Source organism: Streptomyces sp. NPDC020742 (assembly GCF_040641675.1).
GTDB lineage: Bacteria > Actinomycetota > Actinomycetes > Streptomycetales > Streptomycetaceae > Streptomyces.
Genome location: NZ_JBFAEA010000011.1, coordinates 171,986 through 228,198, shown reverse-complemented (window position 1 = coordinate 228,198; position 56,213 = coordinate 171,986). Strand labels below are relative to the sequence as shown.

Below are 56,213 nucleotides of genomic sequence, written 5' to 3'. Positions count from 1 at the left end.
GGCGCTGGCCGCCGAGGAGCGGGAGGACATCACGATCGTGGTGGGCGGGGTGATCCCGCCGCAGGACGTCCAGCCGCTGCGCGACATGGGCGCGGCCGCGGTCTTCCTGCCCGGCACGGTCATCCCGGACGCCGCGCACGACCTGGTGCGGGACCTGGCGTCGGCCCTCGGCCACGAGCTCTGATCGGGGGGTCATGCCTGCGACGATCGATGTCGAGCGGTACGCCGAGGGGGTCCGGGCCGGTTCCCGGGCCTGGATCGCCCGCGCCGTCACCCTGGTCGAATCCACCCGCCCCGACCACCGGGCGGCGGCTCAGCAGCTCCTGGTCCGGCTGCTGCCGTACTCCGGATCGGCCCGCAGGGTGGGCATCAGCGGAGTGCCCGGGGTGGGCAAGTCCACCTTCATCGACGCCCTCGGCACCCTGCTGACGGGGATGGGGCACCGGGTCGCGGTGCTCGCCGTCGACCCGTCCTCCAGCCGTACCGGCGGCTCCATCCTGGGTGACAAGACCAGGATGGAGCGGCTGGCGACCGACCCGGCGGCGTTCGTCCGCCCCTCCCCCACCTCCGGCACGCTGGGTGGGGTCGCGCGGGCCACCCGCGAGTCGATCGTGGTGATGGAGGCCGCCGGCTACGACGTGGTGCTGGTGGAGACGGTCGGCGTCGGCCAGTCCGAGACGACCGTGGCGGGCATGGTGGACACCTTCCTGCTGCTGACCCTGGCGCGGACCGGCGACCAGCTGCAGGGCATCAAGAAGGGCGTGCTGGAGCTGGCGGACCTGGTGTCCGTCAACAAGGCCGACGGTCCGCACGAGAAGGACGCCCGTTCGGCGGCCCGCGAACTGTCCGGCGCCCTGCGACTGTTGCGCCCCCAAGCTCTCGACGACGCTCGAGCAGGGGGGACCCCCACCCCGGACGCGGTGTGGACGCCCCCCGTGCTGACCTGCAGCGCCCGTGAGGGCACCGGCCTGAAGGGGGTCTGGGAGCGGATCGAGCAGCACCGGGCGCTGCTGGACTCCACCGGCGCGCTGACCGAGCGGCGCCGTTCCCAGCAGGTCGAGTGGACCTGGTCGATGGTCCGGGAACGGCTCATCGACCGCCTCCAGGAGCATCCGGAGGTGCGCCGGCTGAGCCCCGACGTCGAACGCGCGGTGCGCGAGGGCGAGATCACCGCGACGCTGGCGGCGGAGCGGCTGCTGGCGGCGTTCGGGCTCGCGGACGACACCGTCGGCTGACGACCGCCGGCGGGCCCGGACCCGCGGTGCGCGAGCCGGTGCCCCCTCGGCCGGGCGGGCGACCGCCCGGCCGGGCCCTCCCGCCCCTCTCTCCTCTCTCCCCTCTCCCGCCATGGGCACGGCGGTTACCGGCCACCTCACGGATGACGGGATCTGTGCTACTCACGGCCCCCTGGGTGGCGGTGCTCATGACACCTGCGCGCCCGGCACCGAGTATGGCGGGGACGGTAGGGGCGGGGCGCATGCGCTGTACTCAGGGGGGTCACCATCAATCCGCAGGACGTCGCACAGGGGCTGTACAGAGATGATCCACCGGCCGGCCTGATCGAGGGCTTCCGTCTGGCGCCGGCCGGGGACGGCGACCTGGATTCCCGCACGGTCATCCACGTCCAGCTGCGGCCCGGTGTCGCCCTGTCGGCCATCGAGGCCGACCGGCTGGCCAGGGCCTGCGTGCACGGCGTACGGCAGCAACTTGCCTCATCCGTACTGGACTTCGGCTCCCTCCCGGAGGACTGCCCGGCCGCCCAGGAGGTCGCCATCGTGCTGCACCCCTATGGCACCGGCCCGTTCGCCGCCCCGGGGGCCAGCGGCTGAGCCGCCGACGGGGGCCGCCGCGGGCCGGCCCCGCCCTCGCACAGGGAGCGTCGGTCCCTTCCGGCCCGTTCGGTGAAGTGCGCCACGGCAAGGTCCCGGAACCGCTGGGCGGCCCGGGACAGATAGCCGTCCTCGCGCCGGACCAGGCTCAGGGTGCGCTGGCAGTCGGGGGCGTCCAGGCGCAGCCAGACCAGCGGCAGCTGCGCCAGCTCGGTGCGGGCCATCGCGGGGATCAGCCCGATGCCCAGTCCGGCCGTGATCAGGAAGTGGGTGGCACCGGGTTCGTCGCCCTCGCAGGAGATGACCGGGCGCTGTCCGATGGTGCTGAAGAGCCGCTCCAGCAGGGCGCGTTGCCAGTTCCCCGGCCGGGTGGTGACGAAGGGTTCCTCGACGAGGTCGGCCAGCCCTACCCGACGGCGCCCGGCGAGCCGGTGCCCGGGCGGCACCGCCAGCAGTACCTCCTCCCGCAGCAGCGGCAGCACGGCGAGCCCGGGTCCGGCCAGCGGCTGCGAGGCGATGCAGAAGTCCGCTTCCCTCGACCGCAGATGGCGGAGCATCCCCTCGGGGGTGGACTGGAAGCACCGCACGGTCACGGCCGGGTGCGCGGCCCGGTGGGCGGCCAGAATCTCGGCGAGCGGGAGCAGGGTCTCGGCGGCGATCGTGACGCCGCCGCCGTGGTCCGGTCCGGCGGCGTCGGCCATCTCCCGTCGGGCGTCGTCGAGTTCGCCCAGGGCGCGTTCGACCCTGACCAGGAAGGCGGCGCCGTGGCGGTTGAGGCGGATCGTACGGCCGCGGCGGTCGAAGAGCGGGACGCCGAGTTCGGCCTCCAGCCGGGCGATCGTACGGCTCACCGAGGGCTGGGCCACGCGCAGTTCCGCCGCGGCCCGGCTGACGTGCTCCAGGCGCGCGACCACCCGGAAGTAGCGCAGGGACAACAGATCCATCAAATCCTCGGGCCTCCACCGGCAGCAGGGCGACCCGCAAATCGTCACACACGACCGGCCGGTGGGCGATCACCGCCAGGATCCGGCGCCCGCACGGGCCGCCGGAGAGAGGCTCCGGCGCGCACACCGGCCGCCCGGCGCGGGCTCAGCCGCGCACCGGCACCGTCGCCCACACCGTCTTGCCGGCCTGGTCGGGCTGGGTCCAGCCCCAGGCCTCGCTGAGCCGGTCGACGATGTGCAGTCCGCGCCCGGACTCGGCCAGTGGGTCCTGGGGCCGCATCACCGGTGTGGTGGTGCCGGCGTCCGATACCGCGCAGAGCACGGAGCGGTCCTGCCGGGTCAGGGCGAGCCAGGCGGGGCAGAAGCGCGCGAGGGCGCCCGCCGGGCGCGGGCCGCCGTCCCCCTCCGCGGCCGGGGATCCGTAGCGCAGTGCGTTGCTGACGAGTTCGGAGACCACCAGGGCGGCGTCCTCAGCGACTCCGGCGCACAGCTGCCAGCTCCGCAGGGTGGCCCAGGTGAACGTCCGGGCGTCGGACACGGTGCGGGTGGAGCCGCTGAGGGCGCAGGCGGCAAAGCCGTCGGGGTCGGGCAGCCACCAGGTCTCCTCACGCGCTTCCTCCCGGAGGTCGTCGTGCACGGACTCGGCCTGATGAGGGGTCATCAACATCTCCGCGAGGGGGAGTTCGGGTCTGGGCCGGACTGCTTCGGAGGGTTAATATCCTCGTCAGCCGTCCCCTGGTGCAAGTGCATCTGCAATTACATCGGTAAGGACGGCCGCACAGGGGCTCGTTCACGCCAAGGTGATCGCGGGCCCGGTATCGGCGGGAGGAACGTCCTCCAGCAAGGGAGCAGCGGTGATGAAGTCGGTGACCAACGGCGTGCAGGCGACCAGCATCGAAGGAGTCGTCTGGCGCAAGAGCGCGCGCAGCAACCCCAGTGGCAACTGCGTCGAGCTGGCCGTTCTCGCGGACGGCGGAGTGGCGGTGCGCAACTCCCGGTTCGCCTCGGGGCCGGCCCTGATCTACACCCACGACGAGATGGCGGCCTTCGTCCAGGGCGCCAAGGACGGGGACTTCGACGATCTCGTCGACCGCCCCTGAGGCATATGCCCCCGAGATTGGCGCATATGTCGTCCGGATAGTCCCCCGCGGCTGTACGAACCCAAACCGCAATGGGACACTGGGCGTTCGCCCGACCACTCAGGGGAGTCAAGATGAGCGCCGCGCAGCCGAGCAGTGACCCGTCGCTGCGCCGCTACCTGGACCATCCGCGGGGCGGCCCGACCGTCCTGCGCATCGTGCTGGGCACCCAGCTGCGCCGACTGCGGGAGGCCGCGCACATCACCCGCGAGGCGGCCGGGGACGCGATCCGCGGCTCCCACGCGAAGATCAGCCGCCTGGAGCTGGGCCGGGTGAGCTGCAAGGAGCGGGACGTCGCCGATCTGCTGACGCTCTACGGCGTCACGGACGAGGAGGTCCGCTCCGACTTCCTCAAGCTGGCCCGCCGCACCAGCAGCCCGGGGTGGTGGCACCAGTACAGCGATGTCCTGCCGGGCTGGTTCGAGACCCACCTCGGGCTCGAAGAGGCCGCGTCGGTGATCCGCACCTACGAAGTCCAGTTCGTACCGGGCCTGTTGCAGACGGCGGACTACGCCCGGGCGGTGGCGCAGCTCGGCCACCCACAGGCCACGCCGGAGGGGATCGAGCGGAGGGTACAACTGCGCGTCCAGCGTCAGGAACTGCTGACGCTCCCCGACGCCCCGCGGGTATGGGCCGTGATCGACGAAGCGTCGCTGCGTCGACCTCTGGGCGGTGCGGAGGTGATGGTGAGTCAGCTCAGACATCTGCTGAAGATGGCCGAGCTACCGAACGTCACCCTCCAGATCGCGCCGTTCAGCCTGGGCGGCCTGGCGGCGGCCGGCGGTCCGATCACCATCCTCCGGTTCCTGGAACCGGACCTGCCGGACATCGTCTACCTAGAGCAGCTGACCAGCGCCCTCTATCTGGACAAGCGTGACGATGTCGATCACTACCTCGCGGTGATGGACCGACTCAGCGCCCAGTCGGAGTCCCCGCGCGAGTCCTTGGCGATGCTGGAACGGCTCCTCAAGGAAGTGTGACCTCCCCGGGCCCCCTCACCGCGGTGAGGCACCGTCACCGCACTGAGGCGAGGCCCCGAGAGCCTCGCCCCATCCGCTTCCGGTAGCGCGGTGGCTAGACCTTGCGGGCCACGCCTCCGTACTCGATCCACTCCTGGGTGAGCTGGCGGGGACCGATGTCGGCGTCCGGCTTCCAGGTGGAGACCTCCACCAGTCCCGGCTCCTGGATCTCCAACCCCTCGAGGAATCCGGCGAGTTCATGGGCCTGGCGCACCCGGCCCCACTGGCCGTGGGTCTGCACCCGCATGAACTCGGTGACGAAGTCGCGCGTCGCGGCGTCCTCACTGACCAGCTGGCACACCACCAGGAAGCTGCCGGGCGCCAGCCGGTCGGCGACCCGCTTGATCAGACCGGCCGGGTCGTCGGCGTCCTGGATGCAGTGCAGCACGGAGACGAACAGCGCGGCGACCGGCTGACCGAAGTCGATGAGGCGCTCGACCTCGGGGCTGCCGAAGATGCCGTCGGTGTCGCGCATGTCCGCCTGGATCACGGCGGTGTGGGCGTTCTCCTCCAGCAGCGCCCGGCCGTGCGCCAGCACGATCGGGTCGTTGTCGACGTAGACCACCCGTGACTCCGGGTCGACCCGCTGCGCGACCTGGTGGACGTTGTCCTGCGTCGGCAGGCCGGATCCGTGGTCGATGAACTGCCGGATCCCGTGCTCGGTCGCCAGCCAGCGGACCACCCGCTGCAGGAAGCGCCGGTTGTTGATCGCCAGCACCTGCGTGCTGGGCACCACCTTGCTCAGCTCGTCGCAGGCCGCACGGTCGACGGCGTAGTTGTCCTTGCCGCCCAGGTAGTAGTCGTACATCCGCGCGACGCTCGGGATGGTGACGTCGACAGTGCTGGACTGCGGTGGTATCTCTCGGCTCATTCTTCACTTTCCCGTCGCTCGGACAGCGCTCAGCCAGGGCGCAACGGCGGACTCGCTCCGTGTCGGAGCGACCACGCGGCGCAGCGTCCAACATACCGACCGAGTGGCTGCTGTGGCAGACGAGAGGCATGTTCCATGCTTGTCAACCGCTCCGCGAAAAAGGCCAGTTGTCCGTGGTCCGGGGCGGCCACCAGGCACCTCTTCTGGTGGCGGCGGCACCCTCGACGGTAGAAGGGAGGGATGACCACTGAGACGAGTGAGCCGGGCGCGGGGGCACCGCTCCCCCGCGCCGAAGAGATGATCCGCGCCAACCAGGCCAACTGGGACGCCCGTACCCCGGTCCATGTGGCGAGCGCGTTCTACGGGTTGGACGGTTCGCGGACCGCCGAGGACTGGTTCGCGCCGTTCGAGTGGGCCGACCTCGGCGAGCTGGCTGGCCGGGACGTACTGCATCTGCAGTGTCATCTGGGCACCGAGACGGCCGCGTTCGCCGGGCGGGGAGCGCGCACCGTGGGGTTGGACTTCTCCGCCGTGGCGGTCGAGGAGGCCCGCCGGCTGGCCGCGGAGGCCGGGCGGCCGGTGGAGTTCGTCCGGTCCGATGTGCACCGGGCGGTGGAGGCGCTCGGCGACCGCCGGTTCGATGTGGTCTACACCGGCAAGGGGGCGCTGTGCTACCTCCCGGACCTCACCGTGTGGGCCGACATCGTCAGCGCGCTGCTGCGGCCCGGCGGGACCTTCTACCTGGTGGAGTTCCATCCCCTGCTGGACTCCCTGGGACCGGGGCCGAGCCCGGACCCTGAGCGGCAGGAACTCCGGCTGCACCACGACTACTTGGCGGGACGCGGGCCGATCAAGAACGACAACCCGTACACCTACACCGACGGCCCGCCGGTGCAGGGGGCGACGACGTGTTACGAGTGGCGGCACGGCCTGGGTGAGGTGATCTCCGCCGTGGTGGGCGCCGGGCTGGCCGTCGACCTGGTGCGGGAGACCGAACTGCTGCCGTGGAAGCGGTTCGACGCGATGGAGCCGGCGGAGAACGGCTGGTGGCGGCTGCCGCCCTCGGAGCCGATCATTCCGATGCTGTACGCGCTGCGGGCGCGGAAGCCGGCGGCCTGACCGCACGGGACCGTGCCCGGCCGGGCCTCACCCCTGCCGTCGGTACACCGAGCGCAGCAGCTGGTCCTTCGCCGGACCGGAGACCCGCCACTCCAGGTGCCACTCGTCCGCGGAGACGACGGTGAAGGTCCCCTCGTAGCGGTCGGCGGCGCAGGGGTGCACGGTGGTCCACCGGCCGGTGGTGAGGTCGAGGTCGTGGAAGGGCCGGCCGTCGGCGAAGTCGACCGCGGCGGTGCCGTCGGGGCGGGGCCGCAGCCGCAGCGTGCGGGTCGCCGGGGAGGCCGTGCCGTCCCAGGTCAGCTGCCCCTCCTCACGGTGCAGCAGCACGCCGTCCGGCACCCCGTCCGCCGCCGTGCCGGGCCGGAAGAGCGCACTGCCGCGGAAGCTGCCCTCGGTGCCGGTCCGCAGGTCATGGACGGTGCGGTCGATGCTCCAGCGCCCGGTGAGGTACGCCGCGGGGTCGGCGACGGGGTGCGGTCCCGCCGCGGCTCCCGGGGACGGCCGCTCCGGCTGGTTCCATGGGGTCGACTGGTTCGACTGGTTCGAGGACATCCGGCCCATTCTCCCGCGCCCCCCGCCGGGGCCGGTCCTCACCCCATCGGCCGCTCGGGAGCGGCCGCCCCTCTCCCCCGGCCGCTCGTACCGTGCGGACCCGCAGCGCCCGACTTACGCTCGGTGAAGTGATCGTCACCGAGGTCCGGTGGCCGTGTGCCGCCGGCCGGGGCGCCGCGCCCGCCGCTGCCGCCCCGTACGAGCCCGGAGACCGGAGGCACACCACCATGCCGGAGCTGTTCATCGGAGGACAGTGGAGCGCAGCGGCCGACGGGCGGGTGCGGGAGATCCGCTGCCCGGCGGACGGCACCCTGGTCGCGACCGTCGACGAGGGCGGGCCCAAGGACGCCGCCGACGCGATCACGGCGGCCCGTGCGGCCTTCGACGACGGGCCCTGGCCACGGACACCGGCGGCCGAGCGCGGCCGGGTGGTGCTGCGCGTCGCCGAGCTGCTGGAGCGGGACCGGGACGCACTGGCCCGGGCCGAGTCGCTGGACACCGGCAAGCGGCTGGTGGAGAGCAGCTACGACATGGACGACATCGCGGGCTGCTTCCGCTACTTCGGCAACCTGGGCGCGGCCGGCGGCACCGACCGGGTCGTCGACACCGGTGTCGCGGAGACGGACAGCACGGTGCGGCACGAGCCGGTCGGCGTCTGCGCGCTGATCACCCCGTGGAACTATCCCCTGCTGCAGACCGCCTGGAAGGTCGCTCCCGCGCTGGTCACCGGCAATACGTTCGTCCTGAAGCCCAGCGAGCTGACCCCGCACACCGCGATCCATCTGATGCGGCTGCTGGAGGAGGCCGGCGTGCCGGCCGGGGCCGCCAACCTGGTGCTGGGCACCGGCCCGGCGGTGGGCGCACCGCTGACCGAGGACCCGCGCGTGGACATGGTGTCGTTCACCGGTGGCCTGCTCACCGGCCGGCGGATCATGGCCGCGGCGGCGCCCACGGTGAAGAAGATCGCCCTGGAACTGGGCGGCAAGAACCCCAACATCGTCTTCGCGGACGCCGACTTCGACACCGCGGTGGACTACGCCCTGACCGCGGTGTTCCTGCACGCCGGCCAGGTCTGTTCGGCGGGGGCCCGGCTCCTGGTCCAGGACGAGCTGCACGACGCCTTCGTCGACGAGCTGGTCTCCCGCGCCCAGCGGATCCGGCTCGGCGGGCCGTTCGACGAGCACGCCCGCAGCGGCCCGCTGATCTCCGCGGAGCACCGTGCGAAGGTCGAGGCGTATGTGGCGGCCGGGCTGGACGAGGGCGCGGTGCTGCTCTGTGGCGGCTCGGCGCCGGACGATCCCTCGCTGGCGAACGGCTTCTACTACCTGCCGACCGTGCTGGACGAGTGCACCCCGGACATGTCCGTGGTGCGGGACGAATCGTTCGGCCCGGTGCTGACCGTCGAGCGGTTCCGCGACGAGCACGAGGCCGTCTCGCTCGCCAATGACACGGTGTACGGGCTGGCCGGCGCGGTGTGGACGCAGGACAGCGAGCGGGCGCACCGGGTCGCGTCCCGGCTGCGGGCGGGGACCGTCTGGATCAACGACTTCCATCCGTATGTGCCACAGGCCGAGTGGGGCGGGATGAAGCAGTCCGGCATCGGGCGCGAGCTGGGCCCCGCGGGGCTGGCGGAGTACCAGGAGGCCAAGCACATCTGGCGCAATACGGCGCCACGGCCCCAGAGGTGGTTCGAGTGACCGGCCCCGGAGAGTCCCGCCCCGAGAGCGGGCACCACAGCGACCACGACGACGCGTCACTCGCCGAGCTCGGCTACAAGCCCGAACTCAAGCGCACCCTGGGCAACTTCCACACCTTTGCCGCCGGCATCAGCTACATCTCGATCCTCACCGGCACCTTCCAGCTGTTCTACTTCGGCATCGCCAACGGCGGCCCGGCCTACTGGTGGTCCTGGCCGATGGTCTTCCTCGGCCAGCTGATGGTGGCGCTGAACTTCTGTGAGCTGGCCGCCCGTTACCCGGTGGCCGGGTCGATCTACAACTGGGCGAAGAAGCTGGGCGGGCCGCACATCGGGTGGCTCGGCGGCTGGATGATGCTGACCGCGTCGATGGTCTCGCTGTCGGCGGTGGCGCTGGCGTACCAGGTGACGCTGCCGCAGATCTCTTCGTGGTTCCAGTTCATCGGCGACGGCACCGGGAAGTCCGCGGCCGCCAACGCCGTCCTCCTCGGCACCGTCCTGATCGCCTTCACCACCCTGGTGAACGCCTTCGGGGTCAAGCTGATGGCCCGGATCAACTCCGCTGGCGTGGCGATCGAGCTGATCGCCGCCATCGTCCTGGTGCTGCTGCTCGCCGCCCACATCACCCGCGGCCCCAGCGCCATCACCAACACCTTCGGCCTGGGTGCCGGCCAGCCCCTGGGCTACTTCGGCGCGTTCCTGACCGCGTCGCTGGCGTCGGCGTACGTCATGTACGGCTTCGACACCGCGTCGTCGCTGGGCGAGGAGTCCAAGGATCCCGGCCGCAACGCGCCCCGGGCGATCCTGCGCGCGCTGGTCGCCTCGTTCGTCATCGGCGGCCTGATCCTGCTCTTCGCCCTGCTCGCGGTGCCCGATCTGCACGCCAAGCAGCTGTCCGTGGACGGTCTGCAGTACGTGGTGCTGGCCACCCTCGGCTCGACGGTGGGACAGATCGTGCTGTGGTGCGTGGTCATCGCGATCACCGTCTGCGAGCTGGCGGTGCACACGGCGGGCATCCGACTGGCGTTCGCGATGGCCCGGGACAACAACCTGCCGGCTGCCCCGCTGCTCGCCAAGGTCAGCCCGCGCTTCCAGACGCCGGTGCTGCCCGCCGTCATCATCGGCCTGGTCGGTGTCGGCATCCTGGTCCTGAACGTCAACCAGCCGCAGATCTTCTCGGTGATCACCAGTATCGCGATCATCATGATCTACCTGGCGTATCTGTCGGTCACCCTGCCGCTGCTGGTCCAACGGCTGCGCGGCAACTGGCAGCCGGTGGAGGGGAGGTTCTCGCTGGGGAGGTTCGGCCTCCCGGTGAACGTCCTCGCCGTCCTGTGGGGTCTCGGGATGTCCCTCAACCTGGCCTGGCCGCGCGCCGCGGTCTACAACGCGACCGGCCCGCAGCACTGGTACCTGCGCTGGGGCGCTTTCTTGTTCATCGGTGTCGTGGGCCTCGGCGGCTTCGCCTACTACTGGTTCGTCCAGCGCAAGAAGACCGGCGTCCTGGCCACGCACGCCGCCGTCGTCCCCGACGACGGCACCCCGGACGCACCGGGTTCCCCCACCTCCCGCACCCCCTGACTGGAGACGGCGCGATGACCCAAGAGGCCCCAGTGGACGAGTTCGACTACGTCGTGGTCGGCGGTGGCACCGCCGGCGCCGTGGTGGCCGCCCGGCTGAGCGAGGACCCCGCCGTCAGCGTGTGCGTGCTGGAGGCCGGCCCCTCGGACGTCGGCGACGAGAACGTACTGCGCCTGGACCGCTGGATGGGCCTGCTGGAGTCCGGCTACGACTGGGACTACCCCATCGAGCCCCAGGAGAACGGCAACAGCTTCATGCGGCACGCCCGCGCCAAGGTGCTCGGCGGCTGCTCCTCGCACAACTCCTGCATCGCCTTCTGGGCCCCGGCCGAGGACCTCGACGAGTGGGCGGCGCTGGGCTGTACGGGCTGGAGCGCGGCCGACTGCTTCCCGCTCTACCAGCGGCTGGAGAACAACGACGCGCCAGGCGACCATCACGGCCGCTCCGGGCCGGTCACCCTGCGCACCGTCCCGCCCCGCGACCCGTGCGGGGTGGCGCTGCTGGAGGCCTGTGCCGCGGCCGGTATCCCCACCCTGCCGTTCAACACCGGCCGGACCGTCATCCGGGGCGCCAACTGGTTCCAGATCAACTGCCGACCCGACGGCACCCGGTCTTCCGCCTCGGTCTCCTACCTCCACCCGGTGCTGGACACCCGCCGCAACCTGGAGGTGCGCACCGGGCTCCAGGCCAAGCGGCTGGCCTTCGACTCCTCCCGGCGCTGCACCGGCGTGGACTACCTCGCACCCGATCTGATCCACACCCGCACGGTGCGCGCCCGCCGCGAGGTGATCGTCTCCTGCGGGGCCATCGACACCCCCAAGCTGCTGATGCTCTCCGGCATCGGCCCGGCCGACCACCTGCGGGCCACCGGCATCGAGCCGCTGGTCGACGCCCCCGGTGTCGGCGAGAACCTCCAGGACCACCCCGAGGGCGTGATCATGTGGGAGGCCCGGCAGCCGATGGTCACCAACTCCACCCAGTGGTGGGAGATCGGCATCTTCGCGGACACCGAGCCCGGCCTGGAGCGCCCGGACCTGATGTTCCACTACGGATCGGTGCCGTTCGACATGAACACCTACCGCCGCGGCTACCCGACCTCGGAGAACGCCTTCTGCCTCACCCCGAACGTCACCCAGGCCCGCTCCCGCGGCACCGTCCGGCTGCGCACCCGCGACTTCCGCGACAAGCCCAAGGTCGACCCGCGCTACTTCACCGACCCGCATGACGTACGGGTGATGACCCACGGCCTCCGCCTCGCGCGCGAGATCGTCTCCCAGGCCCCGATGGCCGATTGGGCCGGCACCGAACTCGCCCCGGGCCCCGCCGCCCGCTCCGACGACGAACTGCTGGCCTACTTCCGCGACACCCACAACACCGTCTACCACCCCGCCTGCACCGTCCGCATGGGCGCCCCCGACGACCCACAGGCCCCGCTCGATCCGCAGCTCCGCGTCAAAGGGGTCACCGGCCTACGGGTGGCCGATGGCTCGGCGATGCCGCTGCTGACGACGGTGAACCCGTGCATCACCACGATGATGATCGGGGAGAAGTGCGCGGACATGATCCGCGGCGACTGACCGTCCGGACACCGGCCGGGCGCACAACAAAGACCTACGAGGTGGGCTCCCTTCGCCGGCATTGTCCGGATCAGGTGCTTGGGGGTCGCCGTCCGGTCTCACGACCTTCCGGCCTCTCAGCCCGACCATTCCTCATGTCCTCGGCAGGAGCCAGAGCTCCCTTCCCCGAGGCCAGTCCGGTCGAACTCCCTCGCTCGCCCCGTAGGCCGGTCTTCAGCATACTCCCCACCAAAGGGAATGGAACAGTCGAATCCCATATATTCCGACCCATTTTTCCCGCCCCGCGCCTCACTCCCGTCGCCACCCCCGGCACCACCGCCCACCTCCACAAAACCCCAGCTCAGAGCGCCTCCCAGACACCCCCTCCAGCACCCGTCGCGCACCCCACAATCCACAGCCCGCCCACCCTTCACCCTGCGCGCATTCCCCATCACCGTATGCGGCCCCCCGCGCCCGGCCGGCGGCCCTCCAACGGGCGGCCTCCAACGGCCATGGCGCACCGCCTTCCCACACTCGGGTGAATGCGCCTCCGGCCGGCTCGCGGGCCCGGTGGCCCGGGCCAAGACTGGTGAACGGGCCGTACCGGTCCGCGAGCCCGGGGAGAGACCGTCGAGCCCGAGGAGACACCGTGGAGCGAGCAGCCGCCGACAGCACCCCGACCTTCATCGCGGAGGCGGCCGATCCGGTCCGCGAGCAGCTCGCGGCCTCGGTGGAGCTCGGGGAGTTCCTCCGGGGCGCGGGAACCCTGACCCTCGACGAGCGCCGAGTGATCATCGAGCAGGCGCTGGTGCTGTTCGAGCAGAACTATGTGCACCTGCCGCTGAAGATGGCCATGCACGCGGTGAATCCGGTGCAACGCCTGCGGGTGCTGCACAGCCGGCTGGAACGCCAGACGCCGGACACCATGCCGCCCGAGTGGATCTTCCACAGCGAGCTGTCCGAGGTCTTCCACTCGGTGCGCGACCTCCACACCAACTACCTGCTGCCCGAGCCCTTCGCCGGCCGGGTCGCCTATCTGCCGTTCCTGGTCGAGGAGTACGACGACGAACAGGGCACGGCCCACTATGTGGTCACCCGGGTCGCCCAGGGCTTCACCGCCCCGGGCTTCGCCAAGGGCACCGAGGTCACGCACTGGAGCGGCGTCCCGATCGCGGCCGCCGTCGACCTCAACGCCGCCCGGTTCGCGGGCAGCAACTCCGCCGCCCGGCGCAGCAGGGGCCTGGAGTCGCTGACCATCCGCCCGCTCCGGATGCATCTGCCGCCCTTCGAGGAGTGGGTGACCGTCAGCTACCTCGGTCCGGACGGCAGCCCCATGGAACTCCGGGAGAAGTGGCGGGTGGTGGAGAACCTCCCGCCGTTCGTCGACGCGGGCACCATCAGCGCCTCCGCCGCGAGCCAGGGCCTCGATCTCGACGCGGACGAGACCGGCCGCGCCAAGGTGCTGCTCTTCGCACCGCACGTCATCGCCCAGCAGCGCACCGCGGAGGCGGAGGGCGTACCGGAGGGCGTGGCGGAGGGCGGCGAGGTGCCGAGCGTGCTGCCGCAGAACTTCCGGGCACGCGCGGTCGAGACCCCCTCGGGCACCTTCGGCCACATCCGGATCTTCAGCTTCAGCATCGATGACCCCGGCGCCTTCCTCCAGGAGTTCGTGCGGCTGTTGGGCCTGTTGCCCAGGCGGGGGCTCATCCTGGACGTCCGCGGCAACGGCGGCGGCAGCATCCTCGCCAGCGAGTTCCTCCTGCAGACCATGACCCCGCGCCGGATCACTCCGGAGCCCGTGCAGTTCCTCAACACCCCGCTGAACCTGCGGATCTGCCGCGCCCACCAGGGCGACCCCCAAATCGACCTCGCCCCGTGGTTCCCGTCGATGGAGCAGTCAACGGAGACCGGCGCCACGCTCTCCAACGCCTTCCCGGTCACCCCCGAGGACTCCGCCAATGCGCTGGGACAGCGGTACAGCGGGCCGGTCGTCCTCATCACCAGCGCCCGCTGTTACTCCGCGACCGACATCTTCGCCGCCGGCTTCCAGGACCACGAGATCGGCACCGTGCTGGGTGTGGACGACAACACCGGCGCCGGCGGCGCCAACGTCTGGACCCATGAACTCCTCAGCGCGCTGGCCGCGGACGCACCGGGCTCGCCATACGTGCCGCTGCCCAAGAGCGCGGGCATGCGGGTGTCCATGCGGCGGACGCTGCGGGTGGGGGCCCGTTCCGGCACGCCGGTGGAGGACCTGGGCGTGGTCCCCGACGAGCGCCACCGCATGACCGTACGCGACGTCCTCGGCGACAACGAGGACCTGCTGGCCCGCGCCGGGGAACTCCTCAAGGGCCGCCCCGTGCACGCCCTCAGCGTCACCTCCGCCGCCCGACAGAACGGCGGCGTACGGATCACCGTCGAGACGACCAACGTCGACCGCCTGGACGTCTACCTGGACGGCCGGCCCCGCCGCACCGTGGACGTCACCGACGGCCCGGTCGAGGTCACCGTGGACCAGGCCCCGCCGGCCACGACCCTGCGCGTGGACGGCTTCGCCGGCGGCCACCTCGTCGCCACCCGCGCGGAGCCCCTTCCGGCCCCGTAGGCCACCGCCGTCGGCCGCTCGCACAGAGGGCAGCCGGAACGAAGAGCTCAGTCCTCGTCGGTTCGGCCCGCGCCGCGAAAGCCGGTCTCCGCCGCGATGATCTTGCGCTTGAGCGGGGGGAGGCGGTTCATGGTGCGCAGGGCGGTCCGCATCCCGCCCCGCGCCAGGCTGCCGAGCAGACCGCCCCTGTGCACGACCGAGTGACCGTCCATCTGTGCACGGGACTTGACGACGGCGTCCCAGGCGTAGGAGGTCATCGTGGTCTCGTACGCGCGGACGGCATCGAGCAGGGGCTGCTCGCCCCTCTGCGCCGCGGCCAGCTTGCGGGTGAGCAGCCGGGCGTCGCGCAGTGCGGTGTTGGCTCCCACACCACGTCCCGGCGTCATGGTGTGGATGGCGTCACCGATCAGCGTGACGTTGCTTGGCTCCCATTGCTCGATGGGCTCGGACGTCCGGATGACCAACGGGAAGCTGCTACCCGGGTCACCGAGGGAGAAGATCTGCCGGAAGTCGGGGTGCCAGTCGGCGGTCTTCTTCAGCACCAGGTCCTGGATCTCCGCGCCGCGCATCCGCGTCACCCCCGAGGGCAGCCACTTCTCCGAGGCGGCGAAACCCCACATGATGTAGTCACGGCTGTTGTCGTAGAGCAGGCCCGGCCAGGCGCTGATGGCCTCCGCGTCGGTGCTGCCGATGCCCTCCTTGGGCCTGCCCTCCTCGTCCCACTTGAAGCGCATGACGTGCAGGATGCACAGGAAGCCCTTCGGGCCGTGCACCATCGTGACCCCCTCCCTCACCTCGGGGGGCAGCAGCGCACGGGTCTCCGCGGTGAGCGGGGTCTTCCCGGTGAGGCCCACCAGGCCGGTGTCCACCAGCTTGGCATGGGGCAAGTACTGCGCGCGGACACGGGAGTTGGCGCCCTCGGCACCCACGATCAGGGTGCCGGTGGCGGTGCCGCCGTCCGCGAAGTGCGCCGTGACGGTGCCGTCCGCCTGCTTCTCGTAGTGGGTGAACTCCTTGCCGAAGTGCACCACGCCCTCGACACCGGTGAGCAGCAGCTGACGCAGCGTCATACGACTGACCGACTCGTCCTTGTCCTCGTCGGCGGGCTGGTCCTGGGCCTTGAGGACGTCGGGCCCGGCGGAGAAGAGGAACTTCTTCCGGTGCGTCATCTGGTTGCCGTACAGCGGCCGCTGCGCGCAGGTGGCGACGAAGGTCTCGTACAACTCCGGCGAGAGATTGGCACGCAGGGCACCTTTACCGTCGGCGTCGATGCCGACCCGGTAACCCTGCAGGCCGTCGCGACGGCTCCGGTCGCGCTCGTACACCGCGACGCTGACGCCGGCACGCTTCAGCCCCTGCGCCAGGCACAGGCCGCCGGTTCCGGCTCCGATGACGAGAACGTGTAAGGGAGTGCTGGGCGTGGTGGGCATGGTCTTCCTTCTCGCCTAGAGGGTCGATCCGTTGTGTCGTTTCGACGGCCCGCACGGAGCGCTGCTACTGGGAGGGGGCGGCGGCCATCGCGGTCAGCCACTCCTTGGACCAGCTGATGCCTCCGGAGCGCAGATCCTTGATCACCGATGTGACCCACTCCAGTTCGGCGGCGGTGGTCGCCCGCAGGCACTCCAGCTCCAGCGTGAACAGCCGCCCCCATTGGCCAGCGGCGGAGATCTGCTCCTGCAGCCGGTCCAGTTCAACGGTCAGCTTGTCGTGCCGTTCGGTCAGCTTGCCCGCCACCTCCGCGGGCTCCAGGAGGGGGACGAACGCCATGGCCGCGAGGAATTCCGGGTACTCGCGCGTCGGCGTGGCCAGCGCGTCGAGCATCCACTCGCGCCAGACCCGGGCGCCCTCGTCAGTCAGGGCGTAAAGGGTCCGCTCCGGGCGGTTCCGCTCACGACCGCTCTCCCGGATCTCGATCAGCGCCTGGCGGTGCAGCCGGTCGATGGTGCGGTAAAGGCTCGCGCGCTGACCGACGTTGACCACTTCGCCCTTGCCGCGGTCCTTCATCAACCGCTGCATCTTGTACGGGTGCATGCCGACCTGCTGTTGCTCCCCCTCCTGCTGGTCCACCTCCGCCAACAGGGAGAGCACGGCCAGGGCCAATGTGGAACGGCGAAACTCCATAGTCGCCACGCTACTAGTAGCAAGGCGACTATCCAAGGGTCCGAGTTCGTGAGGGGGACACGCACTGCGCGCGCCCCGGCGGCGTCCGCCTCAGCCTGTCGGCAGCGCAGCCTGCTTCGGGACCCCATCCGGCGGACCTGCGGCGACAGCGCGCTCGGCCTTGGCCCGACAGCCCGGTGACGTCCCCGTTCCGTAAGATTTCAAAGGTTCCGGAACGGCCCCGTGCCGACTGGGATGGAGGGCATGAAACCGCGTGTCTCTCCACCAGTGTTCAAGGGCAGGCTGCATGACGCCCGCACAGCGACCTCGATCGGCCGATGGCTGGGCCCGGCGTTCCTCGTGTGCTTCGTCACCGGCCTGATCAGCCACTTCATGCAGCATCCGCCGGACTGGCTGGCCAACGACCTCCCGAGCCGTCCGGCGTGGGGCTATCGGCTCACCCAGGGCCTGCACGTCGCCTCCGGCATCGCGGCGGTTCCGCTGCTGCTGGCCAAGCTGTGGGCCGTGTACCCGCGCCTGTTCGAGTGGCCGCCCCTGCGATCGGTCCGGCACGCGCTTGAGCGGCTGTCGGTCGCGCTGTTGGTCGCCGGTGCCGTCCTCGAGTTGGCGACCGGTCTGCTGAACACGGCCCAGTGGTACCCGTGGCCGTTCTCGTTCGTGCCGGTGCACTACGCGGTGGCGTGGCTGGTGATCGGGGCGCTGGTACTGCATATCGCGGTCAAGGCGCCCGAGATCCGGGCGCACTGGAGCCGGCGGTCGCCCGGCACTCTTGCCCTGCCCGCGCAGGACGGCCCCGACCGCCGGTCGCTGCTGACCGCGGTGGGTGCCGCCGTCGGGGCGGTCACCCTGACCACGGTCGGTCAGTCCTTCACCCCGCTGAAGAACTTCGTCCTGTTCGCGCCCCGCCATCCGGACCACGGCCCGCAGGCCCTGCCCGTCAACCGGACCGCCGCGGCGGCCGGAGTCGGCCGGGTCGCCGACGAGGAGTACCGCCTGACGGTGGCCGGGCCACGGCCGTACACCCTGACCCTGGACGAGCTGCGCGCCCTGCCGCAGCACGAGGTGGAGCTGCCGATCGCCTGCGTGGAGGGCTGGAGCAAGTCGGCGCACTGGACGGGCGTGCGGATCGTGGACCTGCTGGAGCGGGCAGGCGCGCCGTCGCATGCGCGGGTGAGGGTGGTGTCGTTGCAACTCCGCGGCGGCTACCGGGTGTCGGAGATGGGGCAGGAGCACGCCCGCGACCCGCTGACGCTGCTCGCCCTGCGCCTGAACGGAGCGGAACTCGACCCCGACCACGGCTACCCGGCGCGGCTCATCGCCCCCAACCGTCCCGGTGTGTTGCAGACCAAGTGGGTGGGCCGATTGGAGGTGTTGGCATGAAGGTGACGCGCTTTCTCGCAGGGGCGGCCGGCGCGGCGCTCATGGGCGTCGGAGTGTCGCTGCTGATGGACGTCCGTGACCTGACCGGCGTGCTGGTCTGGCTGGGCGGAGCCGTGGTGCTGCACGACGCGTTGATCGCGCCGATGGTGCTGCTGGTCGGGCTGGCGCTGGTGCGGGGTGGTGCGCGCGGCCGGGTCCGCGGGGCGCTGGTGGTCGCGGGCGCGTTGACGGTGGTGGCGCTGCCGGTGCTGCTGCGTCCGGGGGCGCGGGCCAACTCCTCGGTGCTGCCCCTGGATTATCCGCGTAACTGGCTGATCGCGCTGGTGGCCGTGGCCATGGTGACGGCGCTGTCGGTGGCCGTGCGGAGATGCGCCCGCGGTCGGCGGCCACGGCCGTAAGGGGGCACATCCCGCTCCGCCGCCTCACCGGGTGTCGTGCGCGCTCCTGGCAGGGGTGCTGCGGAGCGGGGCGGCCGGGCGGCGGCACGGGGGCTGTCGGGTGTGTGGGCGGCCGGGCGGCAGCACGGGGGCTGTCGGGTGTGTGGGCCGCCGGCCGTGTGCTGGTCGTGGAGACCGTGGGGTCGTCGGCCACGACGAGTACGCGTTTCGCCCTCCCGCGTCTGCACCGGAGGGGTGCGACGGCGCGCGCAGCGGTCGCCGCGACGGGCGATGTCACCACTCCGTAAGGAACGGCGACGTCAGCGATCCGTAAGGACGCCAAATCCCTTATGCCCGCTTTGCGTTCGTAGGGTGAGTGGCGTGATCGAGACACCCCCTTTCCCTGTGGACGTCGTGCTGCCCTGCCTCAACGAGGCCCAGGCCCTCCCCTGGGTGCTGGACCGGATCCCGCCGGGCTGGCGCGCGATCGTCGTCGACAACGGCTCCACCGATGGCTCCCCCGAAATCGCCCGTTCCCTTGGGGCGTACGTGGTCCGCGCCGCCGACGCCGACTGGCGCGTGCACGAGAGGGACGTGCCGTACCGCCCGCGTACGGGTCGGTCGAAGGTCACCGGCACCTGGCGGGGCACTTGGCAGACGGTACGGGACATGCGCGCCGCCCTTGTCGAGCAGCCCGCGGCCGGCCCGGCCGCGGCGGTTCCGGGAGGCGTGCGATGACCCTGGCCACGGGGCCGGCCACGCTGCTGGTCATCGCCAAGGAGCCGGTGCCCGGGCGGGTCAAGACCCGGCTCACCCCGCCCTACACGCCTGTGGAGGCCGCCGCCCTGGCCGAGGCGGCGCTCACCGACACCCTCCACACGGTGCTCCGGGCCCCCGCCCGGCGCCGGGTCCTCGTCCTCGACGGAAGGCCCGGGCCGTGGCTGCCGCCCGGCTTCGAGGTGGTACCGCAGGAGTCCGGAGGGCTGGACGAGCGGATCGCGGGAGCCTTCGACGACTGCGACGACGGCCCGGCACTGCTGGTCGGCATGGACACTCCGCAGCTGACCGCGGACGTGCTGTCCGCCGTCGGGCGGGACGGCCACGACGCCTGGTTCGGCCCGGCGGCCGACGGCGGCTTCTGGGCCCTGGGCTTCGCCGACCCGGCCCGGGCCGGATCGCTGGTGCGGGGCGTACCGATGTCCACCGACCGCACGGGTGCCATTCAGCGCCTCAGACTTGCCCAGGCGGGGTTGACCGTCGGTGACCTGCCAATGCTGCGGGACGTCGACACCGCGGCCGACGCCGTCTCAGTGGCCCGCCTCTGCCCGCCCGCTTCGCGCTTCGCCGCAGCCCTGGCCTCGCGCACGGAGGCCACCCGGTGAGCGGCACGGCAACCGAGAGGGAGTCCCCCGTCGCCGAGGTCGGGCCGGCCGCCACAGGGCCGCGTGCGCAGACCGCCGTGCCGTTGCCCGCCCAGCTCCGCGCGCCGACGCAGCCCGCCGATCGGCGCGTGCCCGTGGTGCCGGGCGAGCCCTGGACGGACGACCCCTACGCCCATGCCCTGCGCACCGGCCGCGGTCCGCTGTACCTGCGCCGCATGACGCCCCGTACGCGCGGGGCGGTGGAGCTGCTCCCGCTGGACGTGGAGCGGTGGTGTGCCGCCCCCGACACCGCCGACACCGACGTGCTGCGCCGCTGCACCGGACCCGTCCTGGACGTCGGCTGCGGACCGGGACGTCTGGTCGCCGCCCTGGCCAGGCGCGGCATACCGGCACTGGGCGTGGACGTCAGCCCGGCCGCCGTCACCCGGACCCGGCAGCACGGCGGAGCCGCCCTGCGGCGGTCCGTCTTCGACCGCCTGCCGAGAGAGGGCCGTTGGGGCACCCTCCTGTTGATGGACGGCAATGTGGGGATCGGCGGCGACCCACTCGCCCTGCTCGTCCGTCTGCGCGACCTGGTCCGGCCCGGTGGCCGTCTGCTGGTCGAGGCGGCCGGCGACGAGGTGAACGAGCGTCTCACCGTGCGCGTCGAGGACGCCCACGGGCGGCACGGCCTCCCCTTCGCCTGGGCCCGCGTCGGCACCAACGCCCTGCTGTGCGCCGCCGACGCCTCCGGCTGGACTCTCGCCAGCCGGTGGACGGCCGACGGCCGCCCGTTCGTGGAACTCCACCGCCCGAACCCGGGGCTCGACGAGCTCCCCACGGCGCACGACACACACCTCACCGCACAGGGAGGGCCCGCACGGCCATGACCGACACCGCCACCCCGCGCCGACGTCGCTCCGGGCCCTCCGCGACGTCGCCGTCTCCGCAACCTGCCGCACCGGCGAGCGACCGGAGGGCCCGGATCGCGACCGCCGCGACCGCGGTCCTCTTGGCCGCGCTCACCGCCGTGGTCGTCGACACCCTCCATGCGGGCGACAACGAGAGCGCCCCCGGCCGCCTGCTGGCCGGATACGCCCTCGCCTGGGCGCTGTTCGCCGCCGCGGTGTGGACCGTGCGCAAGGTTCCGGCCCGCGCCGCGGCCGTCCTGGTCCTGCTCGGCGCGGCGGCCGTCGCGCTGGCCGGGCTCGCCGCGCCGCCCCGCACCAGCAACGACATGTACCGCTACGCCTGGGACGGGCGCGTCCAGGCCGCCGGAATCTCCCCTTACGCCCACCCGCCCGCCGCCCCCGAACTGGCCCGGCTGCGTGACGACTGGCTCTTTCCCAGCTCCGCGTCCTGCGAGGGCTGGGGACTGACCCGGACCGACAGCGGCCTGTGCGTCCGCATCAACCGGCCCACCGTCCCCACCATCTACCCGCCCGTCGCGGAGGGCTGGTACCTGGCCGTCCACGCCGTCTCCCCGCCCGACAGCCGCCACAAGCCGCTCCAAGTCGCCGGTGCAGTCCTGGCGTTCGGCACCTCCGTGGCCCTGCTCGTCGTCCTGCGCCGCCGCCGCGCCCCACAGCGAGCCCCCGCACGGGCCGCGCTGTGGGCCTGGTGCCCGGCCGTGGCCTTCGAAGCGGTCAACAACGCCCACATCGACACGCTCGGCGTCCTGTTCACCGTGCTCGCGCTCGGCACCGCGACCGCCGGAGCCCGCCGCGGCGCGCTGCTCGGCGCCGCGATCGCCGTGAAGATCCTGCCCGTCCTCGTCCTGCCCGGTGCCCTGTCCGGGCAGCGCGGTCCGGCGCGCGCCCTGCGCGTCGTCGCGTCCGCCGTCGCGGCGGTCGCGCTCGCCTACCTGCCCTACGTCCTCGCCTCCGGCGCGGGCGTGCTGGGCTACCTTCCCGGCTACCTCCACGAAGAGGGCTACGCCCCCGGCCACGTACGCCGGTTCGCCCTGCTGCGGCTCCTGCTGCCGGACGCCGCCGCCGGCGTGACGGCGGGCGCACTGCTCGCCCTGACCGCCCTGTACGTGTGGTGGCGCGGCGACCCCGCCCGTCCCTGGCGCGGCGCCCTGCTCCTGACCGGTACCGCGCTGCTCCTCTTCTCACCCAACTACCCCTGGTACTCCCTCCTCGTCATCGCCCTCGTGGCCCTGGACGGCCGTTGGGAGTGGCTCACCGTCACCCTCGCCGGCACCGTCCTCTACCTTGCCGGCCGGCTCCTGCCGGGCCTCCCCCTCCAGCCATGGGCGTACGGCGCCGCGGCTCTGGCCGTCACGGCAGGCGCCTGCCTGCGCTCCGGCCCCGCGCGACGTCTGGCGCGCCGCCTCGCCTGCTCGGTCTCCAGCACCAGGGGTGCACCATTCCGCCGCTGGCGGAAACCGCATGGATAGGGGCGGCGGGCTTGTGGCGGGCTGCGGGCACGTCGGTGTGCACCGCCTGGCCGCGGGTCACCTCGCCGTTCACGGTGAGGCCGTCCGTGACACGTTGCTCGGCGAAGCCCCGGCCTCGAACCTGGGCAGCTCCTTGTGCCGGCCCGAGTTCACGTGCGACCACTTCTCCTTCGAGGCGAAGGCGTCGAACAACGCGAGACCCTCCTCGCGCACGATGTGCTCGCCGTCCCACTGCAGCTCGAACTCGATCGGGAGGGTGATCTGCTGCGCCTTCTCGGTCAGGACATCGGGCCAGTGCTGGACTGAGAGGCGAGGACCGGCGGAGCCGCCGGCTCACCTCCGCGCGTACGGAGAGCACAGGCAGGCTGGGCGTGTGGGAGCGGATGGCGGCGGCCCCATCACCCTCCGCGGAGAGAGCACAGCGCGGCGATGGTCACGCCCAGGTCCCGGGACGGCTCACCTCTGCCTGCGCGGAGAGCACGCTTTGTGACCTACAGCGTTACGAGCGAAGCTCATTCCTGGGTGCGGAGCCCTTCACCCAGCAGCCCCAGTCATTCAGCGGAAGGGACCGTGGTTCGCGAAGGCGTGGGCGGCGAAGCGCTTGCCCATCCGGCGGTATGCGGCGGCGGTGGGGTGAAGGCCGTCGGCCAGGTCATGCACCTCGTCGGGGCCGAGCAGCTCGCGTCCGTCGAGATAGTGAAGGTGGGGATCGTGAGCCTGCCGAGCTGCCACGATCCGAGCCAGCTCGGCGCGGACCACTGTCAACGACAGCGCCCCGCCAGCCACATCGGCTGGGTCGCCCAAGGCTGTGATTTTCCCGTCCGAGCCCATCGCGGTCGGGCCAGGAGTCTCTTCGAGCGCCGGGCAGCTCACCGGGGACATCAGCAGCAGCGGCGTGTCCGGGTGCCCGTCCCGGATCGTGTCCAGGAATCCGTGCACCGCCGGGCCGAACGTCCGCAGTCGGAAGGCGCACAGACTCACGATGTTGATGCCTGCCTTGAGGCTAATCAGGTCGGCGGGCATATCGCGGATCGTCCGGGCGACATAGGGGTCCAGTACCGCGTTGCCCGCCAGGCTGAGATTGATCACGTCCAGTCCGCCGAGCGCAGCCGCCACCACCGGCCAGGTGCCGGTCGGGCCGTCAGCCTCGATGCAGTGGCTGATGGAACTTCCGTAGTGCACCCAGCGGCGCCCGCCGTCCGGCAACGGTGCCAACACCTCGCCGTCAGCCTGCAGCGCCAGCAGTTCCGTGGGGGTCTGCTGCGGCAGCCACAGCTCGACGTTCTTCATGCCCGCGGGTAACCCGGCGAACCGTACGGTGCCCGGCTCGCCAGGGATCATTCGCTGCACGGCCCCTGCGCCCGCCATCCGCACCACGTTGCCCACCGGTGCTTGACGGCGACCGGCCGGGACGCCGTCCACCAGAAGTTCCAGCATCCCGGTTGGGCGGGGCTGGGGGTCGGTGTCGAGCTGCCCTGTGGAGGTGAGTACCTCGAACTCCAGCTCACGCGCGTCCGTGCGGAACACCAGCCGCACTCCCGAAGGCATCAGGGTCACCCCGTAGACCGACGGGTCCTGATACTGCTCCTTGGTCCACGCGGGTAATCGCCGCGGCATCACCCCCGCCGGTGTCCTCTCCAGGTCAAGTGCACCCCGAATCTCCACCGGCCCGCCTACCAGTGGAACCGCCCGCATGGCCATCGTTATTGCTCCCGCCCTAGGTCAAACGCTCTCAGGCCCGGATGCGTGTACGCATCCGCGAGATCGCCGCCACCACCCGCTGTCCTCTTCTCCCGCGTCGCCGATGGCGACACGGAGTTCGTGACGCGGCCCGCGTCCGTCATCCCGGCGAGAAGTCTGGCACTCGCACCGGCCGCGAACCGTTCTTCAACGACTCCGCACCGGCCACGCCGACCATCGACGCGGCCACCGCAGGCCGCACCGGGACCAGCGGCGGCTCCCCGCGTTCCACCGTGGCCCGAAATCCCTGGAGAACGCGCACCGTCCCCTCGGCCCGCCGCTCCACCGACGACCCGTCCAGAGTGAGGGGTGGCGGGACCCGTTCCTCCTCGTGCGTGACGCCGTCGGCCCGTGTCCAGCCCTCCGCCCGGACGCGGACGGACCAGGACCGCTCGCCCGGTGCGCGCACGGACTCGGCCAGTGCCCGGGTACCGCGGACGGACAGCCAGCTCCAATGGCTGTCGGGCTCGCCCTGGAGGAAGCCGTGACGGGTCACGGCCAACGCGCCGGTGGACAGCCGGACGGTCATGACGACGGCCTGATCCAGGTCTGCCTCGTGCGTCTGGAACGCGGCCACCTCTACCGGCCAGGCGCCCGTGACGGCCAACACCGGCGAGACGGTGTGCGTGCAATACGCCGTCGCGGAGATGCGGCCGCGCCAGCTTCCGGGGGCGCCGATCAGCGCGGCGACGTCCTCCGGTGACATGCCGTGCAGATAGTCGGCCTCAATCAGACTGACCCGGCCGAGCTCCCCAACCTCGACCGCCTGCCGGACCAAGCGGACGTGCGGGTGGCAGACGTAGTTCTCGGCGAAGGAGTAGGTGGCAGTGGACCGCTCCGCCGCCGCGACCAGCCGCTGCCCCTCGTCCGCGTCCACACAGGCCGCGCATTCAGACAGCACGTGCACGCCCCGCTCCAGGAACGCGATAGCCAGCGGCGCGTGCGCGTCGAAGTCGTTGGCCAGGACAACCCCGTCCAGGCGGAGGTCCAGCAGGTCCTCCCACCGGTCCGTGAGCACCGCTCCCGGCAACTCCTCCCCCGCCGCCTCCCGCCGCGCGACGTTTAGATCGCAGGCGGCCACCACCTCCATGCCCACCCGCCGGCACCAGCCCGCCAGGAACAGCCCCATCCTCAGCCCGATCACACCAACACGCATGCGCACATGGTCCCTTGACACCTGCTGCCCATGGCAAGTCCTTTTCCGGCGGCCCCCACAACACCAGCATCATCAGCCGCAGCCCCGACACCCGTCATACACCGTGCAACCTCGGCGTGGCCGCCGTCGGGCAGAACGATCTTGAGGCCCGTACGACCGGCGGGGCAGCGGTAAGAGCGGTGCGGGGTGGAGAAGAAGCCGCGCTGCCCGTTCGCCGTCTCGCCGGCCCGGCGCTCTCAGGCGCCTACGGGGCCAGCTCGCGCAGGACAGCCGAGGCGAGTGCCGCGTCGAGTGCGCCGACTCCGGTGAGGTCGGCGACCGTGATCGCACCGTCCGGCCGCTCGATGGGCCTTTCGAGCAGGAGGCCGACGGGCGTGTCGCTGGTGTCGGAGGTGGACCCGGCGCGCACCGCGTGGCCGAAGTCGCCGTGGTCCAGGCACTGCTGGTGGTCGTCGGTTGCGATCAGTGCCGCGCGGGCGAAGAGTGCCGGCGGCAGCTCGTTCTTGTGTGGCATGTCGGTGCCGATGCCGGTGACGTGTGCGCCCGCGCGGACGTGACCGGCGTGCAGGATCGCGGTGGTGGCTGGTGTGGTGGTGATGATCATGCTAGCTGCGGCTGCCTCGTCGGCGGAGGCAGGCTGGACGTGATACCCGCGGTCGTTGAACTCCTCGCACAGCGACCTGGTCTTGTCCTGACTGCGGCCGTGGACGAGCACCGTGTCGATCGGGCGGAGCCTGGCCAGCCATTCGATCTGGAGGCGGGCCTGTTCTCCGGTGCCGAACACGGCCAGGGTGGCGGCGTCGGCTTGGGCCATGGCGTGGGTTGCCAGGGCGCCGGCGGCGGCGGTGCGCCAGGCGGTGAGCAGGCCCTGGTCGTCGAGGATGGCGCGGATCTGGCCGGTCCGGGCGCTGACGACGCAGACCAGGCCGTGGTTGGTGGGCAGGCCGGCGGCGGGGTTGCGGTAGAAGCCGGTGGCGATCTTGACGGTGAAGTCGGGCGTGTCGGTGACCCAGCCGGCCTTGATGTGGCAGTCGCCGTCGGTGTCGGGGAACTGCAGGTGGATCGGTGGCGGCACGGTGGTGCGGCCGTGGGCGTGGGCGATCAGCGCAGTGCGGACGGTGGCAAGGACCAGCTCTGGGGTGGTGGCGCGCTTGATCGCGGCGGTGTCAAGGACGAGTGGGGTCATCGGCCTGCTCGCAGCCACTGGGCGAAGGCGGCCAGGCCCTCTTCGGGGTTGGCGCGGCCGACGCCGATGCGGAACCGGTCGGTGGGGGTGGGGGTGAGCTCGGAGCGGTAGATGCTGGCGGGCAGCAGCAGGACACCGGCTTCCTCGACCAGTCGGGTGCAGAACTCCTCCACGCCGTCGGGGCCGAGGTAGCGGGGGTAGGCGACGCACCCACCGTCCGGGGCCCGCCACTCGAAGAGGTCGGCGAATTCGGTGAAGAACTCGTCGAAGAGTGGCAGGTTGCGGGCGATCAGTGCCCGGTTGCGGTCCAGGACCGTAGTGCGGGCCTTGAGCGCGATGCGGGCCAGGACCTCGCTGGGGGCGGAGTTGCAGATGGTGGTGTAGTGCTTGGCCCGCTCCAACCGGGACAGCAGCTCCCGGTCGCGGCAGGTGATCCAGCCGATCCGCAGGCCCGGCAGGCCCAGCGACTTGGAGGTGACGTTCAGCGACAGGGCTCGCTCGGACAGGTCGGCGGCCTGCGGCAGGGTGCGGGCCGGGTCGCGTTCCAGGCCGCGGTAGACCTCGTCGCTGAACAGATGGATGCCGCGCTCGTCGCACAGCCGGGCCAGCTCGGTGAACTCGGCGGCGCTGATGACTTTGCCGGTGGGGTTGTTCGGGAAGTTCACCGAGACGACTCGGGTGTTGGGGCGGATCGCCGCCTTCACCTGGTCGAGGTCCAGGGCCCAGTCGCGGTCGGGGTCGAGGGCGACGCCGGTGACCTCGCACAAGGCGAGCGGCACAGTCTCGGCTGCCTGGTAGTTGGGGGTCACCACCACCGCGTGGTCGCCGGTGTCCAGCAGGACGTTCATCGCCAGGTAGAGGGCCTCTTCGGCGCCGGCGAAGCAGATCACGTCGGCCGCGTCCGCCTGCTCGTACATTCCGGAGATCGCCTCGCGCAGGGCTGGCTCACCGTAGGTCTCGGTGTAGCCCAGCGACAGGTTCTCGAACGCGGCGCGGTCCTGGTCATCGGCCAGGGCGAGCAGCTCGCCGAGGGTCATGGTCTGCACGTCGGAGGCAGTCAGGTGGTGGCGCGCGGTGAACTCCCAGCGGGAGAAGTAGGTTTCCAGGCGGAAGTCGGGCAGCCGGGTCATGGTGTGTCGTCCTTTGTGCTGGGTGCTCGGAGTTCGGCCAACAGGCCGTAGAGGGTGGATCGGGAGACCCGCAGGGCGGCGGCGACGACGGGGGTGGCGCGGCGCACGGCGAAGACCTTGGCCTCGTCCAGCCGGGCCAGGACAGCCAGGCGGTCGGCGCGGGTCAGCCGCTCGATGGGGCGGCCGCACTCGCGCACGTACGCGCCGACGATGTGCTGGACCCGCTCGCTCCAGTCTTGCTCGAACAGTGGCTCCGGCCGGGGCTTCGTCGGGGCGCCGAACGCGGACAGCACGGCCGCGGCCTGTTCCAGCGGCGTGCGGTCGAGGTTGACGCACAGCACCGCAGCCGCCTTCCCGTCCGGCTCGCGCAGGACGGCGCTGACTGAGGACAGCCGCCGGCCGTCCGCGAGCACCTTCTCGTACGGACCGAACACGTCCGGCGCCGACGGATCCAACGCGTCCAGCTCGCCCAGTAGCGAGGGATCCCCTGGACCGCGGGAGCCCATCGGATTCCAGATCGCCATGACCCGGTCGGTGTCCGGGTCATGCATCACCACCTCGGCATACGGGCCGAGCAACAGCGCGACGGCCTGACCCACGGGCGCCCACATCCGGACCCGATGATCTGTGCTCTCTTCGGCAGATTCCACGGAGTGGACTGTACGTCCAGATTGGATGAAGCGTCCAGACCTGGTCTCACAATCACCCACCTGATCAACTCCACCGCACGGGCCCGCGACCGGTTTCGGTCGGCTCCTCCGGGTGAGGCAGCTATCCGCCACGGGCGTGGCTGCCGTCAGTCCGGTCCTGGCAGGGGAACATCACGGCGGGTGCGATCCGTACCCCGCGTCCCGGCCCTCACCGGCCGCCAGCCCTGTACCCACTCCCTGGGGCGCCCGGCGGGTACCGGGCCGACAGCATCGCCTTGCTGTTGCCGGTCTCTGTCATGGTGGCCCATCGGTGCGCGAGGCGTTGACCGGCCTGGACGAGCTCGCGCGGGCGCACGTCGGTGAGTTCGGCATCGAAGGTGGCAAGGATGCCCGCGATTCCAGCCCAGGACCAGGCGCCGAGGGTGAGACGGCAGTGGTCGGTATCGAGGTGCGCGACGACCGAGCCGCCTGGCGCCCAGCGGGCGACGACGCCAGCGGGCAGGTTGAGTCGGGCACTGCCCGTGCATGGCCAGGCGGCGGGGGTGTCGCCGCGGTCGTGGCTGCGCATGACGAACTGGGCGAGGTCCTCTCCAGGAAGCTCGCGCGCGGTGAAGCCGTGCGTTGTCGGACGGGGATGGAGCCGGTCGACCCTGAGTCGGAGATTCGCCCACGAAGACCTGCACGACGACGTAGACGGCCACCAGCGCCCCAGGAGCGCACGGGCCGGCGTGCGTCGTGCACTCCATCGCCGCAATCTGGAGGCATGACCTATCGGTGCGCGACGAAAGGTGACCAATGAAGTTCGCAGTCATCGGCGGTACCGGTCTGATCGGGTCGCAGGTCGTGAAGAAGCTGAACGCCGCCGGGCACGAGGCCGTGCCGCACTCGCCGTCTACAGGTGTCGATGTGCTCACCGGCCAGGGCCTGGCGGAGGCGGTGGCCGGAGCCGACGGCGTCGTCAATCTGACGAATTCCCCGACCTTCGACGATGCCTCTCCCGCCTTCTTCCAGACCTCGATGGACAACCTCCTGGCCGCCGGCCAAAAGGCCGGGGTGGGGCACTTCGTCATCCTCTCGATCGTCGGCGCGGACCAGGTGCCCGACCTCGCCTATTACCGCGCCAAGGTGTTGCAGGAAGACATCCTCAAGGCCGGGCCGATCCCCTATTCGATCGTGCGTGCCACCCAGTTCATGGAGTTCATCGACGCCGTTATGTCCATGTCTACCGAGGGCGACACCGTCCGCCTGCCCACCACCCCACTCCAGCCGATCGCCGCGCAGGACGTCTCGGACACCGTCGCCGAAGTCGCCGCCGGTACCCCTCTGAACGGAGCCCTCAACGTCGGCGGGCCCGATGTCCATCCCCTCGACGAGCTCGGCCGGATGACCCTGAACGCCCGACCCGACGGCCGCACGGTCGTCACCGACGACACCGCCGGCATGTTCGCCGCTGTCGACGGCGATGTGCTCACCACCAAGGGCGACGCACGCATCGCCCCCACCCACTACACCGACTGGCTCACCTGACCCGGCCGACCCAGCACTGGAGACCTCGCCATGTCGAACAACGAACCAGCGGCAGGCGGCACAGGGGGCCAACCGCGCTCGGAAGCATGGAAGACGGCGCTCACCGTGCTGCAGTCGGCGAAACCGCCGTTCGTTCCGGAGGGAGCGGAGGCAATGACCGTTCTCGTCGAGTTCCCTCCCGGCGATCCCGGCACCCCTCCGCACCGGCACTCGGGACCTGCCTTCGGCTACATGCTGGAGGGCGAGATGCTCTTCGAGCTGGAAGGTGAGCCGGAGCGGGTGATCAAGCCCGGGGAGACGTTCTGGGAGCCGGGCGGCGACGTCATCCACTACCAGGACGGAAACAACCGGACGGACTCCCGGAGCCGCTTCCTCGTCACCATGATGTGCGCACCGGGTCAGCCCATGCTCACTCTGGTCGACGACGAAGAGCTGGCCCGGCGCCGGCACCTACGAGCTCCCCGCCCGGGCACGTGACCCGTCGCCTTGACGCATTCACCCCTTGAACCACGCGCGATCCCCGCCAGTGAGGGTCGGCCGGCGTATCCGCTCGTCGGCGAGACTGTCGCCGAGGAGGCCGTGTCGTCCCCGAGCCGAGCGCCCGGCGGACGGATGAGGCGGTTCCTTGGAATGCGTCCGCGGAGGACGGGAAACTACAATGGCAAATATGGCCACAGGGGCTTGAACAGGGGCGGAGGCTCTGCCGACCGCCCCGCAGCCCGGGCACAGCGCGGCACTATTCAGCGCCCCCGCTCTTCATCCAACGCTTCTCGGATTTCCCAGGGAGCATTCCCATGGCTGGTCAAACCGCCTCAATCGTCCTCGAGCCCGAGGCACAGGAGCTCGCCGACGCGACGTCTCAACATCCGTTCCTGTACGAGCTGGATCCGACCGCAGCGCGCAAGGTGCTTGACGACCTTCAGGCTGCGCCGATCGACAAGCTGCCGGTCGATGAGGAGTGGGTTTCGGTTCCGGCAGCGGTGGGCGACGTACGGGTACGCATCGTCAAACCGCAGGGCACCACCGGAACACTGCCCGTCGTGTTGTACATGCACGGCGGTGGCTGGGTGCTGGGCAATGCCGCCACCCACGACCGCCTGGTGCGCGAGTTGGCGGTCGGCGCCCGGGCGGCAGTGGCCTTCGTGGAGTACACGCCGTCGCCCGAGGCGCACTACCCTGTGGCCATCGAACAGGGCTACGCCACCGCGCAGTGGATCGTCCGCGAAGGGGCGTCCAAGGGGCTGGATGCACAGCGCATGGCAGTGGCCGGGGAATCGGTCGGCGGAAACATGACCGCCGCACTCGCCCTCATGGCCAAGGAGCGCGGTGACGTCGAGTTCGTACAGCAGTCGATGTACTACCCGGTCACGGACGCGGCCATGAACACCGGCTCCTACGACCAATTCGCCACCGGCTACTACCTGAGCCGCAAGCTGATGGAATGGTTCTGGGACGCCTACACGACCGACCCGAACCAACGCGCGGAGATCACCGCGTCACCCAACCACGCCACCATCGAGCAGCTCTCCGGCCTGCCGCCCGCCCTGCTGATCGTCGACGAGGCCGACGTGCTGCGCGATGAGGGCGAGGCGTACGCCGCCAAGCTCCGAGCAGCCGACGTTCCCGTGACCACGGTGCGCTACGACGGCACGGTCCACGACTTCATGATGCTCAACTCGCTGAGTCACTCCAAAGCCGCCCGCGGAGCCATCGACCAGGCAACAGCATTCCTGCGCAACGCCCTCGGAACCACCCAGGACTGAGTTCTGTCCGGCCGCTCATGTCTCCCCTTGCCCTATCGACAGGAACATCCCCTAACGACGTTGTCGGCTATTAAAGAGACCGATCCCGAGTTCCGCCATGCCGGCACCGACGTCGGGCGCATGGCAGGACGGTCTGCTGATGGACCTGCTCGCAGGCGAGCTGGCCTGACGCGGTCGGCCCTTGAACGCTTCCGGGTCGTGACGTGATGCGGGCCGCGCGGGTTCTTCGGGTGTGTGGACGAAGTGAGCCCGCGCGGCCTTGTCCCATCCTGCCTTCTGTGGTGTCTCCCGCCCACATCTCGGGGGTTTGATCGAGGAGTTGGCCAGCCCATGGCAGGCGCGACGGGAATCCGCGCTGCGTGAGCGAGGCGGCGGCGACCGGCGTCAGAACACAGCCAAGACCACCACGATCAGCGACGGCCAGGGCCGCACCCTGTGGTCCGGGGCCGACCGCCCCGGACGGATGCACGACCAGACCTGTCTGCGCACCGAAGGCATCGCCGAGCTGTTCCGCCAGCACCCAACGTGAAAGCTGCGGTCGACGAGGGCTACCGGGGCCTGGCCAACGAATTCCCCGCCCAGATCTCGGCACCGCCGAAGAAACCGAAGAGCCTCAACGAAGACGACGCGCCGCTGGGCGAACGGTACGCCTGGCGCGACGCGCCGCCGCCAGTCCTCGCGGCAAGTCTGCGTCGAGCACGTCCGAGCACAAACAGTGGCGCCCGCTGCAACGCTTCCCCGGACGCCACGAGCACCAACGTCGTAAGCCGGCGCGGGCTCCACGCGGGTGGGCTCACCGAGCGCGCTCAGCGGCACAGGGTGCGCAGGGCGGTGAGGCAGTCCGCAGCCCGGCGCTGCGGGTCGGTGTCGGTGCCGGCCCAGGCGATCCGGGCGTCCGGTCGGATCAGAACGGCGGTTACGTCCCGCCAGATCTCATCCGACACTTCGGTGTTGACGGTGACCGCCCGCTGTTCCAGACCGACCGCGGAAGACGGCGTCCGCGTCCCGCCGAGGTCCAGCAGCAGTGGCCGCCCGTGGTGCATCAACGCGTGGGCGGTGGGTGCCTCGGCCGTATCCAGGGCGAGGCCGGCCAGTCGCGTGCCGTCCAGCGCGTGCGCGCCGGGTGCGGTGTCGGCGGGGAGCGGGTCGTCGAAGCCGGCAATCCTGCGGGCCCACTGGCGGTTGGTCTGCGGTTCGGCCAGCGCGGCGGACCAGACCTCACGCAGCGCGATCTGCTCCGGGCTCGCCGCGGCGAACAGGGCGAGCTGCGCGCGGGTGTTGTCGATGACGGCGCGGGCGGCCGGCCGGCGCTCCGTGTCGTAGCTGTCGAGCAGTCCGTCGGGCGCCCGGCCCTGGAGGGTGGCGGCCAGCTTCCAGCCCAGGTTGGTGGCGTCTTGGATGCCGAGGTTCATGCCCTGCCCACCGGCCGGGAAGAACATGTGCGCCGCGTCGCCGGCCACCAGCACTCGTCCGGCCCGGTACCGCGCGGCCTGGCGGGTGGCGTTGCCGTAGCGCGACAGCCACCGGGGGTTGCGGATGCCCAGGTCCCGTGCCAGTAGCGTGCGGGCCTGCTCGCGTACCTCCTCCAGAGTCAGCGGTTCGCCGGTGCCGTGGTGCATGGTGGCCGTGGAGAGGCCCGCCAGCCGGTGGACGCCGTCGCCGATCGGGGCCGCCAGGAACGAACCGGCCGGCCCGGTGGCGGCGAGCGGCGCGGTGGGCGGGTCGTCGAGCTCGACGTCGGCGAGCCACCCGGTCAGTGTGGTGTCCTGACCGGGGAAGTCGATGCCGGCCGCCTGGCGCACCGCACTGCGGGTGCCGTCGCAGCCCACCACCCAGCGGGCCCGCACGGTCCGGTGGGTGCCGCCGGCCCGGACTATTACCTCGACGGAGTCCGGCCCCTGGGTGAGCGAGACGACCTCCTCCCCGCGCAGCACCTGGGCGCCCACGGCAACCGCGTGCTCCTCCAGGAGTTGTTCGGTGACGGACTGACCGAGCGCCAGCATGAAGGGGTGCACCGCTCCGACCGTGGAGAAGTCCAGCCTGGTGGTCGCCGCCCCGAAGTGTCCGGTCGGCACCGGGGTGCCCCGTTCGATGAACCGCTCCGCGAGTCCGCGGGTGGCGAAGGTGTCCAGCGTGCCAGCCTGCATGCCGACCGCGCGCGACCGTCCATCCGGTGCCGCCCGGCGTTCCACGACGGTGACCTCCACCCCATGCAGGCGCAGCTCCGCGGCCAGCCAGAGCCCCACCGGGCCGGCCCCGGCAATGAGCACCTCGAGCATGACAATCACTCCCTCTCACTCTTGTCCGTTGGACAAGGATGAGCATGCCCTAGAGTTGTCCATTGGACAACAGGGGTTGGGCAACAGGGGCACGGAAGTCGACCGGAGAGGCACATCGAATGGGTACGACACGAGGCGAGATCGTCGCCGCCACGCTGGCGGTGCTCGACGAGCAGGGGCTGGACGGCGTGACCATGCGCGCCGTCGCGGCCCGGCTCGGCGTGCAGCACAACACCGTCCGCTGGCGCGCCTCCAACAAGAGCCGCCTGCTCGAACTGGCCTCCGACGAACTCCTCGCACACTGTCTCGACGAGCCGCTACCCGAGGCGTTCCCCGACCGGCTCAAGGAACTGAGCCGCCGCTGCCGCACGGCGCTGCTCTCCCACCGCGACGCCGCCAGGATGGTCGCGGGCGTCTTCGCAGCCGAGCCCCACACACTGCGCTACGCCGACACCGTGATCGCCACCCTGCTGGCAGCCGGCCACTCGCCGCGCACGGCCGCGTGGACCCACTGGACGATCTTCTATCTGACCCTGGGCCTCACCCAGGAACAGCAGGCCGCCCAGGAAACCGCACCAGCACCAGCCCTCCAACCGGACCAGGCCCCGGCCGACAGCTACCCGGCTCTGGCCGAGGTCCTGCCGTACGTCGGCCCCGACAGCTTCGACCAGCGATTCGAATTCGCCCTAGGCGTGATCATCGCCGGCCTTCCCCAGACCGAGGGGCCCCTCGGCCCGGGCCGCCAGCGGTGATTTTTTGGGGGCTTTCCGGCCGGTTGACACGGCAACCGCACTCGATGAATCGCCGCAGGTCGAGCAGGGTGCCCCACCCCTACGGGGATGACTTACCGTCAGTCCTGCGCGCCGCGGATCTGCTGCCTCGCTGAGACTCAACAGGGCCGGTCGGCTATGAGCAGACCGGCCTTGTTTTGGGTTCTTCTCGGGGCGTAACCCCTCAGGCATTCCTTCTTGTCGGCGAATTCACGCCGTCGCGGTCAGGCAGGAGGTGTGGGAACCTTAAGCTTGTCCCAGGTGACCTTCCCCGGGAAACCGTCCGCATCGGCGCCACCGAACCCATTCTTCTTCTGGAACAGGCTGTACGCGGCCTTGTCCGCCGACGACCACTTCGTGTCCGGCTCCGGCGGATGATAAGGGCTGCCACAGCCTTCCTGTTGCAGGCGACGAGCCATCGCGAGGACGACCTTGTTGTTCGGCTGATGGTGGAACCATTGCTTTCCGGGGAACGGCACCAAGCCATTTCCTGAATGGGAGATGACCAGGCGCTTCCCGACGGGGATCACGTTAGGGTCCGGAATGTTGTTCAGCTGCTGGAGCTTCGCGACCGTGGTCCCGAAAAACTCGGCTATATCGGAGAGAGTGTCGCCTTCTACTACGTAGTAGATGGCGTCTCGTGTCTGTGTTGTGGTCATGACTCTAACGCTAATCCTGTTCGCAGCGGCTCGCATCTGAACGCCTAGCGGCGTGCGGATTCACCCTATTGGCGTATCACCGGATGACTTTATTTCTCCAGTGCAATAAAATGCCTCGCATTACCGACACGGCAGCTGTAGTTATGGTCATGGAGCGTCCTGCAGCCGGCGGCGTCATTGACGGCAGCCGGTGGCGGTGGCCTGTCACCTGCCCCTGGTCTAGGCCGGCGTGGCCCTTGGCGCGTTGGAAGGTCTCCTCGATCCGCCACCGGCGGCAGATGATCTCCACGAGCGTGGCCAGGGTGAGGGGGCCCGGCGCCCAGCAGTGGAAGTAGGAGACCTCGCCGTTGTAGCGGTGGCGGCGGGCGACCAGAACGCTGGTGCCTGCATCTTGTCCGGCGGAGGCGTCGTCGGCGCGGATGTCGAACCAGGCCCAGTCGTACTCGCGCCGTCCCTGGGTGCCGTGGCCGGTGGCCAGACACATCCACTGTGCGGGCCGCACCTTAAGACAACCGGGCACAGCGGACGACTGGCCCTCTGGCCAGAGCAGGAGGTACCACGGACCACCGTCATCCGCCGTGCCCCGACGCCCAGAGCCCTGAGAGCCGCCCATGCTCCACTTCGCCTTCGCGGGACGTTGCTCCACCGAGGACCTCCAGGACCCCGAGACCTCCCGCAACTAGCAGCTCACCCGTGCCCGCGCGCTCATCGAACCAGCCGGGGGCAAGATCGTCGCCGAGTACTTCGACGCCGGCCGCTCCCGCGCCTTGCCCTGGAAACGCCGCCCCGGGCCGCTGCCCTCCTCAACGCGCTCCGCACCCCCGACCGGGGCTTCGATGCCGTCGCCATCGGCGAACCCCAGCGCACCTTCTATGGCAACCAGTTCGGCAACACCCTTCCCCTCTTCGTTCACTTCGGCGTGCCGCTGTGGGTTCCCGAGGTCGGCGGGGCCATCGACCCGGAAAACGAGGCCCACGACCTGGTCATGTCCGTCTTCGGCGGCATGAGCAAGGGCGAACGCAACCGCATCAAGATCCGCGTCCGCACCGCCATGTCCTCCCAGGCAAAGATCGAAGGCCGCTACCTCGGCGGCAGACCCCCGTACGGCTACCGGCTCGTCGATGCGGGCCCGCACCCCAATCCGACCAAAGCCGCCGACGGCAAAAACCTCCGTCGCCTTGAACCTGACCCCGAAACCGCCCCGGTCGTCGTCCGCATCTTCACCGAGTACCTCCGCGGCAAGGGCTACTACGCCATTACCGAAGGGCTGACCCGCGACGGCATCCCGTCCCCCTCCGCCCATGACCGCGCCCGCAACCCGCACCGTGACGGCCACGCCTGGGGTCCAAGGGCGCGGTGCGCGCCATCCTCGCCAACCCCCGCTACACCGGCCACGAAGTCTGGAACAAACAGCACAAGGAAGAAATCCTCCTCGACATCGACGACGTCCCCCTCGGACACCGCACCAAACTCACCTGGAACACACCAGACCAGTGGATCTGGTCGGCGCAGCCCGTGCATGAGCCGCCGATCAGCATGGAGACCTTCACCCGCGCCCGGGCAAAGAAGTTCACCCGCCGATCGGGGGTGCCCGAGCGCAGGCCCCGCACCACCAACCGCGCCTACCCACTTCGTGGCCGACTGCGCTGCGGCATCTGCCACCGCAAGGTGCAGGGCAACTACAACAACGGTCAGCCCTACTACCGCTGCCGCTACACCGCCGAGTACGCCAAGAGTGCCGTCCTTGAACATCCGCTGACTGTCTGCCGCCCCGCCCTGGAAGCCGCACGGCGGACCATCACCGAGACGAATCGACGCATCGACCGCTACCGCGTCGCACTGGACGCCGGAGCCGACCCCGCTGTTGTAGCCGGCTGGATCACCGCCACCCAGAACGAGCAGATAGCCGCCCGCCAACAGCTCGCCGCCGCGTCGGACGCTCAGCGGGAGATCCTCACCGAGGAACAGATCCACCACGTGATCAAGACCCTCGGCAACATGACCGACCGGCTCCAGGCCGCCGACCCGAGGACAAAGCCCCGCTCTACGCCGACTTCGGTCTTGAGCTGGAGTACCACGCAGATCAGCGGGTCGTGACCGTACGGTCACGACCCGCTGACATGTGCGTATTTGAGTGTCCGAGGGGGGACTTGAACCCCCACGCCCGATAAAGGGCACTAGCACCTCAAGCTAGCGCGTCTGCCATTCCGCCACCCGGACTAGGTGTGATCTTCGCGGGGCGTTCCCCGCGGCGACATGGATAACCATACCAAGGTTTCGGACCGCCTTTCACCTGCGTATCCAGTGGGCCATAGGGTCCGGAAGGTGCAGGTCTGGACAAAATACTCAAAGTTTCAGGACGTGCAGGCCATAGGGGTTCCCGGTGGTCCGGGTGTGGCAGGGGTGGACCCCGGCTCCCGCCCTTGCGGGCAGGGGCCGGGGCGAAGGGCGGATGGTGGGCGGCGGGCGGGTGTCGGGCTACGGCATGAGGTGGTAGTCGGGGAAGTTGCCGGGGAGGCGCTCGGCGGGCGGGCCCTCGGTGACCGCGCGGACGAGGAGCTCACCGCCCACGAAGGCGCCGCTCCAGGAGTTGCCGAAGCCGCCGAAGAGCTCGTCGCGGTCACCGCGGGAGCGGGGCTTGCCGTGGCCGACCTTGAAGGCCCGGATCTGCGGGGACAGCCGGGAGTAGGTCTCGGCGTCGTCGGTGGAGAGCGTGGCGACCAGTGCGCCGTTGCTGGCGTTCATGGCGGCGAGCAGCTCGGCCTCGGTGTCGACCAGGACCAGGGTGTCGACCGGCCCGAACGGCTCGGCGTGGTGGAGGGGCGAGGAGGAGGGCGGGGCCAACAGGGTGGTCGGCGGGAGGTAGGCCGAGGTGTCCTGATCGGGGAGGAAGTGGCCGTCGGCAAGGGTGCCGCGGTGGAGGGGGACGGCGCCGCGGGAGATGGCTTCGGCCGTCAGGTCGGCGAGCTCCTTGGCCTTGGCGGCGTTGATCAGGGGGCCGAAGTCGAGTTCGGGGAGCGGGTCGTCGGGGTCGGCGACCGCCAGCGGGTGACCGAAGCGGACGCTGCGTACGGCCGGGAGGTAGGCGGCCAGGAAGTCGGCGAAGGCCTCGCGCTGGACGACGAACCGGGGGTAGGCGGTGCAGCGCTGCTTGGCGTAGTCGAAGGTCTTACGCAGGAGGGGGGTGAGGGACCGCCAGTCGGTGAAGTTCCAGATGCCCCAGGTATTGAGGCCCTCCTGTTCGAGGATGTGGCGCTTGCCGAGGTCGGCGACGGCGGTGGCGACCCGGGCCCCGGTGTCCCGGCCACCGACGAAGGAGACACAGCCGATCTCCGGCGAGCGGACCAGAGCGGGTGAGAGGTCACCGCCGCTGCCGCTGACGAGGGTCGCCGGGACGCCCTCGCGGGCCGCCAGCGCGCAGGCGAGGGTGAGACAGACCAGCCCGCCGTCGGTTGGGGTCTTGGCGATCACCGCGTTGCCCGCTAGGGCCTGGACCAGCATCGCGTGGATGAGCACCGACATCGGATAGTTCCAGCTGGCGATGTTGCTGACCGGGCCGGGCAGCGGCGTCCGGCCGTCCAGCATCGGGTCGATCTCGTCGACGTACCAGCGGACGCCGTCGATCGCGCGGTCGACGTCTGCCTGGGCGAGCTTCCAGGGCTTGCCGATCTCCCAGACGAGGAGGAGGGCGAGCAGCTCACGGTGCTCGGTGAGGGCGTCGAGCGTGGCGCCGATGCGGGCCTTGCGTTCGGTGAGCGGGAGGTGGCGCCAGGCACGGTGCTGGTCGAGCGAGGCGCGTACGGCCTGCCGGGCGGTGTCGGCGTCCAGGCGGGGCGGCCCGGCGATGGGGGTGCCGTCCACCGGGCTGGTGGCGGGCAGCGGTGCGCCGTCCGGGTGCCAGGCTGCGGCCCAGAGGTTGAGGGCCTGGCCGTCACGGAACGCCTCGGGGGCGGCGGCCAGGCTGCGCCGCCAGGCCTCCTGCCAGGACGTACCCGGCTTCAGGGCGAGGTTCTGGGCGGTTGCGGGGGTGGTGGCCATCGTGTGTCTCCGCTCTCGGTGCATGGCCGGAGGGGCAGGGTGGTGGCGCTCGGCGGCTCCCGCAGGAGCCATTACTGGACGGTAGCGGGCGGGCTGACACCGCGGGACGGTCCGGCCCCAGGTATGGCGAGTGTCACTCTTCGTGGGTGAAGGGACCACCTGGGTGAGGCGACCGGTGGGTGCGGGAGGGACACCGGTGTCTGGGTGGGCAGGTGGGGCCGAGGGGCGGAGGGGCCGGAGGGGGCCGAGCGGTGGGAGGGGGACGCGGGGGTGGAGGGGGCCGAGGGGCGTCCCCCTCGGACGGGCCGGACGGTGTGGCGCCCGCCGCTCCCTGCCCTGCCCCTGACCCGCCCCCGGCTGCCAAAGGGACCAGGCGTACGCGACCGTAGCGGGGCGAAGGGGCAGGGCCACGGAAAGGCGAGGCGTACGCGACCGCAACGGGGCGAAGGGGCGGAGCCACGGAAAGGCGAGGCGTACGGGGCGGTGCGCGCCGAGTGTCGCCGGGGAGCCGGGCTGCCGGCGGGCGTCGGTGGGCCTCAGCCGGCCGTCGGACGGGTGCGCGCCGGGTGTCACCGGAGAGCCGGGCTGCCGGCGGGCGTCGGTGGGCCTCAGCCGGCCGTCGGACGGGTGCGCGCCGAGTGTCGCCGGGCTGCCGGCGGGTGTCGGTGGGCCTCAGCCGGCCGTCGGACGGGTGCGCGCCGAGTGTCGCCGGAGAGCCGGGCTGCCGGCAGGCGTCGGCGCGTGTCGGTGGGTCTCAGCCGTCCCTCGGACGCCCGCATCGCCGGCGACCGCTCGCCAAGTGGCGTGCCGGAAGCGGGCCTTGCGCCGGCGCTCCGCGGCGGACGGCGTACCTGGTCAGCCCGCCCGGGGGGCGTTCGGCTCGGCGGGCTCCCCGGCGCGTTCCTGCGCGCGGCCGGCGATCGCCCGGTGGTGGCGGACCACCTCGTCGATGATGAAGTTCAGGAACTTCTCGGCGAAGGCCGGGTCCAGCCGGGCGTCCTCGGCGAGCCGGCGGAGCCGCTCGATCTGGGCGGCCTCGCGGGCCGGATCGGCGGGCGGGAGGCTGTGCCGGGCCTTGAGCTCGCCGACCTGCTGGGTGCACTTGAAGCGCTCGGCGAGCAGGTGCACCAGGGCGGCATCGAGGTTGTCGATGCTGCTGCGCAGGTAGAGCAGCCGCTCCCGGGCCGCCTGGTCGGCGACGGAGGCCGCGTCGGCCGCCGGTGCTGTCCCTTCGCTCATGTGCCCTCTCGCCATCCATGGTCGTCGGTGATCGACTGCACACTACCCGGCCGAGGGCCGTTCACCAGCGCCGATCTCGCGGTTCGGACATCCCGTGGAGGTGTGGGAGCGGGCCCGGCGCTCTCCTGCGGCGGCCCCCCGCCAGCCCCTCCGTACGTCCCGCCGTGGCCCGACGTCCGTACGCCCGAACCGGTACGCCCGAACCCGTACGCCCGAACCCGTACGCCCGAACCCGTATGCCCGAACCCGTACGCCCGGTGGCGGGCTCCCCCACAGAACCCACCACCGGGCCGTCTGTCGTCGGCCGCACCGACAGCCCGGGCCCCGGTATCGAAACCGGACTCGGAGACGGGGCTGTGCCACGGCCGCTCCGGGACCGCACCGAGCCCATGACTCCGTGCCTGCCCCGACTGGGCTGCATACCCATGTCTTCGCCGGTCCACCCCTCCTTTCGCGATTCCTGCGCCTCCGATCCCCGGCACACGGAGTCATACCGCACAATCCACTCCGCCCTGCACCCCAACACCTGCGAGAATGCGCCCCATTGGGCGGTTGGCCGACCATCGACCGCGGGACAGCGCAGGGGGCAGGGCCGGATGAGCAGGGACCGCACGCTGATCGAGGGAGCCGATGTCGCCGTCGTGGGCGGCAGCATCGCCGGCTGCGCCACGGCGCTGGCCGCACACCGTGCCGGCGCCGCACGGGTCACCGTCCACGAGCGCACCGGCGGCCGCCTCGCGGACCGCGGCGTCGGTCTGGCGGTGCACAACGACCGGTATGCGGAGCTGACGGCGGCCGGCTATATGGATGCGGCGATGCCATGGGTGCAACTGGCCACCCGCCGCTGGTACGTACGGGACGCCGCCGCCCCGCTCGGTCGGCAGGTCGCGACCCTGCCGTTCCCATTCCGTTCGTACTGCTGGGGCCCGCTCTGGCGGGAGTTACGCAGCCGGCTGCCCGCGGACACCGTCTTCCGGTCGGGGGTGACGGTCCACGCCGTCGGCGAGGATCCGGACGGCGTGCGGCTGGCCCTCCGCGACGGCGACAGGAGTGCCGGTGCAGGCAGCGGTCCTGGCGAACGCGGTGGTCCCGACGAAGGCCGCGGTGCCGACGAAGGCCACGGTGCCGACGAAGGCAACGGTGCCGGTGACCGCCGCCATGGCAACCATGACCACCGTCGCCGCGGCACGCACCGGAACCGCGGTCACGACCGCCACGACCACGCCGGCCGCCACGACCACGACGTCGACCGTACGGAGCGTTTCGATCTGGCCATCGGCGCCGACGGGTATCGCTCGCTCGTCCGCGAGGCCGCGTTCCCCGGCATCCGGCCGCGCTACGCCGGCTACCTCGCCTGGCGCGGCGCCGTCCCCGTCGACCGCCTCGCGGCCCTGGATTTCCCGGGCCTCCCTGCGCGCCCCTGGGCGGACGAGGACTGCATCTACGGCGTCTTCCCCGGCGGCCACGTCATCATCTACCGCATCCCGGATGGCCGCGGCGGCCAGCGCGCCAACTGGGTGCTCTACACCACCCCGCCCGCCGGCCTCGATCTGGACCTGGGCACGCCCACCAGCCTGCCGCCCGGCACCCTCACCGAGGCACTGCACTCCCATCTCGCCCATGTCGCCGAGGAGTTGCTGCCGCCCTATTGGGGCGGGCTGCTTCGACTGACCCCGCCCGAGGAGGTGTTCATCCAGCCGATGTACGACTTCACGGCACCGCGCTACGCCGCGGGACGGCTGCTGCTGGCCGGTGACGCGGCCACCGTGGCCCGTCCGCACACCGGCGCCGGCGCGGTCAAGGCGCTGCAGGACGCCGTCGCCCTGGAGGCCGCGCTCCAAGCGCTGCCGCGGAACCCGGATGCGCTGGCGGCGTACGGCGCCGAGCGCGGTGCGACCGGCCGCACCATGGTCGAGCTGGGGCGGCGGCTGGGCCGGTTCCTGGTGCAGGACACCCCTGACTGGAGGTCGTTGGACCAGGCCGGAGTGGAGCAGGGCTGGGCCGCGGCGGACGGTTCGGGCGCGTTCGGTGGGCGCGCGCTGCGGGGCTGAGGGGCCGCCGCTGGGTGGTCGTGCGGCGCGAGGCGGGCGGAGAGGGCTTCGCAGGCTGAACCTTGGACACGCCCATGTCCCTGGCCGCCTCCGGCCGTTCTGCCCGATCACCCGGCACCGGCACCGGTGCTGGGGACAGCGACCCGCTCTCCGCGTACGCCTTCGTCGTGGCCCGGCCCCGGCTCAGCCGGTGGCCACGCGACCCGAGTCGGGGCGGGTACGGGCCGGCCAGACGGTGTGCGGGAAGACGGCGACGTCGGAGTCGGTGTCGGGGATGAGGGTGGTGAGCATCTGCTGGGCGGTCCTCGCGTGGGCGTGGGCGCGGGGCAGCATCACGCTTTCGTAGGCGTCGAGGGCCTGGTCGATGGTGGGGTGGGCGATGACGGACCGGGCGAGTTCGGCGCCGTCGAGCAGGGACAGGTTGGCGCCGACGCCGACGGGCGGCATCAGGTGGGCGGCGTCACCGAGCAGGGTGATGCCGGGGACGCGGTCCCATGTGTGGGGCACGGGAAGCACGAACATGGGGCGGTTGAGGAAGCCGCCCTCGTTGTCGCGCAGGATGTCCAGCAGGCTCTCGTCCCAGCCCTGGTACTGGGCGAGGAGGCGGGCGCGTACGGATGCGGTGTCGGCGAGGTCGAGACCGGCGTGCCAGTCCTCGGGCCCGCGGAAGGTGAGGTATCCGCGGACGTGTCCGTTGCTGTTGCGCTGTAGCACCAGGCTGCGGCGGCCCGCCTTGGCCGACATGGTGCCCCGGCCGACCAGGCGGGCGATGCCGGGGTGTCGGCGGTCGACGTCATCGAAGTGGACCTCCACCATCGTCACACCCGCGTAGGCGGGTTGGGCGTCGGAGAGCGCGGGGCGCACCCGGGACCAGGCGCCGTCGGCGCCGATGACCAGGTCGAAGTCCTCAGCGGTGCGGTCGTGGTGGTGCACGCGAGCCATGCCGTGGGGCAGCGGGGTGACTGCTCTTGCACGGTGGCCCCAGCGGACCGTGCCGGGGGCGAGGGACTCCAACAGGAGGGCGCGCAGCTGGCCCCGGTCGATCTCGGGCCGGCTCAGGTCTCCCTCGTCGGCCCGGTCGTGGCGCATCAGGGTCGCGCGGCGGTCATACAGGCGCCACTGCTGACCTTCGGGACGGGACAGCGCGAGGAACCGGTCGAACAGTCCGGCTGCGCGGAGGGCGACCTGGCCGGTGTCTTCGTGGATGTCCAGGGTGCCGCCCTGCGAGCGGGAGTCGGGGGCGCTCTCCCGCTCGAAGACCGTGACCGGAACGCCGTGCTGTTGCAGGACGCGCGCGCAGACGAGGCCGCCGGGGCCGGCGCCGATGATCGCGATGCGAGGGGTGGAGGGGAGGGGGGTGGTGGACAGAGGGGTGGTGGACATGGGGATGCACGCTCCGGTCTACGGGATCGAGGGGGTGCTGGTGTCGTGCGGTGCTGCCCTGCGGAATCGCACGGGGAGGCCGGCGAGGCGGTGGTGGCGCACCGACCGTTCCGTGGGGAGGGGAGCTCGCCCATCCACGGAATCACAGCAGCTCCAAAAGTACAACTGATTCGATTTTTTATCTGATCGCCTTTGTGAGCGCCTCCTCTCGCGCGGGTTAGGGTGGGGGCATGGCCGAGACGACGACCGGACGCCGTGCGCGCAAGAAGGCCCGGACCAGGCAGGCGTTGTCCGATGCCGCGCTGCGGCTGTTCACCGAGCGCGGCTTCGACGACGTCGGCGTCCGCGAGGTGGCGGAGGCGGCCGACGTCTCGCTGAGCACGCTCTTCCAGCACTTCCCCAGCAAGGAAGCGCTCGTCTTCGACCTCGACGCGGACATCGAGAGCGCCCTGATCGCCGCCGTTCGCGACCGGGCCCCCGGTCAGCCCGTTCTGCACGCCGTGCGGGACCACCTGATGCAATCCCGTACCGCCGCGCGGACCGACGACCCCCTGTTCGTCCTCGTCGAATCCACCCCCGCGTTGCGGGATTACGCCCGGCGCATGTGGTCGCGTCACGAGAAGGCACTGGCCGCCGCTCTCGCCGATGCCACGGGACTGGCCCCGGACGACCTCGCCATCACCGGCCTGGCACGCTTCGCCCTGGAGGCCCCCAGCCTCGCCCGGGCGAGCGACGACCCGGCCCGGGCCGTACGAGACCTGTTCGCCCTGCTGGAACACGGCTGGGGCACGACCCCGTTGGCGCACGAGCAGGACCGCTCCGGCCAGGACGGGTAACCGCGACCGGAGGCCGCATCCCGGCGCCATCAACAGGCGGCCCGCTCGACGGGTCCGCTTCGCACCACGGGTGGGAACTGCGGCGGGTGAATCCCGTCCCGCACATGCCGGACAATGAGGTCGCGAGGTCACCGCACACCGCGCGGCACCCCTACCCCGGTGCCCGGTGACCCTCGGCGGCCCCTGCCACACGGGAGCCGCGCCGGCCATCAGCACGCACAGAACCGGGACTGATCGGGACATGGGACGAGTCACGGAACGACGCAGGGTGATCCGCATACGGGACGGGGCGGTCTCCACCCGGCCGGACACACTGGTCGCCGAGGAGCCGTTGGAGATCCGGCTGAACGGCAAGCCGCTGGCGATCACCATGCGTACGCCCGGCGACGACTTCGCGCTCGCCGCGGGCTTCCTGGTCAGCGAGGGCGTACTGGGCGCGGCCGACGAGCTGCGGAACATCCTCTACTGCGCGGGCACCACGGAGGACGGGGTCAACACCTACAACGTGGTGGACGTGCAGACGGCGCCCGACGTCGTGATCCCGGACATCACCCTGGAGCGCAACGTCTATACGACGTCGTCGTGCGGACTGTGCGGCAAGGCCAGCCTGGACGCGGTACGCACCACCGCCCGTTGGTCGCTGGACGCCTCCCCCCGACCCCCGTTCCCGATCGAGCCCGCCACGCTGTCCGCCCTCCCCGACCGACTGCGGGCCGCCCAGCGGGTGTTCGAGCGGACCGGGGGGCTGCATGCCGCGGCGCTGTTCACCACGGACGGCGAGCTGCTGGACGTCCGGGAGGACGTGGGGCGGCACAACGCGGTCGACAAGATCGTCGGCCGGGCGCTGCAACAGGGGCTGCTGCCGCTGTCGTCGGCGGTGCTGATGGTCTCCGGGCGGGCCTCGTTCGAGCTGGCGCAGAAGGCCGTGATGGCGGGCATCCCCGTACTGGCCGCGGTCTCGGCGCCGTCCTCGCTCGCGGTCGACCTGGCGCAGGAGACCGGGCTGACCCTGGTCGGATTCCTGCGCGGCAGCTCGATGAACGTGTACGCGGGCGAGCACCGGCTGGCCCTGCACGCGGCTACCGCCACCGACTGACCGCCCGGCCCGCGCGCCCCACCCCTACCGTCACCTCCCCGCCGTCGAGACCGCACTCGCCGCGAGCGCCTGCGCGAGCGCGCGTCACGCCTCCGGCAGTGCGATCCGGGTCAGCAGCGCGATCAACTGCTCGCGCTCGGCGGGGGTCAGGTCGGCCGTCAGCTCCGCATTGGCGCGGTCGCCGAGCTGCTGGGTGCGCCGCAGTCGCTGCCGGCCGTCGGCGGAGATCTCGATGGCGTTCTTGCGTCGGTCGCCGGGGTCCGGGGTGCGGGTGACCAGGCCGTCCTTCTGCAGGTCGTTGACGAGCGCGACCATGTCCTTGGGGTCGATGCCCACGGTGCGGCCGAGCTCCGCCTGGGAGACCGGGCCGAGTTCGGCGACCGCGGACAGAACGGCGTGGTGCATCATCCGCATGCCCTCGGTGGCGAGGGCCTCGGCGACGAGGCGGTGCCCGCGGGCGGCGGCGCGGCCCAGCAGCCAACTGGGGAGCGCGCGGATACGGCTGGGGGCGTAGGGAGTGTCGGCCATGGCGTCACCGTACCGAGAAATTCCTTGGAGGTACCAATGAAAGCCCCTCCATAAACCATTGGACGACCCAATGGTTTGGGATTATCGTTGGGGAGACCAATGAAAACGCGTCGGGGCGATGACTCTCGCACCGACCGCTCCGCACGGAGGTGCCCACCCATGCGCCGAGTTCGCTTCCATGCCTACGGCGGCCCCGAGGTCCTGCGCGTCGAGGAGGCCGAGGCGCCGGTGCCCGGCCCCGGTGAACTCCTGGTACGTACCGAGGCGATCGGCGTCACGCTGCCGAACGTGCGCCGGGTACGGAGCGGCGGTGATCCGCTGCCCGCCGTACCGGGCGGGGAGGTGGCCGGCGAGGTGGTCGCCCTCGGCCCCGGGGTCACCGGCTTCGCCCCGGGCGACCGGGTCACCTCGCTCACCCTCACCGGCTCGTACACCGAACTCGCCCTCGCCCCGGCCTTCTTCACCAGCCGAATACCGGACGGCGCGAGCGCGGTGCAGGCGGTGGCGCTGGTGCGCAGCGGGCAAGTGGCGCTGGCCGCGCTCAGCACCGCCGCACCCCGGGACACCGAGTCCGTACTGATCACCGGCGCGGCCAGCGCCACCGGGCACCTGGCCGTCCAACTGGCCAAGCTCCAGGGGGTGTCACGGGTGGTGGCGGCGGTCGGCTCGGCCACCAAGGCGGAGTTCCTGCGCGGGCTGGGGGCCGACGAGGTGGTGACCTATGACCAGGAGTCCTGGGGAGAGCCGGTCGACATCGTCCTGGACGGGGTCGGTGGGGAGCTGCTGCCGCGCGCACTGGGCGCGCTGGCGGAGGGCGGGCGGCTGATCTTCTTCAACTCCGGTGGCGGGACGGTCCCGGCGTACGAGCTGCTGGCGGGGTCCAAGACGATCACCGGGCTGACGATGCGCCGGTTCAGCACCGTCCACCGGGAGCGGTACGAGCGGCATCGCGAGCAGCTCTGGGAGCTGGCCGGGTCCGGTCGGCTGCGGGTCGCCGTGCATGCCGAACTCCCGCTGGACGAGGCGGCGAAGGCGCACGAGATCATCGAGGCGCGGGCGAATCTGGGCAAGGTGGTGCTGCGGCCGTGAGGCCGGGGCGGGCCGGTGCGGAGGACGTTCTGCCCGGCGACAGGGGCCGCCGGAGGGAGGGCGCACGGGGACGCGCCATGGGGGCGGCGCGGCCCACCGCCCCCGGCCCGACCGCTCATCCGGCGCCAGAGCCACTTCGCCGGCGGAGCCGGCCGCCCGCTCGGCACTCCCGCCCCCTCAGCCCCCGCAGACCCCTCCAGCGCTCGCGCCGCAGCGTCTGCGGGCCGGGAGAGTGAATTCCGGCTGTGGCACGGAGAACCGACGCAGGCTCCTTGTCGCGGTCCGCACGCGGCAGTAGCTTCCGACAGGGATGCACATGGGACGTTGGATGTCCTGATGACCCGACCGCCGATCCCTCGAAGGGCAGGCCGGACCATGACGTCAGCAGCTCGCCGCGCACACCCCCGCACCCCCCGCTCCAGACCCCGGCGCCGCCGTGCCGCCGGCCTGCTCTGCGCGCTGACCGCCACCGCCCTCGCCCTGCTGCCGACCGCCTCCGCGGGAGCGGTCGCTGACGGCTCGTCGGGCGCTCGCGCCCAGGCCGCCGCTGCACCGCCCGCGGGCGGCTTCGAGCAGCAGGTCCTCTTCAAGGCGTCCCGGGAACAGGGCTACTTCTGCTTCCGCATACCCGCCGTGGTCAGGTCCGTACGCGGCACCCTGCTCGCCTTCGCGGAGGGCCGGCGGCACGACTGCGGTGACGCCGGTGACATCGACCTCGTCCTCAAGCGCTCCACCGACGGCGGACGCACCTGGGGCCCGCTCGAGGTCATCAACCACGGCAACGGCGACACCCATGGCAACCCCGCACCCGTCGTGGACCGCCGCACCGGCCGGATCGTGCTCGCCGAGACCTACAACAAGGGCCGTACCGACGGCCTCAGCTGCGAGGTGCCCTGCGACCGCACCCCGCACCTCCAATACAGCGACGACGACGGCGCGACCTGGTCACAGCCCCGGGACCTGACCCCCAGCATCCGTCCCCCGCAGTGGAACTCCTGGTACGCCACCGGGCCGGTGCACGGCATCCAGCTCACCCACGGGCGGCACGCCGGCCGGCTGGTCCTGGGCGTCAACTCCGAGAGCTATGCGGGCAACCGGGTCACCGCCAACCACGCCGCACTGGTCCACAGCGACGACGGCGGCACCACCTGGCGGGTCGGCGCACTGGACTCCTGGCCGATCGCCGCGGACGGCACGTTCCGTCAGAAGCCCTCGGAGATGACCCTCCTGGAGCGCTCGGACGGCTCCGTCTACGTCAACGGCCGTGAGCAGGACGGCACCGATCTCGGCCACCGGGACGCCGCGGTCAGCCGCGACGGCGGCACCTCCTTCACCACGCCGTTCCGTGCCCTGCCGGACCTCTACACACCGATGGTGCAGGGCTCGGCGCTGCGCCTGCCGCGCTCCCCCGCCGCGGGCGGCCGCAGCCGCACCCTGTTCGCCGCGCCCGCGGACCCCGACCGGCGGCGGACCATGACCCTCCGCTCGTCCTGGGACGAGGGACGTACGTGGGAGGGCGTCGACCGGGGTGCCCGGGTCACCACGGACTGGTCCGGCTACTCGGATCTGGTGGCCATCTCGCCCGAGGTCACCGGCCTGATGTACGAGGGTGGTGCGGTCGACGCCCGCGACGAGATCCGCTTCGTCCGCTTCACCGAGGACTGGCTCGGCCCGCGCCGCGGCCCCGACCCGACCACCGCTGACCGCGCGCCCGGCGCCCGGCCCGCCCTCGTCCTGGGCGGGGCGCGCGCCACCGAGGGGCGCTTCGGCGGTGCGCTCGCCTTCGACGGCACGGACGACGCGGTACGGCTGCCGTTCCGTGGCTCCCTGCCCCTGGGCACCCACGACTTCACCTGCAGCCTGTGGTTCCGCTACGACGCCGCCGGCGGTGAACAGCCGCTGCTGTGGATGGGCGGGGTCGGCGCCAGGAGCCCACAGGTCACCGTGGAGGGCGACCCCGGGAACCGCCGGATCGTCGCCCGCCTCACCGTCGTCGACGGGGCCGCTCCGGCCGCCACCGCCCAGGCCGCGACCGGCGCGGCGTACAACGACGGCGCCTGGCACCATCTGGCGCTGCGCCGCACCGGCGGGCGGCTGCTGTTGACCGTGGACGGCACCGAGAGCACCGTCGTCCCCGATGTCCCCGGCTCGGTCAGTCGCGGCTCGGTCTTCGGGGTACACCTGGGCCAACGGGCGGACAGCCGCGCCCAGTTCACCGGTGCGCTGGACGAGGTCCGGGTCTACCGGCGGGCGCTGACCGACGCCGAACTGTCCCGGGTGCGGTCCGACAACGCCCCGGTGCGGGCGCCGTTGGTGCTGGGACTCCCGTTGGACCGGGTGAACGGGCCCGGCCGGTAGGGCGCTCCGCCGGCCGTCGCGGCGGGGGCGCCCACCCGCGGCGGCGCCGGCTCGGCCCGTGCGGCGAACCGCTTCGCCAGCACCGCGCACACCATCAGCTGCATCTGGTGGAACAGCATCAGCGGCAGCACCATGAGACCGGCCTGGGCGCCGAACAGGACGCTGGCCATGGGCAGTCCGGCGGCCAGGCTCTTCTTGGAGCCGGCGAAGGTGACGGCGATCCGGTCCGCGCGGGCGAAGCCGAGCTTCTTCGAGCCGTACGAGGTGACCGTCAGCATCACCGCGAGCAGCACCGCCTCCACCCCCAGCAGGCACAGCAGCCGCAGCGGGGAGACCTGGTGCCAGATGCCCTGGACCATGCCGGCACTGAAGGCGGCGTAGACGACGAGGAGGATCGAGCCGCGGTCCACGAGGCCGAGGAGCTTGCTGTGGCGGGTGAGGAACGCGTCCGCCCGTTGCCCACCACCGTCCCGGCCGGCGTGCTGGGCCCGCCCCCGCCGGTTCCACCACCACCGCAGCAGCTGCCCGGCCAGGAACGGCAGCAGCAGCTGGCAGACGATCGGGAGCAGGGAGCCGGCCGAGAAGCCGCCGTGCGTGTGCAGGACCAGCCCGGCCAGCAGCGGGGTGAGGACGATCCCGACGAGGCTGGAGAACGAGCCGGCGCAGATCGCCGCCGCGACGTTGCCGCGGGCGAGCGAGGTGAAGGCGATCGCGGACTGGACGGTGGAGGGCACCAGGCACAGGAACAGCAGCCCGGTCCACAGAGCCGGCGGCAGGACGGTAGGAACCAGTGCCCCGGCGGCCAGGCCGAGCACCGGGAAGACGGCGAAGGTGCAGGCCAGGACGGTGAGGTGGAGTCGCCAGTGGCGCACACCGGCCATCGCCTCACGGGTGGGGAGCCGGGCACCGTAGAGGAGGAACAGCAGCGCCACGGCTCCGGTGGCGGCGCCGTCGGCGACCGTGGCGGCCGGTCCGCGGGCGGGCAGCAGCGCGGCGAGCGCGACCGTACCCAGCAGCGCGAGCAGGTAGCCGTCCACGGGGAGCCAGGAGGGCGGTCGGAGCAGGGGGCGGCGCATGGTCTCTCTTCGGTCGGTGGTCTGCGGGCTTCGGGGGCCTGCGGGCTTCGGGGGCCGAGGGTGCTCGGGGGCGTTCGAGAGCACTCGGGGTACTCGGGGCGTTAGGGGGTGCTCGGGGGCGTTACGGGTGCTCGGGGGCGTTAGGGGTGGCTGATCGGGTGCCGGATCCAGGGTGCCGGGGTCGGCCGGTCATCGGGAACCCCTTTCACCGTGCTCACTGTCATCATGGATGGTGATGAGCCCGCCCAGCCGTGAACCAGGACCGCCGGCCGGGGCACCGGGACGGGTGGCCCGTCCTCCGGACACGGACACCGGGGCACCCGGAGGACGGAGGGACATGTTCGAGCCCGTTCAGCTGCGCACCTTTCTGGCGGTCGCGCAGACGCTCAGCTTCACCCAGGCCGCGCACCGGCTGGGACTGCGGCAGTCGACGGTGAGTCAGCAGGTGCGGAAGCTGGAGGAGGCCGCCGGGCGGCGGCTGTTCACCCGGGACACCCACGGCGTGGAGCTGACCGAGGACGGTGCGGCGATGCTCGGCTTCGCCCGCACGATCCTGGCGGCCAACGAGCGGGCCGCACACTTCTTCGCGGGGACCCGGCTGCGCGGCCGGCTCCGGTTCGGCGCCTCCGAGGACTTCGTGCTGACCCGGATGCCGGAGGTGCTCGAAGGGTTCCGGCGGGAGCACCCCGAGGTGGACCTGGAGCTGACCGTCGAGCTGTCGGGCACCCTGCACGAACTGCTGGCGGCCGGACGGCTCGATCTCGTCCTTGCCAAGCGGCGCCCGGAGGACTCCCGGGGCCAGCTGGTGTGGCGTGACCGGTTGGTGTGGGTGGGCACCGAGCGCCTGCGGCTGGATCCGGAGCGGCCGGTCCCGCTGGTGGTGTACCCGCCGCCGGCGGTGACCCGGGCCCGTGCGCTGGCGGCGCTGGAGGGCCAGGGCCGCCCGTGGCGGATCGCCTGCACCAGCGGAAGCCTCAATGGGCTGATCGCCGCAACCCGGGCAGGTCTGGGCGTAATGGCACACGCGAGGGGCATGATCCCGCCAGGTCTGGTCCAAGTGGCGGCGCGCGCCGGACTGCCGGAACTGGGCGGGGTGGATTTCGCTCTGCTCCACGGGGAGCGCGACCGCGCGGCGCCGGGCGCGGCCGAGGCGCTGGCCGAGGCGATCCTGGCGGGCGGCGACAGACTGCAGCTCCCGTAGCTACCGGGCCGGTTCGGGGCCGATCACCGGGACCGGCGCGGGAATCGACGGCGGGTGCAGAGATTTGGTGCAGATATGGTCCCGGCGTCGTGATCGTACGGCGTCGAAGGGATGAGGCCATGTCCACGCTTCTCCGGAGTAACCCCATTTTCCCTCTTGGCCAGTTCCTGTAGGGGCGCGATCACGCCGTGGTACGGCACTGCCGGATGTCCCCGCCGTGGGGTACGGTCGCGGCCTTGTGAGCAACACCACGAGGAGCTGGGTCATTGCGCGAGTTCACCGTCCCGCCATTGGCGACCGCGCCCCGGGTCGGCGGGCTGGCGGATGCGGTCCACGACCACGCGGAAGCCGATCCCGAGCGCGTCGCCCTGGCGCGTAAGGACGATGCGGGCAACTGGCAGAACGTCACCGCCGGGCAGTTCCGGGACGAGGTGATGGCGCTGGCCAAGGGCCTGCTCGCGCAGGGCGTCCGGTTCGGCGACCGGGTCGGCATCATGTCCCGTACGCGCTACGAGTGGACCCTGTTCGACTTCGCGCTGTGGTCGATCGGCGCCCAGTCCGTGCCGCTCTACCCCACCTCCTCGGCCGAGCAGGTCTTCTGGATGCTGCACAACGCGAACGTCTCGGCGTGCCTGGTCGAGCACGAGGACCATGCGATGACCGTCGGCTCGGTCATCGACCGGCTTCCGCAACTGCGCAAGCTGTGGCAGCTGGACGCCGACCCGGTGGCCGAACTGACCGCTGCCGGCGCCCACATCGAGGACGACGTGGTGCACCGCCACCGGATGGCCGTCACTCCGGACGCCACCGCGACGATCATCTACACCTCCGGCACCACCGGCCGGCCCAAGGGCTGTGTGATCACGCACGCCAACTTCATGGCCGAGGCCGACAACATCGTCCTGCGCTACGAGACGGTCTTCACCTCGAAGGGCAACGACGAGGCGGCGACCCTGCTGTTCCTGCCGCTGGCGCACGTCTTCGGGCGGATGGTGCAGGTCGCCGCGATCCGCGGCCGGGTCAAGCTGGCCCACCAGCCGGAGCTCGCGGCCCGTGCGCTCCTGCCCGACCTGCAGTCCTTCCAGCCCACGTTCATCCTGGCGGTGCCCTACATCTTCGAGAAGGTCTTTGCCGCGGCCCGTCGGAAGGCGGAGGCCGAGGGCAAGGTAGGGCCGTTCGACAAGGCGGTGGACATCGCGGTCCGCTTTGCCGAGGCGCAGGAGAACAAGGCGTTCGGCCTGGGCTCCGGGCCCGGTGCCTCCCTGCGGATGCAGCACCAGCTCTTCGACAAGCTGGTCTACAGCAAGGTCCGCGCCGCGATGGGCGGCCGGATGCGGTACGCGATGTCCGGCGGCTCGGCGATGGAGCGCCGGCTGGGGCTGTTCTTCGCCGGCGCCGGAGTGCGGATCTTCGAGGGCTACGGCCTGACGGAGAGCACCGCGGCCGCCACCGCCAACCCCCCGGAGCGGACCCGGTTCGGCAGCGTCGGCGCCCCCATCCCCGGCACCACCGTGCACATCGCGGAGGACGGTGAGATCTGGCTCTACGGCGGGCAGGTGTTCCAGGGCTACCACAACGACCCCAAGGCCACCGACGCCGTGCTGCACGACGGCTGGTTCTCCACCGGCGACCTGGGCGCCCTCGACGAGGACGGCTATCTGACGATCACCGGCCGCAAGAAGGAGATCCTGGTGACCTCGGGCGGCAAGACCGTCTCGCCGGTGGGCCTGGAGGAGCGGGTGCGGGCCCATCCGCTGGTCGCCCAGTGCATCGTCGTCGGCAACGACCGGCCGTTCATCGCGGCCCTGGTGACGCTGGACCCGGAGGCGGTGGCCCACTGGCTGGCCATGCGCGGCAAGCCGGAGATGCCCGCGACGGACCTGGTGCGCGACCCGGACCTGGAGACCGAGATCCGCCGCGCCGTCGTGGCCGCCAACACCCTGGTCTCCCAGGCCGAGTCGATCCGTACGTTCCGGATACTGGCCCACCAGTTCACCGAGGAGCACGGGCTGCTGACGCCGTCGCTGAAGCTGAAGCGCAAGGCGATCGAGACCGCGTACTCGGCGGAGGTGGACGCGCTCTACCAGGGGTGACGGACCGGGGTGACGGACCGCTCCGGTCCGCGGCAACCGGCCTCCCCCACGCGGCGGAGCCGGGCCGTTTCCTGGGCCGGAGGTCCCGCGCGGCACCGCCCGGGAGGCTGCGGTGCCCGGCGGGCTGCCGGGGCCGGTCGGAGCGCTGGAGCTGTGCGCTGGGGCCGTGGGGCTTGCGGGCGCGTTCACTCTGTGCGAACTCTCTGCGGGCGCGCGGGGGGAATGCACCGTTCCGGTTGATCGTTGAACATCGCGGAACACCATCGTCGACGCAAGGATCGATTTCCCCGTGAGCAAGGTCCCCGCCATCACGCTCAACAACGGCATCACGATGCCGCAGCTCGGCTTCGGCGTCTGGCAGATCCCGGACGACGAGGCGTTCACCTCCGTCGGTCAGGCCCTGGAGGCCGGCTACCGCAGCATCGACACCGCGGCGATCTACGGCAACGAAGCGGGCACCGGCAAGGCGCTCGCCGCTTCCGGCCTCCCCCGGGAAGAGCTGTTCGTCACGACCAAGCTGTGGAACTCCGACCAGGGGTACGACGCGACGCTGCGGGCCTTCGACGCCTCCCTCGGCAAGCTCGGGCTGGAGTACGTGGACCTCTATCTGATCCACTGGCCGCTGCCGTCCCAGGACACCTACCTCGACACCTACCGGGCCTTCGAGAAGATCCACGCCGACGGCCGCGCCAAGGCGATCGGCGTCTCGAATTTCCGGCCCGCCCATCTGGAGCGGCTGCTGGGCGAGACCTCCGTCGTCCCGGCCGTCAACCAGATCGAGCTGCACCCGCAGTTCCCGCAGGCCGAGGCCCGGGCCTTCCACGCGCGGCACGGCATCGCCACCGAGGCCTGGTCGCCGCTGGGCCAGGGCAGGGGCCTGCTGTCGGACCCGACGGTCGCCGGACTCGGCGCCAAGCACGGCCGGACGCCCGCCCAGGTAGTGCTGCGCTGGCACCTCCAGCTCGGCAACGTCGTCATCCCGAAGTCCGTCACGCCCTCGCGGATCGCCGAGAACATCGACGTCTTCGACTTCGCACTGGACGACGCCGACCTCGCGGCGCTCGCCGGCCTGGACACCGGCACCCGCCTGGGCCCGGACCCGGACACCTTCGACGTGGCCTGACCCGTCGTCGCTCGCGGCGCCGCCGGCACCCGCCGGCGGCGCCGCGGCGTACCGGCGGTCCGAGTGGCGGGCCGGGCGGACGGCAGGAAGTGTGGAGGGTGAGCGTGGTGTGCTCCCGGTGTCCGCCGGCGGGTCCCGGCGCTCCGCTACGTTCTGCCCCGCCCTCCCCTGTCCTCCGGGCAGAGGAGACGCCCACCGAGGAGACCCTGATGCCTGAAGTCACCTCCGCCTATCAGCCCGGGACCCCCTGCTGGGTCGATCTCGCGGCCCCCGACCAGCAAGCCGCCATCGACTTCTACTCCCAGGTGTTCGGGTGGACCGGCGAGATCGGGCCCCCCGAGACCGGCGGTTACGCCGTCTGCCACCTGAACGGCAAACCGGTGGCCGGCATCATGGCCGCGATGTCGATGGGCGGCCAGCCCCCGCCCGCGACCGTCTGGACCACGTATCTGGCGACGGCCGACGCCGAGGCCACCTCCCAGGCGGTGGGCAAGGCCGGCGGGACGGTCCTGATGCCGGTGATGGACGTGATGACGCTCGGCAAGATGGCCATCACGGCCGACCCCACCGGGGCGGTGTTCGGCATCTGGCAGGCGGGCGACTTCCACGGCGCCGGCATCGTCAATGAGCACGGCGCGCTGATCTGGAATGAGCTCAACACCACCGATCCGTCCGCCGCCGCCACCTTCTA

Annotated in this window: 50 protein-coding genes, 1 tRNA gene, 1 pseudogene and 1 riboswitch (2 of these 53 running past the window's edge); of the genes and pseudogenes, 31 read left to right on the top strand and 21 right to left on the bottom strand. The window is 71.5% G+C overall.

The genetic code is table 11. The features are described 5' to 3' along the window. Together scpA and meaB are read left to right on the top strand one after the other, a co-directional pair. On the top strand, window positions 1-184 hold the end of the coding sequence (gene scpA, locus AB0G84_RS20840; RefSeq protein WP_361322513.1) for a methylmalonyl-CoA mutase. 2,039 nt of this gene lie to the left of the window's left edge; the window shows 184 of its 2,223 coding nt (coding positions 2,040-2,223); its start codon lies beyond the left edge, outside the window; the stop codon is at window positions 182-184. A gap of 10 nt (window positions 185-194) precedes the next feature. Beyond that, window positions 195-1,235, top strand: a complete 1,041-nt coding sequence (meaB, locus tag AB0G84_RS20835) for a methylmalonyl Co-A mutase-associated GTPase MeaB (protein WP_361322510.1) — start codon at window positions 195-197, stop codon at window positions 1,233-1,235. Between the two features lie 551 nt (window positions 1,236-1,786). On the opposite strand, the gene AB0G84_RS20830 is transcribed toward meaB, so the two are convergent. Both AB0G84_RS20830 and AB0G84_RS20825 read right to left on the bottom strand, forming a co-directional pair. Further along, on the bottom strand, window positions 1,787-2,773 hold the full coding sequence (locus AB0G84_RS20830) for a LysR family transcriptional regulator (RefSeq protein WP_361322507.1): 987 nt from the start codon (window positions 2,771-2,773) through the stop codon (window positions 1,787-1,789). Between the two features lie 145 nt (window positions 2,774-2,918). Then, entirely contained in the window at window positions 2,919-3,434 is a 516-nt protein-coding gene (locus AB0G84_RS20825; RefSeq protein WP_361322504.1) for an ATP-binding protein, read from the bottom strand. Between the two features lie 196 nt (window positions 3,435-3,630). Between AB0G84_RS20825 and AB0G84_RS20820 the strand changes: the two genes are divergently transcribed. Next, window positions 3,631-3,873 carry a DUF397 domain-containing protein gene (locus tag AB0G84_RS20820; protein ID WP_361322501.1) on the top strand — a complete coding sequence of 81 codons (243 nt, stop codon included), beginning with the start codon at window positions 3,631-3,633 and terminating at the stop codon, window positions 3,871-3,873. Window positions 3,874-3,986: 113 nt separating this feature from the next. Continuing rightward, window positions 3,987-4,892: a helix-turn-helix transcriptional regulator gene (locus tag AB0G84_RS20815; RefSeq protein WP_361322499.1), complete on the top strand. Its 906-nt coding sequence runs from the start codon at window positions 3,987-3,989 to the stop codon at window positions 4,890-4,892. A gap of 94 nt (window positions 4,893-4,986) precedes the next feature. Here the strand turns inward: AB0G84_RS20815 and AB0G84_RS20810 are convergent, their stop codons facing one another. Next, entirely contained in the window at window positions 4,987-5,802 is an 816-nt protein-coding gene (locus tag AB0G84_RS20810) for an SAM-dependent methyltransferase (RefSeq protein ID WP_361322497.1), read from the bottom strand. A 240-nt stretch (window positions 5,803-6,042) separates the two neighbouring features. Between AB0G84_RS20810 and AB0G84_RS20805 the strand changes: the two genes are divergently transcribed. After that, complete coding sequence (locus tag AB0G84_RS20805) at window positions 6,043-6,921, top strand: class I SAM-dependent methyltransferase (RefSeq protein ID WP_361322494.1); 879 nt, start codon at window positions 6,043-6,045, stop codon at window positions 6,919-6,921. 27 nt (window positions 6,922-6,948) lie between these two features. Here AB0G84_RS20805 and AB0G84_RS20800 read toward each other — a convergent pair whose 3' ends face one another. Continuing rightward, window positions 6,949-7,473 (bottom strand): DUF6314 family protein, encoded by a 525-nt coding sequence (locus tag AB0G84_RS20800; RefSeq protein ID WP_361322492.1) that lies wholly within the window; start codon window positions 7,471-7,473, stop codon window positions 6,949-6,951. Window positions 7,474-7,700: 227 nt separating this feature from the next. Here AB0G84_RS20800 and AB0G84_RS20795 point away from each other — a divergent pair, with 227 nt between their 5' ends. From AB0G84_RS20795 to AB0G84_RS20780, 4 genes are all read left to right on the top strand, one after another. Further along, entirely contained in the window at window positions 7,701-9,170 is a 1,470-nt protein-coding gene (locus AB0G84_RS20795) for an aldehyde dehydrogenase family protein (RefSeq protein ID WP_361322569.1), read from the top strand. Beyond that, the gene (locus AB0G84_RS20790) at window positions 9,167-10,750 is read left to right on the top strand and encodes an APC family permease (protein WP_361322489.1); all 1,584 of its coding nucleotides are present in this window, start codon (window positions 9,167-9,169) and stop codon (window positions 10,748-10,750) included. The genes AB0G84_RS20795 and AB0G84_RS20790 overlap by 4 nt, the downstream gene beginning before the upstream one ends. A gap of 14 nt (window positions 10,751-10,764) precedes the next feature. After that, window positions 10,765-12,327 carry a GMC family oxidoreductase N-terminal domain-containing protein gene (locus tag AB0G84_RS20785; RefSeq protein WP_361322486.1) on the top strand — a complete coding sequence of 521 codons (1,563 nt, stop codon included), beginning with the start codon at window positions 10,765-10,767 and terminating at the stop codon, window positions 12,325-12,327. A 30-nt stretch (window positions 12,328-12,357) separates the two neighbouring features. Continuing rightward, a riboswitch (TPP riboswitch) is annotated at window positions 12,358-12,500 on the bottom strand. Between the two features lie 455 nt (window positions 12,501-12,955). Beyond that, a complete protein-coding gene (locus AB0G84_RS20780) occupies window positions 12,956-14,911 on the top strand; it encodes a S41 family peptidase (RefSeq protein ID WP_361322483.1) in 1,956 nt (651 codons plus the stop codon). 47 nt (window positions 14,912-14,958) lie between these two features. Here AB0G84_RS20780 and AB0G84_RS20775 read toward each other — a convergent pair whose 3' ends face one another. After that, entirely contained in the window at window positions 14,959-16,341 is a 1,383-nt protein-coding gene (locus AB0G84_RS20775) for an NAD(P)/FAD-dependent oxidoreductase (protein WP_361322480.1), read from the bottom strand. 64 nt (window positions 16,342-16,405) lie between these two features. Beyond that, window positions 16,406-17,032, bottom strand: coding sequence for a PadR family transcriptional regulator (locus tag AB0G84_RS20770; protein ID WP_361322477.1), 627 nt, complete (start codon window positions 17,030-17,032; stop codon window positions 16,406-16,408). A 234-nt stretch (window positions 17,033-17,266) separates the two neighbouring features. Here AB0G84_RS20770 and AB0G84_RS20765 point away from each other — a divergent pair, with 234 nt between their 5' ends. The 6 genes from AB0G84_RS20765 to AB0G84_RS20740 all read left to right on the top strand — a co-directional run bounded on the left by AB0G84_RS20765 (window position 17,267) and on the right by AB0G84_RS20740 (window position 22,551). After that, the gene (locus tag AB0G84_RS20765) at window positions 17,267-18,412 is read left to right on the top strand and encodes a molybdopterin-dependent oxidoreductase (protein ID WP_361322566.1); all 1,146 of its coding nucleotides are present in this window, start codon (window positions 17,267-17,269) and stop codon (window positions 18,410-18,412) included. Next, window positions 18,409-18,810, top strand: coding sequence for a hypothetical protein (locus AB0G84_RS20760; protein WP_361322474.1), 402 nt, complete (start codon window positions 18,409-18,411; stop codon window positions 18,808-18,810). The genes AB0G84_RS20765 and AB0G84_RS20760 overlap by 4 nt, the downstream gene beginning before the upstream one ends. Window positions 18,811-19,170: 360 nt before the next feature. Further along, window positions 19,171-19,527, top strand: coding sequence for a glycosyltransferase (locus tag AB0G84_RS20755; RefSeq protein WP_361322471.1), 357 nt, complete (start codon window positions 19,171-19,173; stop codon window positions 19,525-19,527). Then, window positions 19,524-20,171 carry a DUF2064 domain-containing protein gene (locus AB0G84_RS20750; RefSeq protein WP_361322468.1) on the top strand — a complete coding sequence of 216 codons (648 nt, stop codon included), beginning with the start codon at window positions 19,524-19,526 and terminating at the stop codon, window positions 20,169-20,171. The genes AB0G84_RS20755 and AB0G84_RS20750 overlap by 4 nt, the downstream gene beginning before the upstream one ends. A 128-nt stretch (window positions 20,172-20,299) precedes the next feature. Further along, entirely contained in the window at window positions 20,300-21,040 is a 741-nt protein-coding gene (locus AB0G84_RS20745) for a methyltransferase domain-containing protein (protein WP_361322563.1), read from the top strand. After that, window positions 21,037-22,551 carry a glycosyltransferase 87 family protein gene (locus tag AB0G84_RS20740; protein WP_361322465.1) on the top strand — a complete coding sequence of 505 codons (1,515 nt, stop codon included), beginning with the start codon at window positions 21,037-21,039 and terminating at the stop codon, window positions 22,549-22,551. Before AB0G84_RS20745 ends, AB0G84_RS20740 begins: the two co-directional genes overlap by 4 nt. Window positions 22,552-23,106: 555 nt before the next feature. On the opposite strand, the gene AB0G84_RS20735 is transcribed toward AB0G84_RS20740, so the two are convergent. From AB0G84_RS20735 to AB0G84_RS20710, 6 genes are all read right to left on the bottom strand, one after another. Beyond that, window positions 23,107-24,246 carry a GDSL-type esterase/lipase family protein gene (locus AB0G84_RS20735; RefSeq protein ID WP_361322561.1) on the bottom strand — a complete coding sequence of 380 codons (1,140 nt, stop codon included), beginning with the start codon at window positions 24,244-24,246 and terminating at the stop codon, window positions 23,107-23,109. A gap of 145 nt (window positions 24,247-24,391) precedes the next feature. Then, window positions 24,392-25,447, bottom strand: a complete 1,056-nt coding sequence (locus tag AB0G84_RS20730) for a Gfo/Idh/MocA family oxidoreductase (RefSeq protein WP_361322462.1) — start codon at window positions 25,445-25,447, stop codon at window positions 24,392-24,394. A gap of 244 nt (window positions 25,448-25,691) precedes the next feature. Further along, on the bottom strand, window positions 25,692-26,633 hold the full coding sequence (locus AB0G84_RS20725) for an ornithine cyclodeaminase family protein (RefSeq protein ID WP_361322459.1): 942 nt from the start codon (window positions 26,631-26,633) through the stop codon (window positions 25,692-25,694). Then, window positions 26,630-27,763, bottom strand: a complete 1,134-nt coding sequence (locus AB0G84_RS20720; protein WP_361322456.1) for a pyridoxal phosphate-dependent aminotransferase — start codon at window positions 27,761-27,763, stop codon at window positions 26,630-26,632. Before AB0G84_RS20720 ends, AB0G84_RS20725 begins: the two co-directional genes overlap by 4 nt. Further along, entirely contained in the window at window positions 27,760-28,413 is a 654-nt protein-coding gene (locus AB0G84_RS20715; protein ID WP_361322454.1) for a PAS domain-containing protein, read from the bottom strand. Before AB0G84_RS20715 ends, AB0G84_RS20720 begins: the two co-directional genes overlap by 4 nt. Window positions 28,414-28,621: 208 nt before the next feature. Continuing rightward, window positions 28,622-28,981, bottom strand: a complete 360-nt coding sequence (locus AB0G84_RS20710; RefSeq protein ID WP_361322451.1) for a hypothetical protein — start codon at window positions 28,979-28,981, stop codon at window positions 28,622-28,624. A gap of 227 nt (window positions 28,982-29,208) precedes the next feature. Between AB0G84_RS20710 and AB0G84_RS20705 the strand changes: the two genes are divergently transcribed. The 4 genes from AB0G84_RS20705 (at window position 29,209) to AB0G84_RS20690 (ending at window position 32,232) form a co-directional block, all read left to right on the top strand. Next, a complete protein-coding gene (locus AB0G84_RS20705; protein WP_361322448.1) occupies window positions 29,209-29,940 on the top strand; it encodes an NAD(P)H-binding protein in 732 nt (243 codons plus the stop codon). 30 nt (window positions 29,941-29,970) lie between these two features. Next, window positions 29,971-30,417 (top strand): cupin domain-containing protein, encoded by a 447-nt coding sequence (locus tag AB0G84_RS20700; RefSeq protein ID WP_361322445.1) that lies wholly within the window; start codon window positions 29,971-29,973, stop codon window positions 30,415-30,417. 317 nt (window positions 30,418-30,734) lie between these two features. Further along, the gene (locus AB0G84_RS20695; protein ID WP_361322442.1) at window positions 30,735-31,703 is read left to right on the top strand and encodes an alpha/beta hydrolase; all 969 of its coding nucleotides are present in this window, start codon (window positions 30,735-30,737) and stop codon (window positions 31,701-31,703) included. A gap of 319 nt (window positions 31,704-32,022) precedes the next feature. Continuing rightward, window positions 32,023-32,232, top strand: coding sequence for a hypothetical protein (locus AB0G84_RS20690; RefSeq protein WP_361322439.1), 210 nt, complete (start codon window positions 32,023-32,025; stop codon window positions 32,230-32,232). Window positions 32,233-32,509: 277 nt separating this feature from the next. Here AB0G84_RS20690 and AB0G84_RS20685 read toward each other — a convergent pair whose 3' ends face one another. After that, window positions 32,510-33,982, bottom strand: a complete 1,473-nt coding sequence (locus AB0G84_RS20685) for an FAD-dependent monooxygenase (protein ID WP_361322436.1) — start codon at window positions 33,980-33,982, stop codon at window positions 32,510-32,512. A gap of 119 nt (window positions 33,983-34,101) precedes the next feature. On the opposite strand from AB0G84_RS20685, the gene AB0G84_RS20680 reads away from it, so the two are divergent. Continuing rightward, window positions 34,102-34,734: a TetR/AcrR family transcriptional regulator C-terminal domain-containing protein gene (locus tag AB0G84_RS20680; RefSeq protein WP_361322433.1), complete on the top strand. Its 633-nt coding sequence runs from the start codon at window positions 34,102-34,104 to the stop codon at window positions 34,732-34,734. 242 nt (window positions 34,735-34,976) lie between these two features. On the opposite strand, the gene AB0G84_RS20675 is transcribed toward AB0G84_RS20680, so the two are convergent. Together AB0G84_RS20675 and AB0G84_RS20670 are read right to left on the bottom strand one after the other, a co-directional pair. Then, a complete protein-coding gene (locus tag AB0G84_RS20675; protein ID WP_361322430.1) occupies window positions 34,977-35,411 on the bottom strand; it encodes a peptidoglycan-binding protein in 435 nt (144 codons plus the stop codon). A 76-nt stretch (window positions 35,412-35,487) separates the two neighbouring features. Continuing rightward, window positions 35,488-35,913 carry a hypothetical protein gene (locus AB0G84_RS20670; protein ID WP_361322427.1) on the bottom strand — a complete coding sequence of 142 codons (426 nt, stop codon included), beginning with the start codon at window positions 35,911-35,913 and terminating at the stop codon, window positions 35,488-35,490. A 483-nt stretch (window positions 35,914-36,396) separates the two neighbouring features. Between AB0G84_RS20670 and AB0G84_RS20665 the strand changes: the two are divergent. Further along, window positions 36,397-36,663, top strand: a pseudogene (locus AB0G84_RS20665) (recombinase family protein); the annotation flags it as partial. Window positions 36,664-36,767: 104 nt separating this feature from the next. Next, window positions 36,768-37,508: a zinc ribbon domain-containing protein gene (locus AB0G84_RS20660; protein WP_361322424.1), complete on the top strand. Its 741-nt coding sequence runs from the start codon at window positions 36,768-36,770 to the stop codon at window positions 37,506-37,508. A gap of 38 nt (window positions 37,509-37,546) precedes the next feature. Here AB0G84_RS20660 and AB0G84_RS20655 read toward each other — a convergent pair. The 3 genes from AB0G84_RS20655 to AB0G84_RS20645 all read right to left on the bottom strand — a co-directional run bounded on the left by AB0G84_RS20655 (window position 37,547) and on the right by AB0G84_RS20645 (window position 40,688). After that, window positions 37,547-37,631: transfer RNA gene (locus tag AB0G84_RS20655), tRNA-Leu, on the bottom strand. A gap of 258 nt (window positions 37,632-37,889) precedes the next feature. Beyond that, the gene (locus tag AB0G84_RS20650) at window positions 37,890-39,449 is read right to left on the bottom strand and encodes an aldehyde dehydrogenase family protein (protein ID WP_361322421.1); all 1,560 of its coding nucleotides are present in this window, start codon (window positions 39,447-39,449) and stop codon (window positions 37,890-37,892) included. Between the two features lie 855 nt (window positions 39,450-40,304). Next, a complete protein-coding gene (locus AB0G84_RS20645) occupies window positions 40,305-40,688 on the bottom strand; it encodes a chorismate mutase (RefSeq protein ID WP_361322418.1) in 384 nt (127 codons plus the stop codon). 596 nt (window positions 40,689-41,284) lie between these two features. Between AB0G84_RS20645 and AB0G84_RS20640 the strand changes: the two genes are divergently transcribed. Then, window positions 41,285-42,739, top strand: coding sequence for an FAD-dependent monooxygenase (locus AB0G84_RS20640; RefSeq protein WP_361322415.1), 1,455 nt, complete (start codon window positions 41,285-41,287; stop codon window positions 42,737-42,739). Window positions 42,740-42,922: 183 nt separating this feature from the next. Here AB0G84_RS20640 and AB0G84_RS20635 read toward each other — a convergent pair whose 3' ends face one another. Next, window positions 42,923-44,122 carry an NAD(P)/FAD-dependent oxidoreductase gene (locus AB0G84_RS20635; RefSeq protein WP_361322412.1) on the bottom strand — a complete coding sequence of 400 codons (1,200 nt, stop codon included), beginning with the start codon at window positions 44,120-44,122 and terminating at the stop codon, window positions 42,923-42,925. Between the two features lie 230 nt (window positions 44,123-44,352). Here AB0G84_RS20635 and AB0G84_RS20630 point away from each other — a divergent pair, with 230 nt between their 5' ends. After that, the gene (locus AB0G84_RS20630; RefSeq protein ID WP_361322409.1) at window positions 44,353-44,958 is read left to right on the top strand and encodes a helix-turn-helix domain-containing protein; all 606 of its coding nucleotides are present in this window, start codon (window positions 44,353-44,355) and stop codon (window positions 44,956-44,958) included. Between the two features lie 241 nt (window positions 44,959-45,199). Next, complete coding sequence (gene fdhD / locus AB0G84_RS20625; protein WP_361322406.1) at window positions 45,200-46,054, top strand: formate dehydrogenase accessory sulfurtransferase FdhD; 855 nt, start codon at window positions 45,200-45,202, stop codon at window positions 46,052-46,054. Between the two features lie 84 nt (window positions 46,055-46,138). Here the strand turns inward: fdhD and AB0G84_RS20620 are convergent, their stop codons facing one another. Beyond that, a complete protein-coding gene (locus AB0G84_RS20620; protein WP_361322404.1) occupies window positions 46,139-46,582 on the bottom strand; it encodes a MarR family transcriptional regulator in 444 nt (147 codons plus the stop codon). A 159-nt stretch (window positions 46,583-46,741) separates the two neighbouring features. On the opposite strand from AB0G84_RS20620, the gene AB0G84_RS20615 reads away from it, so the two are divergent. Both AB0G84_RS20615 and AB0G84_RS20610 read left to right on the top strand, forming a co-directional pair. After that, the gene (locus tag AB0G84_RS20615; RefSeq protein ID WP_361322401.1) at window positions 46,742-47,671 is read left to right on the top strand and encodes a zinc-binding dehydrogenase; all 930 of its coding nucleotides are present in this window, start codon (window positions 46,742-46,744) and stop codon (window positions 47,669-47,671) included. A 375-nt stretch (window positions 47,672-48,046) separates the two neighbouring features. After that, window positions 48,047-50,029, top strand: coding sequence for a sialidase family protein (locus AB0G84_RS20610; RefSeq protein WP_361322398.1), 1,983 nt, complete (start codon window positions 48,047-48,049; stop codon window positions 50,027-50,029). On the opposite strand, the gene AB0G84_RS20605 is transcribed toward AB0G84_RS20610, so the two are convergent. Continuing rightward, on the bottom strand, window positions 49,912-51,105 hold the full coding sequence (locus tag AB0G84_RS20605; RefSeq protein WP_361322394.1) for a bile acid:sodium symporter family protein: 1,194 nt from the start codon (window positions 51,103-51,105) through the stop codon (window positions 49,912-49,914). The two genes, AB0G84_RS20610 and AB0G84_RS20605, sit on opposite strands and share 118 nt — an antisense overlap. 337 nt (window positions 51,106-51,442) lie before the next feature. Between AB0G84_RS20605 and AB0G84_RS20600 the strand changes: the two genes are divergently transcribed. From AB0G84_RS20600 to AB0G84_RS20585, 4 genes are all read left to right on the top strand, one after another. Further along, on the top strand, window positions 51,443-52,306 hold the full coding sequence (locus tag AB0G84_RS20600; RefSeq protein WP_361322391.1) for a LysR substrate-binding domain-containing protein: 864 nt from the start codon (window positions 51,443-51,445) through the stop codon (window positions 52,304-52,306). A 266-nt stretch (window positions 52,307-52,572) separates the two neighbouring features. After that, window positions 52,573-54,399, top strand: a complete 1,827-nt coding sequence (locus AB0G84_RS20595) for a long-chain fatty acid--CoA ligase (RefSeq protein ID WP_361322388.1) — start codon at window positions 52,573-52,575, stop codon at window positions 54,397-54,399. 289 nt (window positions 54,400-54,688) lie between these two features. Then, on the top strand, window positions 54,689-55,522 hold the full coding sequence (locus AB0G84_RS20590; protein WP_361322385.1) for an aldo/keto reductase: 834 nt from the start codon (window positions 54,689-54,691) through the stop codon (window positions 55,520-55,522). 209 nt (window positions 55,523-55,731) lie between these two features. After that, window positions 55,732-56,213, top strand: partial view of a VOC family protein gene (locus AB0G84_RS20585; protein WP_361322382.1) — the 5' portion only. It continues 310 nt past the right edge of the window; only the first 482 of its 792 coding nucleotides appear in the window; its start codon is at window positions 55,732-55,734; its stop codon lies beyond the right edge, outside the window.

Bases quoted from the DNA above. Each gene is read 5' to 3' on its own strand.
- meaB (WP_361322510.1), top strand. From the start codon at position 195: ATGCCTGCGACGATCGATGTCGAGCGGTACGCCGAGGGGGTCCGGGCC.
- AB0G84_RS20830 (WP_361322507.1), bottom strand. From the start codon at position 2,773: ATGGATCTGTTGTCCCTGCGCTACTTCCGGGTGGTCGCGCGCCTGGAG.
- AB0G84_RS20825 (WP_361322504.1), bottom strand. From the start codon at position 3,434: ATGACCCCTCATCAGGCCGAGTCCGTGCACGACGACCTCCGGGAGGAA.
- AB0G84_RS20820 (WP_361322501.1), top strand. From the start codon at position 3,631: ATGAAGTCGGTGACCAACGGCGTGCAGGCGACCAGCATCGAAGGAGTC.
- AB0G84_RS20815 (WP_361322499.1), top strand. From the start codon at position 3,987: ATGAGCGCCGCGCAGCCGAGCAGTGACCCGTCGCTGCGCCGCTACCTG.
- AB0G84_RS20810 (WP_361322497.1), bottom strand. From the start codon at position 5,802: ATGAGCCGAGAGATACCACCGCAGTCCAGCACTGTCGACGTCACCATC.
- AB0G84_RS20805 (WP_361322494.1), top strand. From the start codon at position 6,043: ATGACCACTGAGACGAGTGAGCCGGGCGCGGGGGCACCGCTCCCCCGC.
- AB0G84_RS20800 (WP_361322492.1), bottom strand. From the start codon at position 7,473: ATGTCCTCGAACCAGTCGAACCAGTCGACCCCATGGAACCAGCCGGAG.
- AB0G84_RS20795 (WP_361322569.1), top strand. From the start codon at position 7,701: ATGCCGGAGCTGTTCATCGGAGGACAGTGGAGCGCAGCGGCCGACGGG.
- AB0G84_RS20785 (WP_361322486.1), top strand. From the start codon at position 10,765: ATGACCCAAGAGGCCCCAGTGGACGAGTTCGACTACGTCGTGGTCGGC.
- AB0G84_RS20775 (WP_361322480.1), bottom strand. From the start codon at position 16,341: ATGCCCACCACGCCCAGCACTCCCTTACACGTTCTCGTCATCGGAGCC.
- AB0G84_RS20770 (WP_361322477.1), bottom strand. From the start codon at position 17,032: ATGGAGTTTCGCCGTTCCACATTGGCCCTGGCCGTGCTCTCCCTGTTG.
- AB0G84_RS20765 (WP_361322566.1), top strand. From the start codon at position 17,267: ATGGAGGGCATGAAACCGCGTGTCTCTCCACCAGTGTTCAAGGGCAGG.
- AB0G84_RS20760 (WP_361322474.1), top strand. From the start codon at position 18,409: ATGAAGGTGACGCGCTTTCTCGCAGGGGCGGCCGGCGCGGCGCTCATG.
- AB0G84_RS20750 (WP_361322468.1), top strand. From the start codon at position 19,524: ATGACCCTGGCCACGGGGCCGGCCACGCTGCTGGTCATCGCCAAGGAG.
- AB0G84_RS20740 (WP_361322465.1), top strand. From the start codon at position 21,037: ATGACCGACACCGCCACCCCGCGCCGACGTCGCTCCGGGCCCTCCGCG.
- AB0G84_RS20735 (WP_361322561.1), bottom strand. From the start codon at position 24,246: ATGCGGGCGGTTCCACTGGTAGGCGGGCCGGTGGAGATTCGGGGTGCA.
- AB0G84_RS20730 (WP_361322462.1), bottom strand. From the start codon at position 25,447: ATGCGTGTTGGTGTGATCGGGCTGAGGATGGGGCTGTTCCTGGCGGGC.
- AB0G84_RS20725 (WP_361322459.1), bottom strand. From the start codon at position 26,633: ATGACCCCACTCGTCCTTGACACCGCCGCGATCAAGCGCGCCACCACC.
- AB0G84_RS20720 (WP_361322456.1), bottom strand. From the start codon at position 27,763: ATGACCCGGCTGCCCGACTTCCGCCTGGAAACCTACTTCTCCCGCTGG.
- AB0G84_RS20710 (WP_361322451.1), bottom strand. From the start codon at position 28,981: ATGCGCAGCCACGACCGCGGCGACACCCCCGCCGCCTGGCCATGCACG.
- AB0G84_RS20705 (WP_361322448.1), top strand. From the start codon at position 29,209: ATGAAGTTCGCAGTCATCGGCGGTACCGGTCTGATCGGGTCGCAGGTC.
- AB0G84_RS20700 (WP_361322445.1), top strand. From the start codon at position 29,971: ATGTCGAACAACGAACCAGCGGCAGGCGGCACAGGGGGCCAACCGCGC.
- AB0G84_RS20695 (WP_361322442.1), top strand. From the start codon at position 30,735: ATGGCTGGTCAAACCGCCTCAATCGTCCTCGAGCCCGAGGCACAGGAG.
- AB0G84_RS20685 (WP_361322436.1), bottom strand. From the start codon at position 33,982: ATGCTCGAGGTGCTCATTGCCGGGGCCGGCCCGGTGGGGCTCTGGCTG.
- AB0G84_RS20680 (WP_361322433.1), top strand. From the start codon at position 34,102: ATGGGTACGACACGAGGCGAGATCGTCGCCGCCACGCTGGCGGTGCTC.
- AB0G84_RS20675 (WP_361322430.1), bottom strand. From the start codon at position 35,411: ATGACCACAACACAGACACGAGACGCCATCTACTACGTAGTAGAAGGC.
- AB0G84_RS20650 (WP_361322421.1), bottom strand. From the start codon at position 39,449: ATGGCCACCACCCCCGCAACCGCCCAGAACCTCGCCCTGAAGCCGGGT.
- AB0G84_RS20645 (WP_361322418.1), bottom strand. From the start codon at position 40,688: ATGAGCGAAGGGACAGCACCGGCGGCCGACGCGGCCTCCGTCGCCGAC.
- AB0G84_RS20640 (WP_361322415.1), top strand. From the start codon at position 41,285: ATGAGCAGGGACCGCACGCTGATCGAGGGAGCCGATGTCGCCGTCGTG.
- AB0G84_RS20635 (WP_361322412.1), bottom strand. From the start codon at position 44,122: ATGTCCACCACCCCTCTGTCCACCACCCCCCTCCCCTCCACCCCTCGC.
- AB0G84_RS20630 (WP_361322409.1), top strand. From the start codon at position 44,353: ATGGCCGAGACGACGACCGGACGCCGTGCGCGCAAGAAGGCCCGGACC.
- fdhD (WP_361322406.1), top strand. From the start codon at position 45,200: ATGGGACGAGTCACGGAACGACGCAGGGTGATCCGCATACGGGACGGG.
- AB0G84_RS20620 (WP_361322404.1), bottom strand. From the start codon at position 46,582: ATGGCCGACACTCCCTACGCCCCCAGCCGTATCCGCGCGCTCCCCAGT.
- AB0G84_RS20615 (WP_361322401.1), top strand. From the start codon at position 46,742: ATGCGCCGAGTTCGCTTCCATGCCTACGGCGGCCCCGAGGTCCTGCGC.
- AB0G84_RS20610 (WP_361322398.1), top strand. From the start codon at position 48,047: ATGACGTCAGCAGCTCGCCGCGCACACCCCCGCACCCCCCGCTCCAGA.
- AB0G84_RS20605 (WP_361322394.1), bottom strand. From the start codon at position 51,105: ATGCGCCGCCCCCTGCTCCGACCGCCCTCCTGGCTCCCCGTGGACGGC.
- AB0G84_RS20600 (WP_361322391.1), top strand. From the start codon at position 51,443: ATGTTCGAGCCCGTTCAGCTGCGCACCTTTCTGGCGGTCGCGCAGACG.